At 61.9% G+C, this 47,354-nt stretch carries 41 protein-coding genes and 2 tRNA genes; 22 read left to right on the plus strand and 21 right to left on the minus strand.

Features of this window, described 5'->3' with window-relative positions; genetic code table 11:
• From GNZ13_RS19500 to hemN, 3 genes are all read right to left on the minus strand, one after another.
• Positions 1–890, minus strand: an 890-nt coding sequence (locus tag GNZ13_RS19500) for a tyrosine-type recombinase/integrase (protein WP_172167276.1), incomplete at its 3' end; no start/stop codon positions are given.
• 172 nt (positions 891–1,062) lie between these two features.
• Positions 1,063–1,147 (minus strand) — tRNA-Leu (locus tag GNZ13_RS19505).
• 106 nt (positions 1,148–1,253) lie between these two features.
• Positions 1,254–2,639: an oxygen-independent coproporphyrinogen III oxidase gene (hemN, locus tag GNZ13_RS19510; RefSeq protein ID WP_172167277.1), complete on the minus strand. Its 1,386-nt coding sequence runs from the start codon at positions 2,637–2,639 to the stop codon at positions 1,254–1,256.
• A 232-nt stretch (positions 2,640–2,871) separates the two neighbouring features.
• On the opposite strand from hemN, the gene GNZ13_RS19515 reads away from it, so the two are divergent.
• The 3 genes from GNZ13_RS19515 (at position 2,872) to GNZ13_RS19525 (ending at position 4,803) form a co-directional block, all read left to right on the plus strand.
• A complete protein-coding gene (locus GNZ13_RS19515) occupies positions 2,872–3,201 on the plus strand; it encodes a YkgJ family cysteine cluster protein (protein WP_172167279.1) in 330 nt (109 codons plus the stop codon).
• Positions 3,202–3,291: 90 nt separating this feature from the next.
• Complete coding sequence (locus GNZ13_RS19520) at positions 3,292–3,885, plus strand: DUF1439 domain-containing protein (RefSeq protein WP_172167281.1); 594 nt, start codon at positions 3,292–3,294, stop codon at positions 3,883–3,885.
• Between the two features lie 81 nt (positions 3,886–3,966).
• A complete protein-coding gene (locus tag GNZ13_RS19525) occupies positions 3,967–4,803 on the plus strand; it encodes an undecaprenyl-diphosphate phosphatase (protein WP_172167282.1) in 837 nt (278 codons plus the stop codon).
• Between the two features lie 84 nt (positions 4,804–4,887).
• On the opposite strand, the gene trmB is transcribed toward GNZ13_RS19525, so the two are convergent.
• Positions 4,888–5,676: a tRNA (guanosine(46)-N7)-methyltransferase TrmB gene (gene trmB, locus GNZ13_RS19530; protein ID WP_172167284.1), complete on the minus strand. Its 789-nt coding sequence runs from the start codon at positions 5,674–5,676 to the stop codon at positions 4,888–4,890.
• A gap of 385 nt (positions 5,677–6,061) precedes the next feature.
• Here trmB and GNZ13_RS19535 point away from each other — a divergent pair, with 385 nt between their 5' ends.
• Positions 6,062–6,445: an aggregation-promoting factor C-terminal-like domain-containing protein gene (locus GNZ13_RS19535; RefSeq protein ID WP_172167285.1), complete on the plus strand. Its 384-nt coding sequence runs from the start codon at positions 6,062–6,064 to the stop codon at positions 6,443–6,445.
• Between the two features lie 3 nt (positions 6,446–6,448).
• The gene (locus GNZ13_RS19540) at positions 6,449–6,928 is read left to right on the plus strand and encodes a hypothetical protein (protein WP_172167287.1); all 480 of its coding nucleotides are present in this window, start codon (positions 6,449–6,451) and stop codon (positions 6,926–6,928) included.
• A gap of 174 nt (positions 6,929–7,102) precedes the next feature.
• Here the strand turns inward: GNZ13_RS19540 and GNZ13_RS19545 are convergent.
• The 4 genes from GNZ13_RS19545 to GNZ13_RS19560 form a co-directional block, all read right to left on the minus strand.
• Positions 7,103–7,176: transfer RNA gene (locus GNZ13_RS19545), tRNA-Gly, on the minus strand.
• A gap of 85 nt (positions 7,177–7,261) precedes the next feature.
• Positions 7,262–7,825 (minus strand): YggT family protein, encoded by a 564-nt coding sequence (locus GNZ13_RS19550; protein ID WP_172167288.1) that lies wholly within the window; start codon positions 7,823–7,825, stop codon positions 7,262–7,264.
• Positions 7,826–8,040: 215 nt separating this feature from the next.
• A complete protein-coding gene (locus tag GNZ13_RS19555) occupies positions 8,041–8,361 on the minus strand; it encodes an EthD family reductase (protein ID WP_172167290.1) in 321 nt (106 codons plus the stop codon).
• A 77-nt stretch (positions 8,362–8,438) separates the two neighbouring features.
• The gene (locus GNZ13_RS19560; protein ID WP_172167292.1) at positions 8,439–9,377 is read right to left on the minus strand and encodes a Rossmann-like and DUF2520 domain-containing protein; all 939 of its coding nucleotides are present in this window, start codon (positions 9,375–9,377) and stop codon (positions 8,439–8,441) included.
• A gap of 766 nt (positions 9,378–10,143) precedes the next feature.
• On the opposite strand from GNZ13_RS19560, the gene GNZ13_RS19565 reads away from it, so the two are divergent.
• Both GNZ13_RS19565 and GNZ13_RS19570 read left to right on the plus strand, forming a co-directional pair.
• Complete coding sequence (locus GNZ13_RS19565) at positions 10,144–10,440, plus strand: hypothetical protein (RefSeq protein ID WP_172167293.1); 297 nt, start codon at positions 10,144–10,146, stop codon at positions 10,438–10,440.
• Positions 10,441–10,538: 98 nt separating this feature from the next.
• On the plus strand, positions 10,539–11,504 hold the full coding sequence (locus GNZ13_RS19570) for a threo-3-hydroxy-L-aspartate ammonia-lyase (protein WP_172167295.1): 966 nt from the start codon (positions 10,539–10,541) through the stop codon (positions 11,502–11,504).
• A 76-nt stretch (positions 11,505–11,580) separates the two neighbouring features.
• Here the strand turns inward: GNZ13_RS19570 and GNZ13_RS19575 are convergent, their stop codons facing one another.
• Positions 11,581–12,258 carry a LysE family translocator gene (locus tag GNZ13_RS19575; RefSeq protein WP_172167297.1) on the minus strand — a complete coding sequence of 226 codons (678 nt, stop codon included), beginning with the start codon at positions 12,256–12,258 and terminating at the stop codon, positions 11,581–11,583.
• 126 nt (positions 12,259–12,384) lie between these two features.
• A complete protein-coding gene (locus GNZ13_RS19580; protein WP_172167298.1) occupies positions 12,385–13,953 on the minus strand; it encodes a UbiD family decarboxylase in 1,569 nt (522 codons plus the stop codon).
• A 607-nt stretch (positions 13,954–14,560) separates the two neighbouring features.
• Here GNZ13_RS19580 and GNZ13_RS19585 point away from each other — a divergent pair.
• Positions 14,561–15,745, plus strand: a complete 1,185-nt coding sequence (locus GNZ13_RS19585; protein WP_172167300.1) for a lytic transglycosylase domain-containing protein — start codon at positions 14,561–14,563, stop codon at positions 15,743–15,745.
• Positions 15,746–15,949: 204 nt separating this feature from the next.
• Here GNZ13_RS19585 and GNZ13_RS19590 read toward each other — a convergent pair whose 3' ends face one another.
• From GNZ13_RS19590 to GNZ13_RS19625, 8 genes are all read right to left on the minus strand, one after another.
• Entirely contained in the window at positions 15,950–17,146 is a 1,197-nt protein-coding gene (locus GNZ13_RS19590) for a pyridoxal phosphate-dependent aminotransferase (RefSeq protein ID WP_172167302.1), read from the minus strand.
• A gap of 186 nt (positions 17,147–17,332) precedes the next feature.
• Positions 17,333–17,767 (minus strand): transcription antitermination factor NusB, encoded by a 435-nt coding sequence (gene nusB, locus GNZ13_RS19595; protein ID WP_054037337.1) that lies wholly within the window; start codon positions 17,765–17,767, stop codon positions 17,333–17,335.
• Positions 17,764–18,270 (minus strand): 6,7-dimethyl-8-ribityllumazine synthase, encoded by a 507-nt coding sequence (gene ribH / locus GNZ13_RS19600; RefSeq protein ID WP_006050161.1) that lies wholly within the window; start codon positions 18,268–18,270, stop codon positions 17,764–17,766. Before ribH ends, nusB begins: the two co-directional genes overlap by 4 nt.
• Before the next feature lie 50 nt (positions 18,271–18,320).
• The gene (gene ribBA, locus GNZ13_RS19605) at positions 18,321–19,457 is read right to left on the minus strand and encodes a bifunctional 3,4-dihydroxy-2-butanone-4-phosphate synthase/GTP cyclohydrolase II (RefSeq protein ID WP_172167303.1); all 1,137 of its coding nucleotides are present in this window, start codon (positions 19,455–19,457) and stop codon (positions 18,321–18,323) included.
• Between the two features lie 202 nt (positions 19,458–19,659).
• Positions 19,660–20,274 (minus strand): riboflavin synthase, encoded by a 615-nt coding sequence (locus tag GNZ13_RS19610; protein WP_172167305.1) that lies wholly within the window; start codon positions 20,272–20,274, stop codon positions 19,660–19,662.
• Between the two features lie 15 nt (positions 20,275–20,289).
• Positions 20,290–21,459, minus strand: a complete 1,170-nt coding sequence (gene ribD / locus GNZ13_RS19615) for a bifunctional diaminohydroxyphosphoribosylaminopyrimidine deaminase/5-amino-6-(5-phosphoribosylamino)uracil reductase RibD (protein WP_172167307.1) — start codon at positions 21,457–21,459, stop codon at positions 20,290–20,292.
• A 72-nt stretch (positions 21,460–21,531) separates the two neighbouring features.
• Positions 21,532–22,815, minus strand: a complete 1,284-nt coding sequence (hemL, locus tag GNZ13_RS19620) for a glutamate-1-semialdehyde 2,1-aminomutase (protein WP_172167309.1) — start codon at positions 22,813–22,815, stop codon at positions 21,532–21,534.
• 93 nt (positions 22,816–22,908) lie between these two features.
• Positions 22,909–23,421 (minus strand): hypothetical protein, encoded by a 513-nt coding sequence (locus GNZ13_RS19625; RefSeq protein ID WP_172167311.1) that lies wholly within the window; start codon positions 23,419–23,421, stop codon positions 22,909–22,911.
• A 259-nt stretch (positions 23,422–23,680) separates the two neighbouring features.
• Between GNZ13_RS19625 and GNZ13_RS19630 the strand changes: the two genes are divergently transcribed.
• From GNZ13_RS19630 to GNZ13_RS19640, 3 genes are all read left to right on the plus strand, one after another.
• Positions 23,681–24,901: a Bcr/CflA family multidrug efflux MFS transporter gene (locus tag GNZ13_RS19630; RefSeq protein WP_172167313.1), complete on the plus strand. Its 1,221-nt coding sequence runs from the start codon at positions 23,681–23,683 to the stop codon at positions 24,899–24,901.
• 207 nt (positions 24,902–25,108) lie between these two features.
• Entirely contained in the window at positions 25,109–25,339 is a 231-nt protein-coding gene (locus GNZ13_RS19635) for a hypothetical protein (protein ID WP_172167328.1), read from the plus strand.
• A gap of 78 nt (positions 25,340–25,417) precedes the next feature.
• On the plus strand, positions 25,418–25,822 hold the full coding sequence (locus tag GNZ13_RS19640) for a RidA family protein (RefSeq protein WP_172167330.1): 405 nt from the start codon (positions 25,418–25,420) through the stop codon (positions 25,820–25,822).
• Positions 25,823–25,849: 27 nt separating this feature from the next.
• On the opposite strand, the gene GNZ13_RS19645 is transcribed toward GNZ13_RS19640, so the two are convergent.
• Positions 25,850–26,308: a hypothetical protein gene (locus tag GNZ13_RS19645; protein ID WP_172167331.1), complete on the minus strand. Its 459-nt coding sequence runs from the start codon at positions 26,306–26,308 to the stop codon at positions 25,850–25,852.
• Between the two features lie 145 nt (positions 26,309–26,453).
• A complete protein-coding gene (locus GNZ13_RS19650) occupies positions 26,454–26,627 on the minus strand; it encodes a hypothetical protein (RefSeq protein ID WP_172167333.1) in 174 nt (57 codons plus the stop codon).
• A gap of 375 nt (positions 26,628–27,002) precedes the next feature.
• On the opposite strand from GNZ13_RS19650, the gene GNZ13_RS19655 reads away from it, so the two are divergent.
• The 11 genes from GNZ13_RS19655 to GNZ13_RS19705 all read left to right on the plus strand — a co-directional run bounded on the left by GNZ13_RS19655 (position 27,003) and on the right by GNZ13_RS19705 (position 44,236).
• Positions 27,003–28,238 (plus strand): tyrosine-type recombinase/integrase, encoded by a 1,236-nt coding sequence (locus tag GNZ13_RS19655; RefSeq protein ID WP_172167335.1) that lies wholly within the window; start codon positions 27,003–27,005, stop codon positions 28,236–28,238.
• Between the two features lie 128 nt (positions 28,239–28,366).
• On the plus strand, positions 28,367–29,062 hold the full coding sequence (locus tag GNZ13_RS19660; protein ID WP_172167337.1) for a hypothetical protein: 696 nt from the start codon (positions 28,367–28,369) through the stop codon (positions 29,060–29,062).
• A gap of 373 nt (positions 29,063–29,435) precedes the next feature.
• Positions 29,436–29,666 carry a helix-turn-helix transcriptional regulator gene (locus GNZ13_RS19665; RefSeq protein WP_172167339.1) on the plus strand — a complete coding sequence of 77 codons (231 nt, stop codon included), beginning with the start codon at positions 29,436–29,438 and terminating at the stop codon, positions 29,664–29,666.
• A 16-nt stretch (positions 29,667–29,682) separates the two neighbouring features.
• The gene (locus GNZ13_RS19670) at positions 29,683–31,176 is read left to right on the plus strand and encodes an AAA family ATPase (protein WP_172167340.1); all 1,494 of its coding nucleotides are present in this window, start codon (positions 29,683–29,685) and stop codon (positions 31,174–31,176) included.
• A 581-nt stretch (positions 31,177–31,757) separates the two neighbouring features.
• Positions 31,758–32,375 carry a hypothetical protein gene (locus GNZ13_RS19675; protein ID WP_216674933.1) on the plus strand — a complete coding sequence of 206 codons (618 nt, stop codon included), beginning with the start codon at positions 31,758–31,760 and terminating at the stop codon, positions 32,373–32,375.
• Between the two features lie 836 nt (positions 32,376–33,211).
• Entirely contained in the window at positions 33,212–34,450 is a 1,239-nt protein-coding gene (locus GNZ13_RS19680; RefSeq protein ID WP_236002088.1) for a YagK/YfjJ domain-containing protein, read from the plus strand.
• A 1,043-nt stretch (positions 34,451–35,493) separates the two neighbouring features.
• Positions 35,494–36,024 carry a toll/interleukin-1 receptor domain-containing protein gene (locus GNZ13_RS19685; RefSeq protein ID WP_172167344.1) on the plus strand — a complete coding sequence of 177 codons (531 nt, stop codon included), beginning with the start codon at positions 35,494–35,496 and terminating at the stop codon, positions 36,022–36,024.
• 41 nt (positions 36,025–36,065) lie between these two features.
• Positions 36,066–36,635, plus strand: coding sequence for a hypothetical protein (locus GNZ13_RS19690; protein ID WP_172167346.1), 570 nt, complete (start codon positions 36,066–36,068; stop codon positions 36,633–36,635).
• 91 nt (positions 36,636–36,726) lie between these two features.
• Entirely contained in the window at positions 36,727–37,929 is a 1,203-nt protein-coding gene (locus GNZ13_RS19695) for an AAA family ATPase (RefSeq protein ID WP_172167348.1), read from the plus strand.
• On the plus strand, positions 37,926–41,345 hold the full coding sequence (locus tag GNZ13_RS19700) for a WD40 repeat domain-containing protein (protein ID WP_172167350.1): 3,420 nt from the start codon (positions 37,926–37,928) through the stop codon (positions 41,343–41,345). Before GNZ13_RS19695 ends, GNZ13_RS19700 begins: the two co-directional genes overlap by 4 nt.
• Positions 41,342–44,236, plus strand: a complete 2,895-nt coding sequence (locus GNZ13_RS19705; RefSeq protein WP_172167352.1) for a hypothetical protein — start codon at positions 41,342–41,344, stop codon at positions 44,234–44,236. The genes GNZ13_RS19700 and GNZ13_RS19705 overlap by 4 nt, the downstream gene beginning before the upstream one ends.
• 267 nt (positions 44,237–44,503) lie before the next feature.
• On the opposite strand, the gene GNZ13_RS19710 is transcribed toward GNZ13_RS19705, so the two are convergent.
• A partial coding sequence (locus GNZ13_RS19710; RefSeq protein ID WP_172167353.1) for a tetratricopeptide repeat protein occupies positions 44,504–47,354 on the minus strand: 2,851 nt, incomplete at its 5' end.

Genomic DNA, 47,354 nt, shown 5'->3' on the forward strand with positions numbered 1-47,354 from the left:
ACGTAACGGGCTTTGCCAGTCAGGGCATGCAACTCCCGAAGGATGGCGACTGCCTGTGTCGCGAGTGGCACTAGATGTTCGGTCTTGGTTTTCGTGACGAGGTAGCGCCATTCGGCCTTGTCGAGGTCGAACTGTGCCCATTCGGCTTGCCTTAGCTCGCCGGGTCGAACGAACAGCATCGCTGCGAGTTTGAGCGCACAGAGAACGGGAAAGGTGCCGGTGAACCCGTCGAATGCGCGCAGCATCTCGCCGACCTTGGCCGGTTCCGTGATCGAGGCGAAATGCTTAGTCTGCGCTGGCGGGATCGCTTCCGACAAGTCTCGGGCCGGGTCGGCTTTGCAATACCCCTCCTTGATTCCATACCGGAACACTCGGCTGATTTCGCTGCGCAGGCGATGCGCCGTGAATCTCGCGCCCCGACTGTCTACGCGCTTCAGCGCGGCCAGAATCTCGGGTGCGTCAATTTCGGCGATCGGCCGCTTGCCAAGCCAAGGGAAAGCGTCAATCTTGAAGCGCGCCAGCGTCTTTTCGTGCTGTGCGGCTTCCACATAGGACCGGCGCTCGTCCATCCAGGCGAGCGCGACTGCCTCGAATGAGTTGGTCGCGGCGATCCTGACGGCGCGCTTGTCCGCCTTCTTCGCTTCGCCGGGATCGATACCTGCCGCCAACTTTGCGCGGGCCTCGTCGCGCTTCTTGCGCGCCGCTTGTAGCGACACGTCGGGGTACACCCCAAGAGCTAGCAATTTTTCCTTCCCGGCGGCGCGGTACTTAAGCCGCCAGTAGCGCTGTCCAGCGGGCGTGACAAGCAGGAACAAGCCGCCACCGTCAAAAAACTTCTGCGGCTTCTCTCCGGGCTTGATGTTCCTGATCGCGGCGTCGGTAAGAGGCATGGGGGTATCTCGGTGTGGGGTACCGCAATTCGCGGCGCTTACCCCTAAAGATACCCCCGCATACCCCCGGTTTCCAGCGGATTAACCCGGAATGCAGTGGAATGAAAAAACCCGCGAAGCCTAGGACTGTAGCGGGTTTCTGGAATTTTCTGGAACTATACGGAACATTTCTTGGTGCCCAGGGCCGGAATCGAACCGGCACGCCTTGCGGCGGGGGATTTTGAGTCCCCTGCGTCTACCAATTTCACCACCTGGGCAGGTCTTGCAGCGCACGCGTCAGATTCTGGCGCGCGGCGAAGACGCAGATTATGGCGGAAAATTCGACGGCGGGCAAGCCGGTTGCCTTCTTCGCGTGCTCACCCGTCAAACCGTGCGTGAAAACCGTTCGAGCGTCTGCTCGCTGAGATACCGGTCGAACACCATCGCGATGTTACGCACGAGCATGCGTCCGGCCATCTGCACTTCGAGCTTGCTGCCGCTCACCGACACGAGTCCGTCCTGCTCGAAGCCGCGCAAGCGCTCCAGTTCCGGTTCGAACGTGTCGGCGAAGCGGATGCCGTACGCGGCTTCGAATTCATCGAAGCGCAGCTCCAGATTGCACATCAATTGCGTGATCACATCGCGACGCAGACGGTCGTCCGCCGTGAGACGCACGCCGCGTGTGATTGCGAGCTTGCCCGTCTCGATTGCCGCGGCATAGCCGGCCAGGTCCTTGACGTTCTGCGCGTACACGTCGCCGACCTTGCCGATCGACGACGCGCCGAAGCCGATCAGATCGCATTCCGCGCGCGTGCTGTACCCCTGGAAATTCCGATGCAATGTACGTTGCGCTTGCGCGCGCGCGAGTTCGTCGGTGGGCAGCGCGAAATGGTCCATGCCGATGTAGACATAGCCCGCGCCCGTGAGCCGCTCGACCACCCGTTGCAGGATCGTGAGGCGCATGGCAGGCGAGGGCAGCGTGGCCTCATCCATCTGCCGTTGCATCTTGAAGAGCTGCGGCATGTGCGCATACGCGAACACCGAAAGGCGGTCGGGCGCGAGCTCGATCATCGTGTCGAGCGTGCGGCTGAAACTGTCGACTGTTTGATGCGGCAGCCCATAAATCAGGTCGACGCCGATCGAGTGGAACCCTGTGTCACGCGCGGCTTGCATCACCGACGCGGTCATCTCGAGCGGCTGAATGCGATTGATCGCCTGCTGCACCACCGGATCGAAATCCTGCACGCCGAGACTGAGCCGGTTGAAGCCCAGCGTGCGCAAATGCGCAATGGTCCCGGGTGACGCTTCGCGCGGATCGACTTCGATGGAATATTCGCCTTCGGTATCGGGCAGCAACGTGAAGTGCTCGCGTGCCGCTGCCATCAGTTCCGCCATTTCATCGTGTGACAGGAACGTGGGGGTGCCACCGCCCCAATGCAATTGCGACACGGGGCGCCGCGTGTCGAAACACGCCGCCTGCAAGGCCATTTCGCGCTTCAGGTGCTCGACGTAAGGACGCGCGTGCGCGCGGTTTTTCGTGGCGACCTTGTTGCAACCGCAGTAGAAGCACACGGTGTCGCAAAAGGGGATGTGGAAGTACAGGGAGAGGCCAGTGGAGCAAGCGCCTGGATCGGCGGCGGCGCGCAAATAGTCGGCGGGATCGAATGCGTCGCGGAACTGCAAGGCGGTCGGATAGGACGTATACCGAGGACCGTTCGCGTTGTATTTGGCGAGCAGGTCGGGGCGGAATAGCGTGTTGGCGGTGGTCATGGGGCGCTCGGGTTTGACAGCCACCCTTGAAGAGGCACGAACCGGCGGGTACTCGCGACCGGATCGAACAGCGCAAACGCCTCTTGAGCGTGGCCTTTCGTATCCATCAAGTTTACGTGAGCGACCCTCTGCCGGATTGTGTAAAAAGGTCGCACGGGATGCGATGGCACAATGCGGGTCTGGCGTTGCGTTGCCTGTTGTGTTGCTTCTTTTCGAGTTCAGGAAAAATGTCGTGAGTGATGTGCCGAACAGCGTTCTGAAGCGCGAGTCCCCGTTCAATGTGGCCGGTCATGCGTGCCGCCCCGATTGCGGCGCGTGCTGTATCGCACCGTCGATTTCGAGCCCAATCCCGGGCATGCCGAACGGCAAGCCGGCGGGCGTGCGCTGCGTGCAGCTCGGCGACGACTTGCGCTGCGCGATCTTCGGTCAGCCGGAGCGGCCGGCGTGTTGTTCCGGTCTGCAACCGCAGACGGACATGTGCGGCGCAAGCCGCAGCGAAGCGCTCGCGTGGCTCACCCAACTGGAAACGCAGACTCAACCGCAACCGGCGGTGCGCCGATAGCCGCTTGAACGATTCCGCCATGCCGTCCGCTCAGACAGGCACAACCCAACGTAACCGCATGCTCGAGAAGGCTTCCACAGGAGATTTCGCATGACTCGACCCGCTGCGCCGACCCGGCGCCGCTTCCTGCTTGCAGCGCTGACAGGCTGCACCGCGCTTGGCATCACCGTGTCGCTGTCGGCCTGCGCAACGCCGATCTTTCCGTTCATCCCCTCGCATTACACGTTCTCGCAACAGCAGGTGCAGGACGCGGTGCAGCGCAAATTCCCGTATCAACGCACGGTTTCGCAGGTGTTCGATGTCTCGCTGACCAATCCGGTGGTCGGCTTCCTGCCGGACGCGAACCGCGTCTCGGTGAAGCTCGACGCGCGGCTCGTGAGCCCATTCATGCCGCAACCAGTCGACGGTGTTTTCACGCTGTCGAGCGAGCTGGCCTACGACGCCGCCAGCAAGTCGGTCGTGCTGAAGTCGCCGAACGTCGACAACGTCAGCGTGAGCGGGCAGGCACAGGCTTACACGCAGCAGATCAACGCCGCGGCGGCCGTGCTCGCCACGCAGTTGCTGACCAACTATCCGATCTACACGTTCAAGCCCGAACAGTTGCAATTTGCCGGGGTGAATTACGAACCCGGTACAATCACCATCCTTACAAACGGCATACGCGTGCAAATCGTCGAGAAATGACGCTGCGCGCGGCCGGCAGGGCCGCGCGCGCACCGTGCTGACCCTGTTCGTTTCGACTATCTACAGCGACGAGGGTCACGGATGGACTGGCTACTGGCTTGCAAGGCGCTGATTCTGGGCGTCGTCGAAGGGTTGACGGAATTTTTGCCGGTGTCGAGCACCGGTCATTTGATCGTTGCAGGCAGTCTGCTCAATTTCACGGATGACCACGCGAAAACCTTCGATGTCGTAATCCAGCTCGGCGCGATTCTGGCTGTGTGCTGGGAGTTTCGCCGCCGCATCGCCAGCGTGGTGGCCGGCTTGCCCAGCCGGCCCGACGCGAGACGCTTTACGCTGAACGTGATCATCGCGACGATTCCGGCGGTCGTACTCGGCTTGCTGTTCGAGAAGGCCATCAAGGCGGCGCTGTTTTCACCGGTGCCGGTCGCGTTCGCTCTGGTGGCGGGCGGGGTGGTGATCCTGTGGGCGGAAGCGCGACAGCGCGCGCGAGGCGACGCGGCGGCGCGCGTTCAGAGCGTCGACGATTTGAGCCCGCTGGATGCGTTGAAAGTCGGCCTTGCTCAATGTTTCGCGCTGATCCCGGGCATGTCGCGTTCGGGTTCGACGATCATCGGCGGGATGCTGTTTGGCCTCGAACGGCGCGTCGCTACGGAGTTTTCTTTCTTCCTCGCGATTCCGATCATCTTCGGCGCGACGGCCTACGAACTCTATAAAGACTGGCATTTACTGTCCGCCGACGCGCTTGGCAGTTTCGCGCTCGGCTTCGTGGCGGCCTTCGTCAGCGCCTTTGCCTGCGTGCGCTGGCTGCTGCGCTATATCTCCGCGCACGATTTCACCGTGTTCGCGTGGTACCGGATTGGTTTCGGATTGTTGATTCTGCTGGTCGGCTATAGCGGCGCATTGAGCTGGACGGACTGAGTCTCCGCTGTCTTTCGAGTGATGAAAAAAGGTCCGCGTTTGCGGACCTTTTTTCTTCTGGCGGGCGAGGGATGGCGTCCGGTTTTACGCCGCGCCGCGCTTCCTGAACACCAGATCCCACACACCATGTCCGAGCCGTAGCCCACGGCGTTCGAACTTCGTCACCGGACGATATTCGGGGCGCGGCGCGTAGCCGTCGGCGGTATTTTCCAGAGCGGGATCGGCGCCCAGTACTTCGAGCATCTGCTCGGCGTAGTTTTGCCAGTCGGTCGCGCAATGCAGATACGCGCCCGGCTTCAGGCGCGAAACCAGCAACGCGACGAACTTCGGCTGGATCAGCCGGCGCTTATGGTGGCGCGCCTTGTGCCAAGGGTCCGGAAAGAAGATATGAACGCCGTCGAGGCTGTCCGGCGCGATCATCTGCTCGAGCACTTCGACCGCGTCGTGTTGAATGATGCGGATGTTCGACAGCGCCTGCTCGCCCATCAGCTTCAGCAGTGCGCCGACGCCGGGCTCGTGCACTTCGACGCCGAGGAAGTCGTCGTCGGGACGGTGCGAGGCGATCTCCGCGGTGGTCGCGCCCATTCCGAAGCCGATTTCCAGCACACGCGGCGCCGCACGGCCGAACACGCTATTCCAGTCGGGTTGCTGCGGTGTGAAGGGCACGACGAAACGCGGGCCGAGTTCGTCCATCGCGCGGCGCTGGCCGGTCGACACGCGACCCGCACGCGTGACAAAGCTGCGGATGCGGCGTCGATGCAAGGCTTCTTCTTGTGGAGCGTCGGACTCGGCATGGGCCGGTTGGTCTTCAGCTTCGGTGGAAAGCGGCGGAAGTTCGTCCGGCAGGCCGGCGTCGTTTGGATCGTGGATCATTGTCGATGCTGCTACAAGGGTGAGGGCTTGGCGGCTTGCATGGCGTGTTGCGAGGCGCCTTTTGCGCTTGCGCGGCACGGGCCGCAGTTCGCGGGCGCGGTTCGCTCGAATCGCTATGCCAGGCCGCTGCCACTACAAAAAAGCCGCCTTCGTGGGAGGCGGCTCGTGCTGGATTCTGCTGACGGCTCAGCAGGAAGGTGGAGCGGGTGTTGCAAGTGCGCGTAAGGTAGCACACCCGAAAAGGGTGCGTCCAGACGGTGGCCGGCTGGAAGGGGTCCTAAGATCGGCATCAAGATTACGTTTTCATAACCGCGCTCGCCATTCGTATGATTTAATCGCGTTGTAAGCCATCCCGTTGCAACGATTATCAAAACGAAAATCCATTATGGGCAAACACGCACACAATCATCGTCAGGCAAAACCCGCCAAAATGGGTTGGGTCGCTATCGATCCCACCACGGTTCCGACTACCTCCCAGAATGCACTCCGCAAAGCAATGGGCATTGAAGGCGTTCCGCTTACGCAATTCAACGATCTACTGTGGCTTATGGCGCAGGAGTCGAGCGGCGTGGTGAACGTGCGCAATGGCAAGTCGTCCGCACGTGGGCTTTATCAGTTGCTGCGGCCCCAATATGAATTGAATCCAAATGGCGAAAAATCTTTCGGGAATGCAGTTGAAGAATGTCAGGGCGGGATTCGCTATATTCTCGGGCGGTATCACACCGCTGCATCCGCGTGCCTGGTATGGGAAGCAAACCACTGGTGTTGAGAATTGAAAAAGTTTCTATTGATGAGCTTCGTTTCTGCCATGTGCTGGATGGGCGTCGCGCAAGCCGCTGATGCCGGCGCGCCGCGCTTTGAAGATTTCGCGGTGAGCGACACATTTGCGGGCAAAGCGGCGAAAGTGCGACTCGTGTCCGCGGACGACAAGGAATATGCGACGCGTATCCGCGAAGCCAGCCGGCAGAAGCCGAATTTCGCTGGGCACTATGTGCTGGCGAACTGGGACTGCGGGGCGTCCTGCGTGTCCACTGTGGCGATCGACGCGAAGACCGGGCGCGTTACGTGGCTGCCTTTTACAGTCTGCTGCTGGGACGTGGATGTGAAGGAGCCGATCGAATTCCGGCGCGACAGCCGCCTCGTGGTGGTTCACGGCAGCAGGAATGAAGAGGGTGGCGGGACGTACTACTACGCGTTGGATAAAGACGGTTTCAAGCTGGTCAAGGTGGTCGAGAAGGCTGCGAAGAACTAGAGGGAATAAGCGCAATGGCGTGTTGAACACCGGGTGGGCTCATCGCGCGATTGTGCGACTTCCTGAATGACAGGCGAGGAGTACGTAGCGGGTGGGAAATGCAGCAATGTGCGGCAGATTCAGATCCTTCCGCGAAGCCACCTGGTCAATCGCCAGGCTGGCTGAAAAAGAATCTGGAGCGGGCGATGGGAATCGAACCCACGGCTCTAGCTTGGGAAGCTAGGGTATTACCATTATACGACGCCCGCAGAGCGCACAATTCTACTCGGGAAGGGGCGGTTAGCGCAAATCGCGCCGCCACCGCCCTTGCCAGCAAGGTGTACGGAGCGCCGTTCAGATCACGAAGTAGGTCAACTGAACGGCCGCACGCGTCACCACCATCAGCAGCACCTGCACGATCACGAACAGCAGAATCGGCGAGAGGTCGATGCCGCCGAGTTGCGGCACCACGCGGCGCAGCGGATTCAGGAACGGCGCGGTCAACTGGTACAGGATCGGCATGGCCGGCGAGCGCGGATTGAGCCACGACAGCAGCGCCATCAGGATCGTCATCCAGATGATCAGATTCAGCGCCCACTTGATGACCGTCAGCACGGCGACGATCAGCAGCGTCGGGACAAGCGTAAGCGGGTCGGCGCCCGTGAGCACCACCATCAGCACCACATAAACGATTGACGCAAGCAGCGCTGCGACCAGGCTCGCCCAGTCGATGCTGCGGGTGCTGTGCAGGATGTGCCGCAAGGGCAGCACGATCCAGTTGGTGACTTGCAGCACGGCGTTCGTAACGGGGTTGTACGGCGGCATGCGCACGACCTGCAGCCATGCGCGCAACAGCAACGCGGCGCCGAACAGCGTAAAGACGGTATTGAGCAGAAAACGGGCGATATCGCCAAACATCTCGTGTCCTTATCCTTCGGATGGCGGCCGTCGATCGGCCGCGGGGTGCCGGCGTTGACCGATCGGTCCGCCGGCGGTTTCATTTGGATTGCCTGCGCCGTTCCCGCGGGAGGGCGCGTTACGCGTCAAAGTGGGGACGCGGTGGATCAATTTCCAGATGGCCGAGTCAGGCTAATCGGCAAACTGCATGCCGCCAAGCCACACCCGGCGGGGTATCACACAGAAACCTTGATTTCGCTGATCAGAATCGTGCCGTTGCCACCGTCGGTGTAATTCGGGATGTCGGCAACCAACTGCTCCGAGGCCGGCTTGAAGACCTTGTAGAAGTCGTCCGCGCTATCGAACAGGAAGTGACCTGCGGCGACATACGGCGGCGGCGTTCCCGGCGGACCGGCGTTGATGCCGACGTCGACCGACCAGCCCTTCAGCGACGGCCCGAACAGCTTGGCCGCGAGCGGCATGTGTGTGACGCAGTAGTAGTCCACGTCGAAGTGGCCGTTTTCCCGGTACGGATAAAGGATGCTGACCTTGATCATTGTGCGTTCTCGTCTGTTGGTCCCGAAGCGCGGCGCTGGCGGATTGCGCGCGGCGCCGGACGTCACATTATCACGCCTTACTTGACGCTTGCACCTGCTGCGGCCTGATTCAGCGACCGGTTGAGCGATTCTTCCACCACCTCGGCAATCGCCTCGATCGCGGCGGGCGGTTTGGCGCGTCGTTCGGCCAGTCCGACCGCGCGCCGCGACAGCAAACCGTACAGCGCGGCATGGTCGCCACCAAGGCCTTCCAGCAACGCCAACTGCTTCTCCACGACGCCCGTATCGCCACGCGATACGGGGCCGGCGAGCGCGTTGGGCAGGCCCTTGTCGCGGGCGGTTTCGATGGTGCCGGAGAGCATCGGCAGCAGCGCGCGCAGCGCATCGTCTTCGGCAAAGCCCAGCGTACGCCATAGTGCGACGCATTCAGCGAGGCTGCACAGCGCGAAGCTGGCGGCGTAATGCGCGGCGGCGTGGTATAGCATGCGGCCGCCGGCTGGAATCGACAGCGGATGGCAGCGCAGGGCGACCGCCAGTGCCGTCAATGCGTCCTTGAGCGCGCCGTCGGCCTCGATCGTCACCGAGCAGCCGGCGATCCGGTCGATGTCTGCGAGATCGCCGCTAAAGAGGTACAGTGGGTGAAAGCCGCCGATCGAGGCGCCCTGGTCGCGCGCCGGGACCAGCAATTCGACCGGCGAGGCGCCGCTGCAATGCACGAGCGCTTTGCCGTGTGGGCCGCCTGCCGCATCCGCCGCGAACCGCAGTGTGTGCGCTGTCGTACCGATGCTGTCATCGGGAACGGCTAAAAAGACGATGTCGGCGGCGTCGACGACCTGTTGTGGATCGTTGAATGCCGCGCAATACTCGATTTGACTGGCGAGCCGGCTGGCCGAGGCTGCCGTGCGGCTCGCCACCGCCGTGACGGGATAGCCGGCGCGTGAAAAGCTTAGCGCGAGACAGCGCGCGAGCCGGCCCGCACCGATGAAACCGAGGCGCGGCAGAGTGGGCTGGGACATGGTTGCCTGCTCCAGACGGATGCTTGATCGGGAAAGCAGAAGTATCGCGCATCCGTTCGGCGGTGGCGTGTCCAAGTGCCGGTATTCCTCTGATCAGTTCGCGCGCGATATGGCGCCTCCGGTCGGTCATCCGGCCACGCGCGCCCTGCAGGTCCGAAAACTGCTCACAATTTCTTCATGAGTCGGTTTGGCAGTCGCTGTTCTGGGTTTTTCGTCTCGCAGTCAGATCCGGGAGGTAACAATGAATATTTTTTCTTACCGAAAGCACTTGCGGTTCTTGACGCATTCGCAGCGCCGTCGCTGGTGGGACCAGAAGAAGCGCTTGACGCCACGCGTGCGCATCAGCGGCGCGTACGTCCCGCCCAACGTCTCCAGAGAATTCGCCTATGTCAAGGTAGGCTGAAAATACCGTCTGCTCACGTGTAAGAAATGCCCGGTGCGATTGCGCCGGGCATTTTTCATTTGGGCCGTCAGGATTGAAGCTAATTTGTAATCAAAGATTACTGACGAATGAGTGTCTGAAGCCGCAAGACCCGCAGAGCAGTGGATTCGCACCCGCTCGATCGCTGGCAAACCCTTAGTTCTCGGTCCGTTACATCGCGTGTCCGGGTAGCGTCGCGCCGATGCAAATTCCGACCTATCGCCGCCAATTGCAATTTGCAACAAATGCGAACATCTATGCGCGGGCTTTTTCGATACATTGATTTCGTAGCATGCAAAGCATGCGAAGTCGGCGACCTTAGTGGGCCGCGCCAGGAGAACAAAAGTGAAAAAGATCGTTCCGTTTGTCGTTGCCGCCGCACTCGGCGTGGGGTTCGCGACTGCTGCAGAGGCGCACGTTTCCGTCGGTATCGGTATTGGCATTCCGATCGCGCCGGCGTACCCGGTTTACGCCGCGCCGCCGCCGGTCTACTACGCACCGCCGCCGGTCTATTACGCGCCGCCGCCGGTCTATTACGGAGCGCCAGTCGTGGTGGGTGGCTATTACGGTGGCTATGGCCGTCCTTATTATCACCATGGCTACTACCGCGGCTACTACGGCCACGGCTACTATCGCCGCTAATCGCAAGACGAGTACCGGATGTATTGACGGCGCCATACCAAAGCACGGACGAAGCTGGGAGAATGGCTGTTTCGCCACCGCTTTGGAGAGTTTCGCCGATGCAAGCGCTTCCCGCCCCCACTTTCGACGACGTACTCGACGCCGCCGCGCGTCTTGAAGGCGTCGCCCACCGTACCCCCGTTCTAACCTCGAGCACGTTCAATGAGCGCACGGGCGCGTCGGTGTTCTTCAAGTGCGAAAATTTTCAGCGCATGGGCGCCTTCAAGTTTCGCGGCGCCTACAACGCGATTTCGCATTTCGACGCGGAGCAACGCAAAGCGGGCGTGCTGACGTACTCGTCGGGTAACCACGCGCAAGCAATCGCGCTATCGGCGCGCCTTGCCGGGATTCACGCGACGATCATCATGCCGCACGACGCGCCCGCCGCCAAAGTAGCGGCGACCAAGGGTTATGGCGGCGAAGTGATCAGCTACGACCGCTACACCGAGAATCGCGAAGAGATCGGCCGGCGGCTCGCCGAAGAGCGTGGTATGACGCTGATTCCGCCATACGACCATCCGCACGTGATCGCGGGGCAGGGCACAGCGGTGAAGGAGTTGATCGAAGAAACCGGCCCGCTCGACATGCTGTTCGTTTGTCTCGGCGGCGGTGGGCTGATCGGCGGCAGCGCATTGTCGGCGGCGGCATTGAGCCCGGCGTGCGCCGTGATCGGCATCGAGCCCGAAGCGGGCAACGACGGCCAGCAATCGCTGGCACGCGGCGAGATCGTGCATATCGACGCACCGCGCACGATCGCTGATGGCGCTGCCTCCACGCATCTCGGCAACTACACGTTCGCGATTATTCAGAAGCTGGTCGCGCAGATCGAAACGGTTAGCGACGAGCAGTTGATCGAGACGATGCGCTTCTTTGCGCAGCGTATGAAGATCGTGGTCGAGCCGACGGGCTGCCTCGCAGCGGCCGCCGTGCTCAACGGCATCGTGCCGGTGAAGGGCAAGCGCGTGGGCGTGGTGGTCAGCGGCGGCAACGTTGATCTGGCGAAGCTGGCGCAGTATCTCGCCTGATAGGCTTTACGGCTTTATGCCGCGCCGCGCACGTTGAAATTGAGGGAAGACGGCTCGCCCTGGCGAGCCGTTTTTTCTAGCTCGCCACCTGTGCGGTCTGCACGATCAGATCGCGATATCCGTTCACGATCACGCTATACGAGAAGTACGCGAAAAGCAGCGCCGACAACACATGGCACGCGCGCAGCAAACCGGTGCCGGCGCGTTTGCGACCGTGGCTGCCGAGTCCGCAGATAAAGATCGTCCAGCACAAGCCACCCAGGAAGAAGCCGCCGAGGAATACCGGCGCAGTCGCCACGCTGGTGGCGCCGGCTTTCGCAATCAACGCGCCGCCGACTGCGGCGAACCACAGAATCGCCGAAGGCGACGACATCGCCAGCAACACGCCGCGCAGGAAACCGCGCCACGGGGAATGATGCGGCGCGTTGGCATCCGCTTCTCCGGCAACTGCGGGTGCCGACGCCGGGAACAGCGCTTCACGCGCCATCTTCCACGTGAGAAACAGCAGGATCGCCGCGCCGCCGATCCACACTACCCAGCGCACCGATTCGAACTGCAGCAGCGCAGCCATTCCCGCGAGCGCGAGCGCCGCGTAAACCATATCGCCGAAACAGGAACCCAGGCCCAACCAGAAGCCCGGTTTGAAGCCGTGCGACAGCGTCAGTGAAATCATCGCGACGTTGACGAGGCCGATATCCAGACATAACGACAACGACAGAAAAAATCCATCCGACATCATTGAAAAGGCATGCATCCGCGCAACTGCTCCATCAGTTTTGTTATTCAGACTTGTTCGAGCGCGAGCGATCCGGCGAGTGACTGGATCGCTTCGGTGCCGACAGAATCCTAAAAATTCAATCGTGTGATTCGAGGCCTGTTTTTACAGCCCCAACTCATTCCACAAGGTGTCGATGCGCTGTTTGACCGCGCCGTCCATCTCGATCGGGCGGCCCCATTCGCGATCGGTTTCGCCGGGCCATTTGTTGGTGGCGTCGAGTCCCATCTTCGATCCGAGACCCGCTACCGGCGAGGCGAAATCCAGATAGTCGATCGGCGTGCGATCGACCAGCACGGTGTCGCGCGCAGGATCGATACGCGTGGTGATCGCCCAGATCACTTCTTTCCAGTCACGGATATTCACGTCCTCGTCAACCACGACGATGAACTTCGTATACATGAATTGCCGCAGGAAGCTCCACACGCCGAACATCACGCGTTTGGCGTGGCCGGGGTAGCTCTTCTTCATCTGCACGATCGCCATCCGGTAGCTGCATCCTTCGGGCGGCAGATAGAAATCGGTGATCTCGGTGAACTGCTTCTGCAACAGCGGCACAAACACTTCGTTGAGCGCGACGCCGAGCACGGCGGGCTCATCGGGCGGTTTGCCGGTGTAGGTGGAGTGATAGATCGCGTCGCGCCGCATCGTGATGCGCTCGACCGTGAAGACGGGAAACCACTCCTGCTCGTTGTAGTAGCCGGTGTGGTCGCCATAGGGGCCTTCCAGCGCGTGTTCGTAAGCGGCCGATGCGCCCTTCGCCGGACGGGGCGGCGCGCCTGCGGGGGCGGGCGAGGGCGCGCCTTCCTGCGGATAGATAAAGCCTTCCAGCACGATTTCGGCGCGTGCGGGCACCTGCAAGCCGTCGACGCCCGGCGTGATGCACTTCGCGAGTTCGGTGCGGCCGCCGCGCAGCAGCCCGGCGAACTGGTATTCGGAGAGCGTGTCGGGCACCGGCGTGACTGCACCGAGGATGGTCGCCGGATCGGCGCCCAGCACCACGGCCACGGGATACGGCTTGCCCGGATTCTGCAGCGCGAATTCGCGGAAATCGAGTGCGCCGCCGCGATGCGCGAGCCATCGCATGATCAGTTTGTTACGCCCGATCAGTTGCTGGCGATAGATGCCTAAGTTTTGTCGGCTCTTATTCGGGCCTTTTGTGACAGTCAGGCCCCATGTGATCAGCGGTCCTGCATCGCCTGGCCAGCAGGTCTGAATCGGCAGCTTTCCGAGGTCGACGTCGTTGCCCTCCCAGACGATCTCCTGGCAGGGCGGCGCGCTTACCGTTTTGGGCGCCATGTCCCAAACCGCCTTCGCGAGTGAAAACAGTTTCCCCGCGTCCTTGAGCCCCTTCGGCGGCTCCGGTTCTTTCAATGCGGAGAGCAGGCGGCCGACGTCGCGCAACGACTCGAGCGCGGCTCCATCGCCAGCGCCCGCTTGCGCGTCGATCCCCATGCCGAGTGCAACGCGGCGCGGCGTGCCGAACAGGTTGCCAAGGACGGGGAACGCGTGCTGCTGCTGGCTCTCAAACAATATCGCCGGACCGCCGGCGCGCAGTACGCGGTCGCACAGTTCAGTCATTTCCAGGACGGGCGAGACGTTTTGCGAGATGCGGCGCAGTTCACCGATCGTTTCGAGACGGCCGACAAAATCGCGCAGGTCTTTGTATTTCATCTGGTGCGGTAGAGAGCCGCGCAAGCGGCAAAAAGGAAGGCGCCGCAGGGCTGCGCGGTGCCAAAACGATTGTCGATTTTACCTGTGTTGACACACGCACGTAATTTAGCCAAATCGCCTACTTCGGGAGGAGTAATTGAGATAGCTCAAAAGGCGCGCGCCGCGCGGTTTTGGACGGACTGAACACTGTTCATTATTACAATTAGTTATACATTTGCTTATTTATAGTGTTGACGATCTATAAAACCCTGCATAGAATCCGTCCACATTGGTTGCAGGGCGTGAACCTTTTTACCACTGCCCCCGGTCCCTTTAGACGCAACGCGTCACCGTTTACCGACCCCCTGCACGGTATCTGACGGCCTTACTGCAGTCCTCGCCAGCGCCAACTGACGCTGGTTTTTCGCGTGGGAGCCCCCGCCTGCATGTTTTTTTGGCATGCCGCGGACATCTTTTCAAGATAGCTCCCCACAAACGGTATTTACCGTTTTCCCGACGTCGCTGCTGCCCTAACCAGACAGAGCGCGCGATGTCTTGACTCTGCGAATGTGTGTTACCGCCTGTTCAAGTGGCGGAGTTCGCGGATCATGCAACATGGGAGATCTGAATGAACGCCTGGTTATCGTGGCGTCCCGATGAGCGTATCGCGCAAGTTGTGCGTGGTGCGTTGCGTCGCGGGACGCGAATGAGTCATCACCTGTTCAGCATCGTCGGCGGAATCGCTGTCGTGCTGGCACTCGCGCTATGGCTGATGCCGGCTTGGCGCGGCACCCTGGCCGCCAAGCTGATGCCGGTCGTTTCCGCCGCTGTGCAAGCCGGTCCCGCTCGTCTGCTGCAGGGCCACCCGCTGCCGGCTTTCGGACCGCCTGGGGCGTCGCCCTCCGACGACTCGCTGTCCGCGAATTCGACCAGTAACGACGCCGCTAGCGGCGCGAACAACGGCAACAACGGCGTCACCGCCACCAACACCCGCTACGACGGCGCCTTCGACGGCGCCGGCACGTCCGGTATGGGCGTGGCGGCGCCGAACGGCCTCGACCCGCGTACCATGCACAGTGTCTCCGTGCTGGCGCGGCTGATTCCGGCGCAGCGTGTCTCGGCAGACGCACGCGACGATCGTGTGCTGGTCTCGACCCGCGAGCAGGATCTGGTCGCGTCGTACTTGGCTCGGCGTTATCGCGTCGCTCAGGGACCCGTTAGCGAGCTCGTGAAGGCCGCGTTCGACACCGGCCGCGAAGTCGATCTCGACCCGCTTCTCCTGCTGTCCGTGATGGCAATCGAATCGGGCTTCAACCCGTACGCCGAGAGCGGCGTGGGCGCGCAGGGCCTGATGCAGGTGATGTCCAAGGTTCACTCGGACAAATTCCAGTATTTCGGCGGGCAGAGCGCTGCGCTCGAACCGGTTGCAAACATCAAGGTGGGTGCGCTGGTGCTGAAGGATTGCATCGCACGCGGCGGTTCGCTGCCCGGCGGCCTGCGTCTCTATGTCGGCTCGACCTCGCCGGACGACGGCGGCTACGGCGCCAAGGTGATGGCCGAGCGTGGCCGTCTGCGCGATGTGGCGCGTGGCCGCAAGGTGCCGATCAATGCACCGCAGGCTCCGGTTCTGACGGCGTCGAACACGACTACGGCTCCTGCCGCATCGGCTAACGGCAAGCGCGTGCAGATGACGCTCGATGCCGGTCATCCGCTGAGCGCGGCAACGCCGGAAAAGACGCCGGTGTCCGAGCAGGACGACGCCAGTTCCAATGCTCCCAAGCATGTGGCATCGGCTTCGGAGTTGGGCGCCTGAGGTTGGCGTAGCAACTCAGTTCGCGTGGCATGAGAGCGGCCGGCGCAAAAAAAGGACACCCTCGCGTGTCCTTTTTCCTTTTGGGGCTTGCACTTGTCACTTGTGGCCGCGTGCGCGGTCGTAAGGCGTGTGTCAGGCATGGCGGACGGTCTTGGCGGGCGCTTTTTGGGGCCTCACAAGCAGCAGCCGCTTATACCTGTCCGTTCAGTGCCGCCCGAAGAGCTTCGCTAGCCGCTCGGCCGCTTCTTCCAACTTCGGCAGGGCGGTTGCGTACGATAGCCGGATGTAGTCCTTCGGCGCGTGCGTGCCGAAGTCCATGCCCGGCACCAATACCACGCCCGCGTCGTGCAGCATCGCCTTGGTTAGCGCCGCGCTGTCTCCGGCCGCCCGATGCGCGACCGTGCGGCAATCGGCGTAGACGTAGAACGCGCCGTCAGGTATCACCGGTACCGAGAAACCCAGCGATTCGAGCGCAGGCGCAATGAAGTCGCGGCGGCGCTTGAATTCGAGGCGGCGCGCTTCGTAGATTCCGATCGTTTCCGGTTCGAAGCAGGCCAGCGCCGCGTGCTGCGCGAGCGCCGACGCGCAGATGAACAGGTTCTGCGCGAGCTTTTCGAACGCGCCGACCATGCCGGGCGGCACGACCAGCCAGCCCAAACGCCAGCCGGTCATGTTGAAGTACTTCGAGAAGCTATTGACGGTGACGACGTCGTCACCGAACGAGAGCGCCGAGACAGGCTTGGCGTCGTAGCTCAGGCCCTGGTAGATCTCGTCGACGATCGTAAAGCCGCCGCGCGCCCGCACAGTCTTGACGATGCGTTCGAGTTCAGCCGGTTCGATCGACGTGCCGGTCGGGTTCGACGGCGACGCCAGCAGCACGCCGCGGGTGCGCTCGTTCCACAGGCGCTCGACGTCGGCGGCGGTCAGCTGAAAGCGTTCGGCCGGCCCGCTTGGCACCATTACCGGCTTGCCTTCGGCCGCGATCACGAAATGACGGTTGCACGGGTAGCACGGGTCGGGCATCAGCACTTCATCGTCGCGATCGACCAGCGCCGCGCAAGCCAGCAACAGCGCGGCAGACGCGCCGGCGGTGACGACGATCCGCGCCGGATCGACGCTGACACCGTAGACCTCGGCGTAATGCGCCGAAATCGCCTCGCGCAGCGCGTGCAGGCCGAGCGCATTGGTGTATTGCGTGACGCCGCGGCGCAGGGCGCTCGCGGCCGCTTCGATGACCGGCTCGGGTGCGGTGAAATCGGGTTCGCCGATTCCCATGTGGATGATGTCGCGCCCATCGCGCTCGAGCAGCGCGGCTTCCTTGGCCAGTTCCATCACATAGAAAGGCTGGATGGCGTCGACGCGGGCAGCAAGCCGCACTAAGGGTTCGGTCACGGAGTTCATACGATCAAATCCAGTTCAGAAGCAAAAGCGGGACGGCGCTTGGCGCATCGGTTCATGCGCGCAGCGGCGTCCTTGCAAGCGCCCAGCAATATGGGGCTGCGGTATGTCGCCAGGCATTCAACCGGCCGGCGATCCGGCGGGTCAACGTTTAGCGCCACGCGCATGACCAGGTCACGCGCCTCCCCCTCAATGCTTGCGAGCCGCCTGCGTTTCAGCAGCGCGCAGTTGCGCCGACAGCTTGTCCAGCACGCCGTTCACGTACTTGTAGCCGTCCGCGCCGCCAAACGTCTTGGCGAGTTCGACCGCTTCGTTGATGACCACGCGATAGGGAATGTCGACGTGATTCTTCAACTCGAACGCGGCGACCAGCAGCACGGCGCGTTCGACCGGTGAAAGCTGGTCGATCGGGCGGTCGAGGCACGGTGCGATATCCGCGGAGAGTGCTTCCGAATCGCGGATCACGCCGTGTAGGATGGCGTCCAGATGCTCGTGGTCGGCCTTGTCGAAGCCTTGCGCGCCGCGCAGCTGCGCGTCGATTTCACCGCCGGGCGAGCCCGACAGCAGCCACTGGTAAAGCCCCTGCGTGGCCAGTTCGCGGGAGCGTCGGCGTGCGCTCTTCATGCCTCTTCCTCTTCTTCGTCTTCTTCTTCGTCGTCACCGCCGAGTTGTTCGAGCGCGACGGCGAGGTTTGCCATTTCGACGGCCACGCGCGCTGCGTCACGACCCTTCTCGGTCATACGCGCGACAGCTTGCTCGTCGTTTTCCGTGGTCAGCACGGCGTTCGCGACCGGAATGCCGAAGTCGAGGCCGATACGCGTGATGCCCGCACCGCTTTCGTTCGACACCAGTTCGAAGTGGTACGTTTCGCCGCGAATCACCGCACCCAGCGCGATCAGTGCGTCGAATTGCGCGCTTTCAGCGAGCTTTTGCAGCGCCAGCGGGATTTCCAGCGCGCCCGGCACGGTGACCAGCAGCACGTCTTCGCCGGTCACACCGAGGCGTTCGAGTTCTTCGATGCACGAATCCGCGAGGCCGTTGCAGACGGGTTCGTTAAAACGCGCCTGAACGATGCCGATACGCAGTCCGTCGCCGTCGAGATTCGGTTGGTATTGTCCGATTTCCATGTGAATTCCGTAGTGTTTTGAGTGGGCGCTTAAGCGCGTGAATGGTCGGATCAGCCTTGTTGCGGAGCCTGTGCGGTGCTGCCCGGCATCGGTACGAAGCCGGTGACTTCGAGGCCGTAGCCCGACATGCTGCCGAGCTTGCGCGGGTTCGACAGCACCTGCATCTTGCCGACACCGAGCTCGCGAAGAATCTGCGCGCCGATGCCGTACGTCTTGAAGTCGACCGGCCGGCGTTTGAGCGCCTCGGCTTTTTCTTTCGAGTCGAACGCTTTGAACACGTCGACCAGATGATCCTTCGAATCGCCGCAGTTCAGGAGCACGATCACACCGAGGTCGCGCTGGGCGATCTCTTTCATCGCCGCATCCAGCGTCCATGAGTGAGTCGATTTGCCGACTTCGAGCAGATCCAGCATCGACAGTGGCTCGTGCACGCGCACCGGGGTGTCGTGCTCCGGGCTCGGTGTGCCGCGGACCAGCGCGATATGCGGCTGGCCGCTCGGCTGATCGAGATACATCACCGCGCGAAACGCGCCGTGCGCGGTTTGCATGGTGCGCTCGCAAATACGTTCGACGATCGATTCGGTCCGGCTGCGGTAGTGAATCAGATCCGCGATCGTGCCGATCTTCAGATCGTGCTCTTTGGCGAATTCCATCAGGTCCGGCAGGCGCGCCATCGTGCCGTCGTCCTTGATGACTTCGCAGATCACCGCGGCCGGCGTGAGACCCGCCAGTGCGGTGAAGTCGCAGCCGGCCTCGGTGTGGCCGGCGCGCACCAGCACGCCTCCGGGCTGCGCCATGATCGGGAACACGTGTCCCGGCTGCACGATGTGTTCGGCCTTGGTGTCCGGCGCGACCGCCACGGCGATCGTGCGGGCGCGGTCGGCCGCCGAGATGCCGGTGGTCACGCCTTCGGCCGCTTCGATACTGACAGTGAACGCCGTGCCGTATTGCGTGCCGTTGCGATAGGTCATGAGCGGCAGGTTCAGCAGCTTGCAGCGTTCCTGCGTGAGCGTCAGACAAATCAGGCCGCGGCCGTAGCGGGCCATGAAGTTGATCGCTTCCGGCGTGACGAATTCGGCGGCGATCACGAGATCGCCCTCGTTTTCGCGGTCTTCTTCGTCGACGAGGATCACCATCCGGCCTGCTTTCAGTTCGGCAATGATCTCTTGAGTGGAGGCGAGCGTCATGTTGGCGGAGAGTTTTTCGGGAAAGCGCGTATTTTACGCCACGCGCGCCCCGGCGTCGCTTCCGCCGAATGGTATAGGCCGATTGGCCGACTGGTGTTGCGCCGCCCGGCGCCAGTATGCTCGATGAAACGATGGACGCATGAACCGGTTGAAAGCGGCAGGGCGCCGCCGCCAGCCCATGCGCGGCGGGCTTTGTTGCGGGTTATTTCGGCGCGTTCAGCATCCGCTCGACGTAGCGCGCAATCAGATCGATCTCCAGATTCACTTGCGTGCCTTCGCGCAGGCGCTTGAGCGCGGTCACTTCGACCGTGTGCGGAATCAGGTTGATCGAAAACTCACAGCCATCGTCGCGATCTTTAACCGAGTTGACGGTCAGGCTCACACCGTTGACAGTGATAGAACCTTTAAAGGCCAGGTAGCGGCCGATCTCGCGCGGCGCCAGCACGCGCAGTTCGTGCGATTCGCCGACCGGCGCAAAATGCGTAACCGTGCCGAGGCCGTCCACGTGGCCGGAGACGATATGCCCGCCGAGCCGGTCATGCGCGCGCAGTGCCTTCTCGAGATTGACCTCGCCGGTCTCGCCCAAGCCCGCCGTACAGTTCAGGCTTTCGCGCGACACGTCGACTTCGAACGAATGCGCGGTTTTTGCCACGACCGTCATACAGGCGCCCTGGATCGTGATGCTGTCGCCCAGCTGGACGTCTTCGAGATCGAGACCGCCGGCTTCCACGTTCAGGCGCACGCCCGCGTCACCATCCGTGCCGAGGGGTTTGACTGATTCGATGCGGCCCACCGCCGCGACGATTCCTGTAAACATCGTGCTAATCCTTGATCAATTCGAAGTTGGTTGGGGGGCGGGCTCGGTCCCGGCTTCGGGTGCCGGTTGTGACACGGAGCGAGGCACAAAGCGGGCGAGAATCCGCAGATCGTCGCCGATCCGGTCGACTGCGTGGAAATTCAGTTGCAGGCGGCCTTCCAGCGTTTCCGGCGCGTTCAGATTGAACATGCTCATCGAATCCATGCCGAGCAGGCTCGGCGCGAGATAGACCAGCAGTTCGTCAACGCAACCTTCGCGCAGCAGCGAGCCGTTCAGCTTGTAGCCCGCCTCGACGTGCAGTTCGTTCACACTACGCTCGCCGAGCACTTTCAGCATGGCGGGCAGGTCGACCTTGCCCGCCGCGTTCGCCAGTTGCACGATCTCCGCGCCGCGATCGCGCAGCGCGTTGGCGCGTTCGGTATGACGCTCATCGAGATTGCCGCAGAAAATCAGCGTGGGTGCGCCGGCCAGAATCTGCGCCTCGGGCGGCACGTCGAGCTGGCTGTCGATCAGCACGCGTTGCGGCTGGCGCGGCGTGTCGACAGCGCGCACGGTCATGCGCGGATTGTCTTCCCTGACGGTGCCGATGCCGGTCAGGATCGCCGACGCGCGGGCGCGCCACGCGTGACCATCGGCGCGTGCCGCTTCGCCAGTAATCCATTGACTGACGCCCGACGGCAAGCCGGTGCGGCCGTCCAGCGAGGCGGCCACTTTCATGCGGACCCACGGGCGGCCGCGCGTCATGCGCGACACGAAGCCGATGTTCAGTTCGTGCGCTTCGTTGGCGAGCAGCCCGCAACGCACTTCAATGCCGGCGTCGCGCAGCATTGCGAGGCCACGCCCGGAGACTTGCGGATTGGGGTCTTCCATCGCCGCGACCACGCGCTCGACCTGCGCTTCGATCAGCGCATTCGCGCACGGCGGCGTGCGGCCGAAATGGCTGCACGGCTCGAGCGTCACGTAGGCCGTGGCGCCGCGCAGATCATGGCCGCGCGAGCGTGCGTCCTTCAACGCGCGCACTTCTGCATGATCCTGGCCGGCCGGTTGCGTGAAGCCTTCGCCGATCACCTCGCCGTTCTTGACGAGCACGCAACCGACGCGCGGATTCGGGTCGGTCGTGTACATGCCGCGCTTGGCCAGCGTGAGCGCGCGCTCCATATGGACGAAGTCGGTTTGCGAAAACATCGGTATCCGGTCGGGTGCGGTGGCTAGGCAGTATTGAGCTTGGGTTTCGGCAGTTTCTGTGTCTCGCCGGGCTCAGGCCGCGAGCGAGGCAAACGCGCCGCGCGCTGCGGCGATCGTGGCGTCGATGATCGCGTCGTCGTGCACGATCGAAACGAAGCCCGCTTCATACGCCGACGGCGCGAAGTACACGCCCGCGTCGAGCATCTTGTGGAAGAACGCATTGAAGCGCGGCACGTCGCTCTTCGTGACCTCGGCGAAGCTGGTCGGGACCGACTCGGTGAAGTAGAGGCCGAACATGCCGCCGAGCGAATCGGCCGCGAACGGCACCTTTGCTTCGCGCGCGACGTTCGCGAGACCTTGCGCGAGACGCGTGGTGCGGGCGCCGAGCGTGTCGTAGAAGCCCGGCGCCTGGATCAGTTGCAGCGTCTTCAGGCCCGCGGCGACCGCGATCGGATTGCCCGACAAGGTGCCCGCCTGGTAGACGCCGCCGAGCGGCGCGAGGTGAGCCATGATGTCGCGCCGACCGCCGAAGGCTGCCGCCGGCATGCCGCCACCGATTACCTTGCCCAGACACGTCAGATCCGGCGTGATGCCGTAGACCTCTTGCGCGCCCCCCAGGGCGACGCGGAAACCGCACATTACTTCGTCGAAAATCAGTACAGAGCCGTACTCGGTGCACAGGCGCCGCAAGGCTTGCAGAAATTCAGGCGTGGCGCGCACGAGGTTCATGTTGCCCGCCACCGGCTCGACGATCACCGAGGCGATTTCGTTGCCGAACGCCTTGAACGCTTCTTCGAGTTCCGCGACGTTGTTGTACTCGAGCACCGTGGTGTGCTTGGCGATATCGACCGGTACGCCCGCCGAAGTCGGATTGCCGAACGTGAGCAGGCCCGAGCCGGCCTTGACCAGCAGGCTGTCCGCGTGGCCGTGATAGCAGCCTTCGAATTTGACGATGCGGCTGCGGTTCGTGAAGCCGCGCGCGAGACGCAGCGCGCTCATGGTCGCCTCGGTGCCGCTCGAGACCATGCGGACCTGTTCGATCGACGGTACCAGCTTGCAGATTTCTTCGGCGATTTCGATCTCGGATTCCGTCGGCGCGCCGAAGGAGAAGCCGTTGGCCAACACGCGCTGGACCGCTTCCAGCACTTCCGGGTGAACGTGGCCGAGGATCATCGGGCCCCACGAGCCGATGTAGTCGGTATAGCGTTGTCCGTCCGCGTCCCAGAAGTAGGGGCCTTGCGCGCGTTCGATGAAGCGCGGCGTGCCGCCTACCGAACGGAATGCGCGGACCGGCGAGTTCACGCCGCCGGGGATGGTGCGCTGCGCGCGGTCGAAGAGGGTCTGGTTTCTGGACATGGCGATGGCTGGAATTTGGGTTGCGCAGCGGCGCGGGCACTGCTTTTTGCGCTCCGCGCGGCGCTGGGGGTTGGTGGGGAAATTGTACCGGAGTCAGCGTGAAGAGGTTTTGGGTTTGGCCATGCTGGGGCGCGTGGGTCCGTTTGCCGTGTCAAGCCTCGGTGGCTTACGCTTGCCTGTGAGTTCAGCCCAGCGTTTTTCCAACGCGCCTTCGGCCATCGGCTTGATGACAGTGCCCGAGCTTTGCGCGTCCCATGTTTGCACCGAAAACGGATGCGTACGCAACATCTCGCGTGGAATCACGACGCCCTCGTGTGCGTCGACCACCCAGTCGTACACGAAGTCGATGCACAACCGGTAACCTCGCTTCGTCGCCGGGTCGGGGACTTCGTACGGCGCGCGAGTAATGTAGCCGGAGCCGAAAATGCCCTTGGGTTCCTGTGCAACACGATGCAGGAATACGCGGTCGCCCGGCAGGATGCTGCGGGCAAATCCGCAACCCCACACGTCAGCCACCGCCACGCCCGCGGCGACCCGCTTCGCCACGTCGGGCAACTCGGGCCATGGCCATTTCTTGGGGCTCCAGATCAACAGGAAGGCAGTCATGTCAGGGTCGGGACAGGGCAGTATCGAAGGGGGCAGCGAACAGCTTTGTGTCACGCCCCGAAGCGTTCTGGCGGCAGCTTAACCGATCGGCGGTGCGCTTGCCGCAGTGCATTGGCGGCGCATGCTTGGCCCGCCCAGCCAGGCACGGGCGCGGCGGATGGTTTAACCGTCGCGTACAATTGGGGTCGTCAAGCTGCTGTTTTCCCTGTTTCACCGCGTTTCGCTGCCGAAGACGGCGCGGCGTTTCATCTGGATTCCCATGTCTCACGTCACCAGAAGCCGGCCCGATGGCCGGCTGATTCTGTTGCTCGGTGCGCTTGCCGCATGCGGGCCGATTTCCATCGATATGTATTTGCCGAGCCTGCCGACTATCTCGCAGGCATTCGCCATCGGCACCGGCGCCGCGCAAACCACGCTCACCAGCTTCATGTTCGGCTTTTCGATCGGCATGCTGCTCTATGGTCCGTTGTCGGATACCTATGGCCGCCGGCCCGTGCTGCTCGGCGGCATCATCATGTATGCGCTGGCAAGCGTGGCCTGCGCGTTGTCGTTTTCGATCGGATCGCTGGTGATATTCCGCTTCGTGCAGGCGCTCGGCGCGGGCGCGGCCTCGGTGCTGGCGCGCGCGATCGCCCGCGACGCGCACGGGCCGACCGATGCCGCGCGTGTGCTGTCGATGCTCGCCATCGTCACGTCGATCGGGCCGTTGCTCGCGCCGCTGATTGGCGGGCAGTTGCTGTTGCTCGGCGGCTGGCGTGTTGTTTTTATCGTGTTGACGCTATTCGGTACGGTGTGCGCGGTGACCGCGTTTCTCAAGGTGCCGGAAACGTGGCCGCCCGAAAAGCGTGCCCACTCGGCGCTGCTGAAATCGTTCGGTGCCTATGGCAAGTTGCTGCGCGATCCAGTCGCGTGGGGGCTCATGCTGTGCGGCGGCATGGCGTTCGCGTCGATGTTCGCGTACATCACCGCGACGCCGTTCGTGTACATCGAATATTTCCATGTATCGGCGCAGCATTATGGCTTTCTTTTCGCGCTGAATATCGTCGGCATCATGTTCGGCAACTTCATGAATACGCGTCTCGTCGGCCAGCTCGGTTCGCTGCCGATCATTTCTTTTGCCGCGACCGTGAGTTGCATCGCGTCCCTGTTCGTCTGTCTCGTCTCGCTGACTGGGTGGGGAGGGTTGTGGTCGATCGTTTTCGGTTTGTTCTTCGTGGTCGGAGTAGTGGGGCTGTTGTCCGCTAACTGCACGACCGATCTTATGCATCGGTATCCGGTGAATGCCGGCGCCGCGGCCGCTGTGTTCGGCGCTGTGCAGTTGGCGCTCGGCGCGTTGGCGAGCCTCGCCGTCGGACTCTGGCAGGATGGCTCACCCACGGGCATGGGCATTGTCGTGGGCGTCGCGGGCGTGCTGTGTTACGTCGGGCGGATTCTGGTGGTCAAATGGCACGGGATGAAGGCGCCTGTCGCTGTCGTTTGAGGCCGCGTGTAACTGGATGAGGCGGGAGTCCGGTGCTAAAGGCGGATCATTGTTCCTTAGCCGAAACGCGCGGCAAGCTTGCTTCTCTGTCCCGCGCTAACCAACTAACCAAAGCGTCTACGGAAAACACCAGGTGTTGCGCGCGCGCGACCGTGCGTTTCAATTTGCATTGCTATGATGGAGTCACTGTTCCTCGGAGCGGCAATCATGGCGATCAGAGATTTGATGAGCGGCGAGCGGCAACAGGCTGCCTTTGCCGAAGCGCAGAAGCTGGCAGACAGCGGCGCCTATCACGATTACACAGACATCGAATACGTCTTGCGCTTTGATTACGGTTTGTCTGATGTATCGGCGCTGCTCGACAGCCAGTCGATACATCGCGACCTGAATCGCCGTTGCGCCGATGCGCGTGAGAAGCTGGATGCGCTTAGCGTGTGACACACGCGGTGAGTGGCATGCAGCATCCTGCGCATAGCCATGCGCCGCGAAGGCGCCATCCTCTTTGGAGTTGCATTCATGGCTGTTAGCCAGCACGACCCGTATCTGCCGCACATGGACAATCCCGCTGGTTTGGCAAAGCCGGGTGGCCATTACAGTCATGTCGCGATTGCGAATGGTTTTGTTTTCGTCTCGGGACAGTTGCCGATCAACGCACAGGGCGAGAAGCTTGCTGACGCCTCGTTCGAGGTCCAGGCCGAGCAGGTGTTGGCGAATGTTCAGGCTGCGCTCGAAGGTACCGGCAGCAGCATTGCGCAGCTGGTGCAGGTGCGCGTCTATATCGCCGACGTTGAACATTGGGCGAGCTTCAATCAGATCTACGCGCGTTGGGCAGGTGAGGCACGGCCGGCGCGGGCCGTCGTGCCGGTTCCACACCTGCATTACGGGTTGAAGGTCGAGGTCGAGGCGACCGCGCTGGTTTAAGTCGTTGCGGTGTCGAGGCGTTGCGACTCAGTGAATGATGAGCCCGTTGAACTGGGCATTGCCCACACCGGACGCGATATTCACGCCGACATTGCCGCTCACCGCCGCCAGTGAGCCGGCACCGAGTTTGGCGGAGACTCTGCCCGTCACTTGCGCGACGGTATGCACATTCTGTTGTGAGACGATCGTGGCTTGCGGTGTGGTGATGAGGATGATCTGGTTGGCCTGAGCATTCAGCGCACCGGCTGACACGTTCACGCCGATGTTGCCGCTTGCGCCTCTCAGCGTATTTGCGCCCAGGGTAGCGGCGGACGCGCCAACTTTCGCGCTGCCGCCGACGTTCTGCAGATTCGACAGCCTGGCTGAGCCGAATACCGCTGCGCTATCGTCGTCGGACAGGGCCGTTGACGTGCCTGCAAGCGCGGACGATGCGCCCGTGCTCGCGGCAACCCAAATTAGTGCACAGGCTAAGGTACTGACTTTCATGAGCAACTCCCTGGCGTGCTGACGGCACAGATAGTCTTGATATCGACCATGGGAGCGAGATGTTGAGGGAGGGGTTCCCCTTAGTGCGGGTGGTGCCGAGATGTTGACCGATACGACCTTGGCCAGGAACCAGCTCAGCCAGAAATTACCACCTCCCGCGGCCGCCGTAATAACCGCCGACGCCAACACCCACGCTGACGCTCGGGACGGCATAGTAGCCGGGCGCATATCCGTATGCCGGTGCGTAGCCATAAGGCGGGGCAACGATACACCCGGTAAGGCCCACTGCGAGACCTATCGTTAACAGTAATTTGAGCATGGCTCCTCCCTCTTCATGAGTTGGAGGAGCCGGGCGCAGCATTCGTTCGGCCTACCTTGTGACAGCAAATTACGCAGCCTCGGTGTTATCGGGCTTTTTTTACAGTTGCTTACCCGTTCGACACGTTGCGCATTCGCCGATTGGCGGATTCTTTGATGTCCAGAAATGAAAAACGGGCCGATAGGCCCGTATTCATTGATTGTCTGGCGGAGGCGGTGACCGCCATAAACCTCTCTCGCGAGGACCAAAGAAAAGCACAATATACTAAATAATCAAAGTGTTGCGTGACTTTAATGCCAACTCAGTCCAACGCCCGCCAACCGAATCGTTGTGTCAATGGCATACTGCATGGCACACTGAGACGAGGCCCTACGTATGGCGACACTTACTGATCTGAAAGCGCGCAACTTGAAACCCGATGACGTGGCACTTCCCCATGGAGGGGTGACGGGTCTCACGCTCCACCCGTCAAGCAGCAAAGGGCATGGCAAGTGGGTGTTACGTTTTGTCAGTCCTGTTAGCGGCAAACGTCGCAATGCCGGGCTGGGCAGCTATCCCGAAGTGGGTATCGCAGATGCTGGCAAGCTCGCGGCAGCCATGCGCGAACAGATGGCAAGTGGCATCGACCCATTGGAAGCCAGGGCGGCGGAGGCGATCAAGCCTAAAATGCCGACTTTCAAGGGTGCCGCCGAAACGCTACATACCGAACTGCTGCCGGGCTGGAAGAACGCGAAGCACGGCCAGCAATGGATCAACACCCTAACGCAGTACGCATTTCCGACCGTCGGATCGATGCCTCTAGACGCTATCCTGCCTCGTCATATTGCAGACGTGCTGCGGCCGATCTGGTTAGAGAAGGCCGAGACCGCTGGACGTCTGAAACAGCGTATGCAGGCCGTCATGGCATGGGGTTGGGCGCACGGATATTGCAACGCTAACCCGGTTGATGTCGTCAACCTGCTGCTGCCGCAACAACCCGGCAAGGCCGTGCGCACGCAGCACCAGCCCGCCATGCCGTGGCGGGCAATACCGGCTTTCATAGGCAAACACCTGCAAGGTGGGAATCGTTACGATGTCACGCGTCCCATGCTGGAGTTTCTGATTCTGACGGCATGCCGTTCCGGCGAGGTCAGGGGCCTAGTGTGGCAAGAGGTCGACCTTGATGCCGGGGTCTGGACGATTCCCGCCGAGCGAATGAAAGCCAAATTGCCCCATCGGGTTCCGTTGGCAAAACGCGCTGTGGAGCTTCTGAAGGGTCAGCAAGGTCTTCATGAAGACCTTGCGTTTCCTTCACTGCGGGACGGCGTGGAACTGTCCGACATGGTTCTCACGTCCTTTCTGCGACGGGTAGAAGCCCAAAGCGATACGCCCGGCCGCTTTGCAACGGCCCACGGTTATCGTTCAAGTTTCCGTGACTGGTGCAGCGAGCGCGGCTATCCGCGTGATCTGGCCGAGCGTGCCCTTGCCCATTCGGTTCAGAACAAGGTCGAGGCTGCTTATCACCGCACAGACCTCCTGGAACAACGGCGCCCTATGATGGAAGCATGGGCAAACTTTGTGACAGGTACGCAGACAAGTACCAGCGACGTCACCCAACCCGAAATGACATAAGTTCGCCGTCTTCTCTTAGAATTGGTCCGGCAGGCGCGGTCTGCACGTAACTTCGCGGATCGCGGTACAAAGCCTGTTTGATAATTACAATCGACCAACAACCCTTATCGAAGCGGTAAATTTAAAAAATGAACACCTTTGGTGGCGAGCATAAACCAGAGCGAACTTTCCACAATATGGCCGTGCGCGTCGTAACGATTCTATCAAGCCATTTTGTAAATTCGATTGCGGAAAAAACGGCTGAGAATTTCGAAAATGAAATATTGATTCCCATGCTGGAGGAAGATTCCATTAGCGGCGAGAGGATGTATAACGAAATCAAGACTCAATCCGCCACTCGACCAGTAGCGAATCCAGAAACTGCCGCAATGCTGGTTGCATGCGCTTACTACGCGCAGTCTTTGAAAGCATCTCGCGATAATGACCTCAGTCTTGCGTGGTCGTATATGGCAGATGCCTGCTACTGGGCGGGTGTCATACAGCCAATTCAGACCATCTATCAACTACGCGAGGACACCATCCAGGCAACGCGCACCAACGATGCCAGTAACGCCGGCAAGGCAAGCGCAAAAAAGAAGCACGGGGCATCCATCGATGAGGCCTTCAGGCTGGCCCGGGAAATGCGCCCCAAGGAGAAAGGATGGAAATCCCGGCTACATGCCGCGAGGACAATTAAAAACGAGGTGCGGGCTTTTTCGATTCGTAACAAAGATTCAACAATCCCGCTATCGGAACATGAAGTAGAGACGACGGTTTTTAAATGGCTCAAGGCGATGCCCGACGCTGCTGAGCTGTTCCCCCTGAAAGCCGAAAAATCGTCTTAGGGCACGGGTTGTCACTATGAGCTGTACCGCGCCAGCTCCCCGTCCCAAGGCTACGATCTGATCTACGTCGTGGCCAACTCCATTAGCATATCGCCGACCGGGATATGGCCGGCACATGGATCGGCTCGTGTGACTAGGTCGATTCCACCGCCCGGGAACCGACACTGCCATTCCCCGTCAATCGGAATTTCCCAAAAATACCACCGTCCAGACGCTGCCTGGCCGCACATGCCTGCGGCACCAACACCGCAAACTAAAAGTTACCGGTCTACGCGTTGACGTACACCGTCATCTAGTCGGGCGTCTATCCTGGTGCGCCGCCCCCCTCTAAATTTCAGTCATCGAAGCCAAACAACCACAAGGAGGTTTTTCGATGACAATTAATCGCCAATCCCTGCACGAGATCTTGCGCATTCGCGCGCTCAAGCAAAAGCTCTCCATATCGGAGAGCAGCATCTATAACAAACTGAACCCGAAAAGCAGATATTTCGACAAAACATTCCCGCGTCCTATTCGTCTTAGTCCTGGCTGCGTTGGTTGGGTACTGTCGGAGGTCGAGGCATACATCGAGGCTCGTATTGCAGCTAGCCGCAACGATGATTAATGGACCGGGAGAGACAATGAATACGAACGATATCAATCCACTCTACCCGCGCAATGCGATGTTTTCCGCCGCGAATACATTGGCGAACGGTATCGATCTGGTTCCCGCTTCTTCGATACCGCCGGAGTCGATAGACTGGCTCTGGTATGGCTGGTTGGCGCGCGGCAAGGTTCACATCCTCGCCGGGCCGCCCGGCACAGGAAAAACGACAACCGCGGCTAATTTTGCCGCGATTATTTCAGGTGGTGGACCGGGCGGTCGTCGCTGGCCGGATAACACCTATGCACAGGCTGGCGTCGTGATCGTCTGGACCGGCGAGGACGGCATTGCAGACACCGTCGTCCCGCGTCTGATCGCTGCGGGCGCCGACATGACGAAGGTTCTCATTCTGCGCGGCGTCAAGGAACGTGGGCATCCCCGCCCGTTCGGCTTCAAGGATGACATTCAGATGCTGACCGACGCAGTTGCCCAAATCGGCAACGTCAGCTTGATCATCATTGACTCGATCGTTCAGGCTGTCGCCGGGGACTCAAACAAGAATAGCGAGGTCCGTAGTGCCCTTGCTCCACTTGTGGACATTGCCGAACGGCATAACTGTGCGATCTTCGGAATCACTCACGTGAACAAGGGATCGGGCGGCAAGGATCCTTTGGACCGTATCAACGGTAGTCTGGCATTCGGCGCGGTGGCAAGGGTCGTGATGGTTGTCGCCAGGAGCGAAACGTCTGATCCGTCGACCGGAACCGCGCCGAGTTGTGTCCTGGTTCGCGTGAAATCGAATATTGGACCGGATGGTGGCGGTTTCGAGTACCAGATCCAGCCGATTGCATTTCAGTTCAATACGCAAACGATCCATTCGTCAACGGTTCGCTGGAACGAAACTCCAATCGAAGGTTCGGCGAAAGAGATCCTCAAGCGCGCAGCAGGCGACGGTGGCGCACTAAAAGTTGGAGCAGTAGAAGAGGCAGAAGATTTTTTGCGACGCCAACTCGCGAACAGTGCGCTGCTGTTTCCGGAAATTCAAGCAAGGGCCGAAGCCGCAGGCATCTCGCTGGCGGCCCTCAAGCGGGCAAAGTCGGCGCTCCGAGTGCATTCGGAAAAGCAACGCGGGGCTGGCCCCGCTAGCCCTCACATTTGGTCGTTGCCTGTGGTGACGGGGTTCCCGGTGACAGGGGGCGTCATTGCACCCTCGCTTCTGCCAACTGGATGGATGGACTGCACTTTGGCGGGGGGGGCAGTTGCCCCAGTTGCCCCAGTTGCCCCAGTTGAGCCAGTTGAGCCAGTTGAGCCAGTTGCAATGGAGCCAGACGCTACGTTCGCGCACATGTTGGGTTATCTGCTTGATGAATGCAGGCGGGAATATAAAACGCGCCTCCGGCATAAGAATGAACACGAAGTGGATTTTCAGGACCGTGTTGTTGACTTCGTGCTGTGCTCAGTAGACGGGCTCAATCGGGCGTCGACAAGCAAGCTCAGGTCCGAGCTATTGAACGCCGGGATATGGAAATGAAGATGCGTGCCGTGTCGCACTTGGAAAAACAAGATGGCCTTACGATGGACAAGACTAAAAACAACCAGCAAGAAGATAGCGTGGCTGATTGCAACAGCACGGCCTCTGTTCGCAAAACGGTGACTTCGTTGAAAGCACAGTCCAATGGGAGTCGGACGCTTGATGCTGACGGCAGGCGTCGCAATGTTCCCACCCCTGCGGTATTCATGCTTGCGATTGGCTTAACGGGCACCTCTCTCTGCATGTCGGTGCTCGCTGGTTGGCAGCGGGGAGGACTGCTAGCGGAGCGGCTGGTGTGGGTGGCGTTCAACTCAATGGTTGTACTTTGCGCACACCTGATTCCCGCGCTGTGCGGGTCGGCTCATCCTGTCGCTCGCCGTGCCGCGGTTGCCCTGTGGGCGGCAACCCTAATCGTCGTTTGCTATGGTCACGCGACGTTTTTCCTGTTCGCGGAGCAGCACGCTGGTGAGCGCAGGGCTGATGCCATCGTCATAACGGCTACACTGCCAACGCTGAACCCGGCAGGCCGAAGCCCTCTTGCGATTGCGACTGATCAGGCGAGCGTCACGGCGAAACTTGCGATGATTGACGCAAGGCATTGCAAGGCTGGTTGTGCAGCAATGGACGCGAAGCGCATTGCCCTGGTCGCGCAGCTCGATGCGTTCAGTGTCGAGGCGGCCGAGGCGAAGCGCCGGGAAGTCGCCGAAGACAGGCATATCGAACAGGTCGACCGCTCGATAGCGGTGCGCGACTCCGCGCGCGACGATCCAGTGACGGCGCGACTTGCCCGTCAGATGGGTGTTACGGCGGTGAAGGTCGATTTGCTGCTTGCGCTCGTCTTCGCTGCTGTACTCGAAGGCCTGGCGTGTCTCTGCTGGTACGTCGCGCTTTCGGCACGAACGGCCCTTGCGACTTCGACTACTGCAGCCGTCGAGGAATTTGCGCCGACGGTGACGGAAAGTCAGGCGGCGGTCGCAGAAGGTCACGAGTGCGCGCATGAGCCAGTCGTTCAGCACGATACCAATGCAACGCCAGACAGCACGGTCGCGCGACTCAGGCGCGACATCGCAGCGGGTCTGCTACGCCCGACCGTGAAGGAGATCCGCCGTCACCTGCGGTGCGGTCAGGCGACGGCGACAACGTTACGGCAGCAGTTCGAGGCGCTGAAGAAGTCACCGGACACGCTACTGTCCTCGTGATCGTGTTGCCAGGATGGGTCGCGGAAAAGACCGGGCGCGTTCGGTTGCCGCCAACGTTCATCGGGCGGCAATAGCTTTGCACTTTCGCTCGGTTTCCCGTTGGTTGTCTTTGTGCCGACGTCAGCCGGTACTCTTTAGCGATTATGGTTGCGGCAATTCTCGGGTATGCGCTCGATGAAGCCAAACGCGAGCTCCAGCGTCGTCCACTCACCGCAGATGGCGACGTAGCGTCTTATCTGGCCAACCTCGTTGACTCGGTGGTCGGCGGATATGAAGACGAATTGACCCCACCGGAAAAGCGCCAGTTGTGGGATGCGCTTTGGACAGCACTCCGGTCTTGCATTGCCGGCAATCGCCAGTGAGCGGCGTGCGCAAGCGCATGCCCGCCCTCGAATCAGGGGACGGGCATGGTCGTTTTCCTTGCCGATATTCGCTATTAGAACAGCGCCGGCCGTTGGCCATAGCCCGCGGTGTTTCTTACGCCCGACCGGGTCCCTTTGGGTATATGCAGCCTGACCACGAATCTGGTTGGCATGTGTTCACCCAAGAACGCATTCTGCTGAATCGCGCTGCCGTTCAGCGGAATTTTCATATGCCATCTGATAAAAAATGTCGGGATAAGTCCTAATTATTATGTGGTGAATAATGTTCGATCTTTCCCGCTTTCTCGATTTAATGTGCGTGGAATGCATGCGTTTCGCGTAATCGTGAATTTAGGTAATTAGTGGGATCATTGGTTTTTTTGATTTGGTAATTTAATAATTGCTTCTTCGACACTGCATCATTCATCACAAAGGAAAATTTGAAATCATGTAAATGAAAAAAGAAGGTTGACTATGAGTAACTCTATCCCAGAAAAGAAGTCGGACATCCTTGATCAAACATTCCAGCAGCTTGCCCAGCAGGAAGGTGTATGCATTGGTCACAGAACCAAAGAAGACCGAACCTGGAAGACAGGTGACTACGGAAGGCTTTTCAAGCGGTTGATCAAGTTCATGGATGCAGTGCTGTACTCGAAATTGATACCGTTCAATGTCGATAAAAGCGGCAAGCGCAAGAAGGTGATGGAAGCATCACATTTGGCAAGCTTCTATCGTCAATGCCATCAGTTTATGGATCTGTACTGGAAAGGACAGGCCTACAGTCCTGATCTTGAGTTGTTCTTCGAATGCTTTCGCAAGCATCCAAAGATCGGATACTGTCTGTTTCGAGGTGCGAATTGGAATCTGGAGGAGGGATTGTGCGAAGCGGAGGTATTCAATGACTTCGTAGCGCTTCTACGACGTGAGGCGATAGCCGGTAACGTCAAAAAGAAAATGGCTGACTGGAAGGCCGTATTGAAGGATGAGAAAAAGTCGATTCGGAAATACGTCGTGCAATTAGCCAGGGTGTACTCGAAGATATTGGCTGTACGGGTCGATATGGGCTACTTGACGGTAGCACCCAATGAAGAAGCCACGCATGTGCGTGCGGCCTGGGAGATGGGGGATGCGAGCGCGTGGTCAGCGGCGATTGATGCTGAGCGAGAAGGAGCGATGCAGGCGGAAAATAGGGCAAGAATCGACGTCGAGATTGCATTGAGAGACCGCACACGGTTCTTCAGTAACCCATACGGGGCAGACAAGGATCTATTCGAGCACTTGATCGGATATATCGTGAAGCTGGAGCGCTCAGATGACGGGCCGTATCACTTTCACTGCATTTTCTTCTTCGATGGTCAGAAGGTGCAAAGCGTCAAGTATTGGGTCAAGCGCATCGAGCGCTATTGGAAGAAGATCACGCGGGATCGTGGCTATGTGCACAACTGCCACATCAATCCGAAGAAGGAGGAGTTGAAAAAGCAGGGGCGATGGGCAGTCGGTCGTATCAATGGCAATAAGCCGTCGCAGGTCAGGAAGCTCGCTCGGTATGCGGGGTGGTATTTCACCAAGGATGGTCAGCGCGTGAGGATGAAGCCCAAGGTGAAGTCAAGGCTGTTGACGATGGGCATGATCCGTAAGAAACGGTTAGGTGGTCCTGGGCGACCGCGAAAGACGGTGAGTGAAGCCAAGGAGTCGCTGGAACAGCAACGTTAGCAGGTGGAGGCATTACATGTACGGGTATTCGAATTGACCATTCAGATTAACCACTCGTCGATTAACACTCCGCGCTCTTGACGGGGCCGATGAGCCGCTCCTGCGACGCTTTGCAGTAATCCGAGTTCTCCGAACGCGGCCCTTCAGCGCATACCCAAGCACCGCGTGTTCGGCGCCGATGTCAGGTGGATTGGCAGCGAATTCGTCTGTGGCCAATGGACGCTTTACCCTCCGAACGACGCCAGTACGTTATTGCAATGCCTGAGCACCCGGGTCGCTTGGGCTGTCGGAACGGTTCTACCTGGAGGAGTCAAAATCTCGGCTTTTCAAGTCAGTCCTTTTCACACCGATCAAGGCAACTTTGCAGATCGCGCGCTTTCCATAAAATTCAGTGGGTTGACGAGATTAACCATCTAGACTAACCACTCGACAATCGGAGATCGTGCAATATTCGCCGATTCTGAAGGACCGCCCTCGACCAGACAACGGACGCCCATTCGAACGCGGATGATGTTGGTCGGGTCATCGGCCAATGAAGCCGCCATTCGAGGTGTCGTGGCAACGGCTCAAGTGTAGTGACAGCTTTCGCCCGTCTCAAGCGTTCCCCAATGAGGAGGCACGGAGCGACCAGGGGTAAGCGCACCGGTTGCCTCAAAGTGTGTTGACGCCGATGCGAATTCGACCCAGATGCCGAAGCTCGGCTGCTCCCCCAGAGTGGGCTGCAGAATCGTTGCTGCCGGAGTGTTTTCTCTCGGAAAGATGGTCCAGCGCAATTTCGGCACTATGGTCAAGTTAACGCCCGCATCGAAACATGAACGCCCCCACTGCGCTGCTTGCTCTCGCGAAGTCCGACACGACCCCCGTACAACGGGCGCCCGTAAAAACGAATATCCAGTTCCTGCCCGATATGATCAGAATCGTAACGGTCTGCAGGTCTGCACGGTTTGCGCTGTGCTAAATTGAAACCAAAGCGGATATGACAATACCCTTGGCGCGGTGTTAATTAAGCAGTCGCAGGGCAGACCATTCAAAGGCTTGCGATTATGGCTACTCCCTTTGTGTTCCTGTCGTACAAACACGGCGATCCCTGGACCAGGATCGCCAAACGCTTTCATACCCGTCTGCGCGCCGTGTCAAAAGGGATGGGATTTCAGCTCTTCATGGACGACAAGGTAATCAAGGGTGGTGACCTCTGGAGTGACGAAGTCGAGCATTCGCTCGAAAAGAGCACTCATTTCATTGCAATGCTCTGCGATGAATACTGGGAATCTGAACAGTGCCAGAGAGAACTCCTCCATGCCGTAAAGCGCTACGAAGCCAGCAAGGTGCCGCGGCTTCTGTTCGTACTTGTCGAAATGATGCGGCCTGAATATCTTACTTTTGACGAAGCACGCCAAAGCGGCACCCTGAGCGGAAAAAACAAGAAGCTTGAAAAGGTGAGCGACGTCCATTTTCTGGGCCCGTTTGACGATAAATTGCGCCTCGAGCGCCTGGAGTGGAATGACGCGAGCAGATTGAGCGATCAGCTCGCGCAATTGGTGGATCGTATCGAAATCACGTTGAAAGCCGGATAACCATATTAGACGTGCGTGGAGGCGCGAGCCCGATGCCTAAGATGAAAGCCCAGAAAAAGCTTCGAGAGAGGCGTGTTCTGTTCATGTCCTGGATTCCGGACAACTACCACCTGGCCGACCGGTGCGTTGAGGTTTTCAAGCTAAAGCTCACGCCCATCCCGTGCGACTACTTCGACGCTCCCATCACGGTGATGGAAAGCGAGCCCGCGGGCGTGCCGGGAGCTCCCACAGCACCCGCCCTGAAAGCCGAGCGACTTTACGCGGTAACCGACGTCGTTGGTTTTCTCACCGACAACTTTTTCATTCGAAACGGCGACGCACAGTCGAACCTGGCTTCGGAGATAGGATTTTTCCTGAATCGCAAAATCGACGAGCAAAAAGCCGGGCAATGCGGCGGACTCGCCATGTGGATTGCGCCCGTGGACAAGCTTAATCTGAGGCGCTACCCGATCATCACAACCAGGCTGAGCTGGTGGCATCAGTTGCTGCCCGGCAAGCCAAGATTTTCCACCGACCATGGCAAGGAAGAGTATTTGAAAGACGAGGTCGAAGATGCTATAGAGCTCATGTTGCATCACTCGCCAGAAACATGTCCCTCTTGCGCGCCTTGAGCGTCCTTCGTTCGCGGCACGCAAGCAATGGCGCTGCTGCTCCGGGGTCGCCGCTGGTCCCGCAACGACACTCAATAGGAGCGAACGCCGAATGATGACGACTGGTCCCATCTTTAACTTCATCGGTCACGGAAGCGGCGCCGAGTTGGCCGCAAACAAGAAAGCCGGACCGCCCTGGGGAGGGGCGATCGGCCCATGGCGCCGCAGGGCCGCGCTGGATGACATCACCAAGGAGTTCGACGTCCTCGATCACCCGGCGGGCTATACGGCCAGCCCGGACCTCGCGGAAGCGGTGAACACAGCCATCATCCTCGGCAAACCGCTCTTGCTTACGGGGCGCCCCGGCACCGGCAAGAGCCAGTTGGCGGACCGTATTGCGTGGGAATTCAACCTCTCGCCCGTGTTGCGGTTCGAAGCCCTTTCACTCAGTGAAGCGCAGGACCTGTTCTACCGGTTCGACCTGGTGGCGCATCTTGGCGCCGTGCAACTGTTTAAGGCTCGAATGGCCGTGCAACAAGGATCTTCCGCCATGCCGGAGCCGGGCTGGCACAGCTGGACGGAAACGGACCCCTTGCGTTTCATCACGTTCGGACCGCTGGGCCAGGCGATCTTGCGCGCGTCTCCAATGGGAAATGAAGATTTGCTGGCAGAGGCCTTGCCATGGGAGGTTCGCACGAGCCCGCCGCAGCAGAGACCGAGCGTGGTGCTCATCGATGAGATAGACAAGGCGAGCCGCGACTTTCCCAATGACCTCCTGAACGGCATCGAACGGCTGGAATTCCGGATCCGCGAACTCCGCGGCAAACTCGTCGCGGTGCCGGACGACGCACGGCTGCGGCCGATCGTCATCATCACCAGCAACTCGGAGCGTGACCTTCCGGACGCATTCCTGCGCCGCTGTGTTTATTTCCATATCGAAGACCCGAGCGTCGAGACGCTACGCATGATCCTGCTGGCCCGAGTGTTCCCGGAAACCCTTCGCGATGCCGAAGGCGGCGATAGCGGCGGAGCTGGCGCAGCCAGCGTCGACGATACCCGGTTCAGGCTTTACCAGGACCTCCTCGAGTTTTTTCTCGACTACCGCGAGCGGCGCGGCGACGAACTGCAGTACCGGTCAGGAACGTCCGAACTGGTGGACTGGGCCAGAGCCCTGCGGCGTGACAGTGAAATACGACCGGACGCCACGATCGCCGATAACCGGCCCCGTGTGCAGCGTGCCCTGTGCTCGGTCGCCAAGCACAAGGACGATCGCAAGCTTCTTCTGGATGCAATCGACGCCTGGAAGCCGGCATGAGCGATTCTGTGGGCGCTTCAGACGGCGTCGCTGAAGACACCGCCCTCATGGGCCTGGTCCGGACGCTGCGCGCGGCGGGCTTCGTGGTAGGTGCATCCGAGCTCGTGGACGCGGGCCGGCTGCTTCGTTACCTTGCCGATGGTTCGAGGCTGCCGCCTTTGGATGAGTTGTGCGCAAAGTTGCGACCGATCTTTTGTAAGTCTCGCGACGACCAGGCGCGCTTCGACCGGGCCTTCGACGGATGGGCGAAGACGCGCGACTCCGGGCAGGCGCAAGGGACGGTGGATTCCACAACGTCGCCGGCCGAATCGGCGACGAACGAGGTGACTGGTCACCATCGACGCCGCGTGCTGCGGGTCCTCGGCATCATCGTGCTGCTCGCCGCGTGCGCTATCGCGATGATCGCGTACTACTGGCCCCCTCCCGCCCCGCCGCCTGTTGTCACCACATCCGGATCCAACGCGACGGCGCCCGGGAGGTGGCCGGCGCTCGTCAACCTGGTTCCGCCTCTGGAGAGGCACATCGATGCCTACTACCCGGCATATGGCTACAACCGGGAGCTGCGTCCCGTCTGGGCGTGGGGCGCGCTTGCGATACCGCTCACCCTGCTGGTGGGCGTGACGCTTCCGGCCATTCTCATTGCCCGTGGCCGCGCACGGCGCGGCGACAGGCGGGTGCAACTCGACAACGGCCCGTTGCGCAATGAGGCGCGCCGCATCGTACCTCCGCTTGCCGGGGACATTGCGGCGCTGCTCGAGCGTCACGTCCGCGCCGACGCCTCCGCGCACGGCACGCTTGCGCGGCGTGCCCCAATCCATTTGCGACGTTCCGTCGAAGCCACTTTGCGCAATCTGGGGGTGCCGCAGATGCGTTACCGGCATACGCACCTTCGGCCGTCGTACCTGCTGCTGATCGATGTGGAAGGCGAGGACGATCCCTCCGGACGCCTCTTTTACGTATGGGCATCGCGGCTGCGCACGGAGGGGCTGCACGTCGACATCCGTCAATTCATCCGGTCGAAAAACGCGGCGGAGGCACCGGCCTGGTTCCCGTCCAGCGCGCAGCTCGTGCGAGACAGGGGGCGCGCGGGCCGCCCGTTGGATCGTCTCGAGGACCCTCCCGTCGGCCAGCGGCTGATCGTGGTGTCCAACGCGGAGCCCTTCGCCGATGAGAGCGGGCGCTGGCAAGCCTGGGCTCAGCGGGCGCGATTTTACCGCTGGCGCGAGCGCGTCGTGTTCACACCGACTGAACCACGCGAGTGGGGGGCGCGCGAAGAATCGCTCGAGCGTCCCCAGCGCGCGGCAGATCCCGGGTTTCTCGTCCTTCCGCTCGACGAGGACGCCCTGCGCGCATGGTCGAAGCTGCTTGCATCGGGAGAGCTGCCCGAGATCGTGCTGACCGATCCGCAGCGCTATCCGCGCCTGCTGTTCGAGGGGAAGGAAGACGTGTTGAGCGATGATCCGAACGAGCGGATCATCGATCCGCTGATCGCACAACTCAAACTGTATCTGGGCGAAAATGGTTTTCAGTGGCTCGCTGCCTGTGCCGTTGCACCGATTGTTCGCTGGGAACTGACGCTATTGCTGGGCGAACGCCTGTTTCGTCTCGGTGGCGTGGAGCACGAATCCGAATTGCGCTACCTCATCGCCCGCAACTATCGCCGGCTTTCCCGCTTGCCCTGGCTCCGCGCGCAGAGGCTACCGGACTGGCTGCGCCTGCGTCTGCTCGCGGAGCTTTCGGACGAGGTGCAGGCCCGAATTCGCGACGTGGTCCGCGGCCTGCTCGACCCCCTCACGCCACAAACCGGGCCCGGCCTGGTTCTCGACATCGAGCCGCCCCCCGGGCGAGAGCGGAATCGAGCGGGTGAGCCCGGAAGTGGCGATGCGCTCTACCTGGGCTATATGAGCGGACTGACGGCGCGCCAGCTGGCCATGCGCGCGCCCGCGTCGTGGTCGAAGTGGCTAAATCGGATCCGGTTCGCGCGGCCTGCCGGCATGCCGGGTTGGCGCCACTACCGGAGGGTCGTGGCGGACGTGTTAGGAGGTCTCTGGGCGCGGTTGGCGTTTCGCGACGGCATTGCTTACGGCGGGGCACGCCGAACCTTCTGGCTGTTCGGGGGGGCGCTGATCCTTTGGGCCGCCCTGGTGGGTGTGCTGGGGCTCACGGAGATTGGCACGCAAACGCATCGACTCAATTCATTTTTGTTCGCCGAGGAGCCTCACCGCGTCGGATACGGGCATCGAGGTCCGGTTCGCAGCGCGACGTTCAGTCCCGATGGGGCGTACGTGCTCACGGCCTCGGACGACGGGACGGCCCGTCTATGGGACGCTGCGACGGGCAAGCCAGTGGGCCGGCCCATGCAGCACGGTGGCCCGGTCAACACCGCGGCGTTCAACGCTGATGGCCGACAGGTAGTCACGGCGTCGAGCGATGCGACGGCCAGGATTTGGCACGCGGCCACCGGGAGGCAGCTCGTGCAGTTCAACGGGCATCGCGCAGCGGTGAACGCCGCTACATTCAACCCGAGTAGTACGCTCGTGGCGACGGCATCCGATGACGGGACTGCCGTGTTGTGGGACGCTTCCGGCAGTGGGGAGAAAACGCAGCTCGGCGACGAATCTTCTTACCCGGTGAACTCCGTTGCCTTCAGTCCCGACGGCCGTCGCGTCGTCACGGCGTCCGACGACGCGACGGCCCGGCTCTGGGACGCCGCGAGCGGCAAACCGCTCGGCGTGCCGATGCGCCACGCTGGCCGGGTCGAATCCGCTGTGTTCAGCCCGGACGGAACTCGCGTGGCAACTGCTTCCGCCGACCGGACGGCCCGGCTCTGGGATGCCTTTACCGGGAAGCAACAGGCGCAACTCGACGGGCACATCAGTGTGGTGAATTCTGCCGTTTTCAGCCCCGACGGCACGCTCGTGGTAACCGCTTCCGCTGACCGGACCGCCCGGGTCTGGGACGCAGCAACAGGGAAGCAAGTGGCGGAACTCATCGGGCATCGCGGGTCGGTGTACTCCGCCATCTTCAGTCCCGACCGCGCGCGCGTGCTCACCGCTTCCGCCGACCACACGGCCCGGCTCTGGGACGCCGCAACCGGCACCCCATTGGGCATGCCGATGATGCAGGATGGCCCGATTTATTCGGCCAGCTTCGCTCGCGACGGCGCTCGAGTGGTCACGGGCTCCGCGGATCAAACTGCACTACTGTGGGGCGCGGATGTTCAGCAGCCCGCGGGTGACCCGCGATTTCGCCGCCAGCCGCTCGCTGCGCTCGCGCTCGGCTGGATCACCGCGCACGAGCGGGAATCGCGTGCCGTTCTGCTCGGCTTCATCATGGTCGTCGCGTGGATCTTCGACTATCGTCTTGGCCGCCGCCTCCGCCGTGAAATAGTCATCCAGCATCGCGACCGCTCATGACGCCGATCCCCTCCGAGACCGGCGCGCAATCGGACTCCATGCCCCCGGCAAGATTGACCAAGCGCTCAGCCCGGCTCGCAGCGATGCTGGCGTCGTGCTTGTCGGCCAGTCCGGCCGTACTCGGCCTGTTCAAAGGAGCGGCGCTCGCCGCAGTCGCAAGCCTCGTGTCCATAGTGACGGCCTTGCTCGTGACTATGCTGCTGTGTTTTGCGCAGGGCCGCCGGCCCTTGCGCGGCGGCGTTCTGGCGCGGTTGTGGTCCATTCTGTATTACTGCGGCGGCTCCCTGCTGGCGCTGGGCATTGCCCTGAGGCTTGCCGACGACCTGTACGAGGCTGCGGCAGTCAGCCTGGTTTCGACTCCGCTCGAGGGCATGCTCCCAGGACTGCGGATTGGCGCAGCGCTGCTCGTGGGCAGCTTCCTTGTCGCATTCATGCTTGCCCTGCCTGGATTCATCGCGCGCTTGCAGCTTTCAGGCCGGCTTTCGAGCACCGCGGCGCAGGAAAGCCTGTGGTTCGCCGGCGTGGGCTGGTCGCTCGTCGCCGGAGCGACTCCCTGGGTGATCTCGCGGTTTTTTACGCCCCCCGACACCTTTCTTTTGTTCGGCAGCGCGTGGCTCGCGGTGGCGGCATTCGTGACGTCACGCATTCTCCTGTCCCGGCCAGAGGTGGCAACGCCTACACCGCTCATCATCGTCATGCTTGAGTCCGACAGTGCACCTTTCCTCTATGGGTTGATCGGGCGGTTCGCGGGCAGTTGGAGCGATGGTCCGGTGACCTTGCTCGCGCCGGCCTCGGCGGCTCGCAGACTCTGCGGCATGCACGCGCGCACGGCTGCCCGCGCCGATTGCTTGAAGACGTTGTTTCCAGGTTCGGCCGTGGCGCTCGCCGAAACGCAGGCGCGCATCACGGCGGAAGCGGACTGGAAAGCGCTTCCGGTGCGCGAGTGCTATGCCGCAGATGCCGTCTGGCCCGAATGTTTTCGCGTTTTGCTCACGCCGCAAACCTGGGTGGTGCTCGTCGCCGAGAGTCATGATCCGGTGAACGCGCGGGATGCGAGAAAGCGGTTCGAGGCGCTTCGACCCATCGTTCCGCTCAATCGGACGCTGGGGTTGACGGGCGACTTCATAGCCCCGCCGTTGCAACGATTGCGCGTCGACATGCTGGGGAGCGTTTCGGATACGTCGCCCGCCGAGCTGGCCGCGCAGCTTCGCGCGCACGCAAAGCCTGTCGAAAGCCGGCGCATTCTCATAGTCTGCAGCACCCCGCAGAGCCGGTACGCGGCGGGATTGCTGCTCCGCTCGCTCATTGGGCGACGCGATATCGAAGGGCGTTTGATCGACGCCGAACTGGTACCGCTCATGGGAGCCTGGCACCTGAAGCTGCTGCTCCCCATGATTCCGCCGTGGCGGATTCTATGGAAGACAGAGATTTTCGCCCGGTGGTGGGATCGGCTGGGCGGTGAAGACGCGACCCTCGTCGTAAGGCGGTTCCGTCGGGCGGTTCGAAGGAGCGCGCCGCTATCCACGAACGCACGCGAGCAACGCGAGCTGGTGCTGGTGGGAACTCCGGAGCTCTGGACGAAAGCTGCGGCCCCGGAAATGGGTGTAACGGCTGCTGTCGTGGGCATGGAGGGCTTCACGCGTGTCATCGCCATTGCGGTCGATAGCGCCCCGCCGGACGTTCGGAACATGGTCCTCGCGACCCACTTTGCGGGGACCATGGGACTTGCGGCCCCGACAAGGCGGCGGTATTCGACCGCGGACGAAACCGCACGACGGATACTGGATCTCGAACTCGAAGCAATCGAAAGACCGAAGACTTCGACGCAGGAAGACATGCCCCAGCGTCTCGATGAAGGGGCGACGGCCGAAACGCAGCGTAGTCTTCTGAGGCGCGCAGCCGCAAGCCGATGGCTGACTGGTAGCGTCTTGCTGGTCGCCGCGCTGGCGACTGCGGTGAGCGTCAGGACTTTTTACGAGCATGCAACCGCGAGGAAGGCCGCGGAAGAGGCCGCTGCCTCGAAGGCTGCCGCGGAAGCTTCCGCGCGCAAGACCGCCGCTAAGAAAGCCGCGGCGGATTCAGCGAGCGCCGCTGCCTTGCAAGCTGCTGCGGACCAGGCTTCCGCGGCGACGGCCGTTGCGGAGGAAACCGGCGCTTCGCAAGCTTCTAGGAAATCCCCTCTTCAGAAGAAGAAGGAAGCTTCAAAGAGCGCGGCCGATTTGCTCGCTGCCGGGAACGCAACCTCGAAGAAGCCCGCCGCCAAAACACCCGCTGCTTCGGAACCGGCAGCCGGCCAGGCTGCCTCGAGTCTGACCGCAGGGAAGGTAGCCGCCACGGTGAGTACGCTCGAGCAGATCCTCGCGAAGACGCCTACGGCGCAGACGACTACCACTACTGCGCCGCAAGCGGCGGTTGACCAGACGGCGGCGAACAGGGCTGCCCAGCAGACAGCCGGTTCCTCCTTGGCAGTTCCCGACGCGGCTAACGCTCCCGAGGCGCCATCCGCGTCACAGCCCCTTGTGGCAAACGAGATGGATTTCATCGGTGAATGGCGCAACGCCAATCCGAAGAGTCGGAGCGTGACACGGGTCTCCCTGCGGGGATCCTCTTCCGGTCTGGCCTTGCAAATATGGGGCCGTTGCAATCCGAGCGACTGTGACTGGGGAACGGTGATCGCGGCACCTTTTAAAGAAAAAGTTCCATCAAGGGCAGGAGCCCGTGTCGGTGTCGCAATGCTGGAAGCGAATTTTCACCAAGGCTTTGCGGAAAGGCAGGTCCGATTGAGGTTGCTAGACAAGACCACATTGGAGGTTGATGTTCTTACGCATTTCACCGACGCGAGCGGGCGGGCAGACTATGCAGTCACAGAGGAATTCAAGCGCAGCGAGTAGGCGGGTCTTTGGACCGGTATGGGGTGCTCCAATAAGCTAAGCACCCAGTGATCGTACCTATGAGGCCCCCGACCAGGCCGACATAACTTACCCAAGCAGGTGCATCCATATCGCACCCTTTTCCATTAGATTTTGTACGGCACGCGGATGCGTGTGTTCGAGATCGCGCGGCGCCACGCAGCGGATCCAGCGACCGAGATCCAACGCACTCCCGCCGGCTAAGTTCGCTCTTCTTTGGCGTCCCGCGAGACCTCGCCTGGACGGCGCTTAACGCAGTGTGGCCAGGAGCTCACCAGCGGCCCGCGCTTGAGCCTCCGACCATTGCGCCACCTTGCGCAGGTCCTGTACGCGGCCGTAGCTGGGGTCGCGTGCGATGGCCAGCCGCATCGCTGCCGCCGCTTCTTCGTCGTGTCCCAGTCGCCACAGCGTGATCGCCTTGCCGCCGAGTGCGTCAACGAACGCCTGGTCGAGCGCGAGCGCGCGATCGAAGGCCTTCAACGCCAGATCGAAGTCCGACTGCTCGAAGTGGAAGAAACCAAGATTATTCAACGGCCGCGGATCGGCGGGCGCCACGTCGGCAGCGGCCTGCCACGCCTCGCCGGCAGCGGCGAGGCGACCGTCGAGATAGCGCAAGACACCCAAGTCCAGCAGCGCCTCGACGAGCCGGGGCGGCGGACAGCCTGTCAGCCGCCGCTGTTGCTGCATCGCCGCCAATGCCTTGGCATAGGCGCGCTCGGCCTCGTCGTCGCGGTGGGCGTTGGCAAGCGCCTTGGCCTCGCGCTCGAGTGACCGCGCGTCGGCGCCGATGTGCAGCGCTCGCGCTGAAGTGATGCGCGCGACGAGACGGGCCGCGCCGCCCGCGCCCAGCAGCGCCTGCACGTCGGAGGCCGCGAAAAGAGAGTCGGCGCCGTCGGCGCCGGTCGCGTCGAGCGATGCGCGCGCCCGCGCCGCCAATACGCGCCGAACCGCATCGCGCGCGAGCGACGCCTGCTGCGCGGTCGGAAGATCTGTTGCCGCGAGCGCCCGCTGCAGCGCAGCGGCGGACGCCGCCCCTGGTGCCGCGAGCACCTGCGCCCAAGCACGGTCCACCTCGGGGTGGCTCTCGCGAAGCCGCTGCAACTCGACGTCGCCAGCCGAGGGTACATAGAGCCAGCGCACGCTGCGGACGTCGTCGCGGAAGCTCGCCACTCCGAGCGCACTCGCGCGCTCGGCCGGCGCGAGTGCGAGGATTGGGCCCAAGCCGAGGTCGACGCTGCCGACCTCGAGCCCGTGGATCGCATCCCAGATCCGCAGCCGTCCCTCTGGACCGCCGCTGAATAGGCGCTGCCCGTCGGCCGAGAAGGCCAGCGCCCGCACCGGCTCGAGGTCGGCTTTCAGCAGGGCCAGCTTCCTTGGTGCTTGGCCGACCGGCGTCTCGTACAGATGGACCGTGCCCTGATTGTCGGCCAGCGCCAGCCGTCGGCCGTCAGGCCCGAGTGTCGCCGCTGATACCAGCATTGGGTCGAGTAGCCAGTGGCGAGAGCTCTCAATTTCGAGCAGCAGCGGGCGCGGCGGCGACCCTGCGGCGGCGCGCTCGGCCTCCGTCCAAAGCAGGGCACGTCCGCCGTCAGGCGCAAGCTCAACTCCGGCCACTTTTCCGAACACCTCGCGCGGGGTCATCCAGTCTGGTGCGACGTCCACCGCCGCGCTCGCAGCGCCGCGTTCGCGCGCGACTAAAAGCCGCCCCTTAGGGTCGAGGACGGCGTCGTCGACCTTTAGCCCTGCGATCCTCCCGCGGGCGACCTCGGTTCCGGCGCCTAGGTCATGAAGCTCGAGCGCGCCGTCGTCTGCCAGCGTTAGCAACAGGCCGCGTTCGCTCGCGAGCGCGAGCGGGCGGCCCGGCATTACGGCGCCTGCCGAGGTCGACGCGCCGGTGGCCGCACTTGCCGCCAGCGGAGCTTTGCAACTGCCGATCCCCAGCTGGGCCAGTCGCTGAGTCGCGCCGTCGCGGTACAAGAACGACTCCCCATCGGCCACGAAGCCCAGCCCTTCGTGGTGTTCAGTCGCCGCCGCGACAACGGCAACGTCGCGGCGCAGTTCCAGGTCGAACAAATGCAGCCCTGTCTCGGAGCCGACGATCACTCTGCCGACGCTGGAGCCGCCGTCGCTGGACGCCGCTAGCGTGCCTTGGCGCGCGACCACCAGTGACGAGCCGGTACTCTGTGCCTGCGGCCGCAGCTGCGCGGCGTCCCAGAGCCGCACCGTGCCGTCGGCACTCGCCGAGACCACCTGTCCTGCCGCCGGCGCCGCGGCAAGCGCGAGAACGCGGTCGCGATGGCCTTCGAAGGTGCCGACGCGCTGGTAGCCGTCGGTCGACCACGCGTGGATGACGCCGGCCTCATGGCCGCTGAACAACAGCTTGCCGTCCGACGAGTAGGCGAGCGCCGTAACCCGGCCGGGCTGCGCCGGCAGTGTGAAAAGCAGGCGTCCACTCGCGGCCTCGATGATCTGTACTTTGTCGCCGCCGGCGGCGACCGCTTTGCCGTCGGGCGATACGGCCAGGACCGCGGCATCGTTGTCTTTCAGCTCGATCGGCGCCGCCGCGCGGGCACCGTCGCCCTCTCGCAAGATTTGTTTACCGTCGCCCAGCCATGGCCCGCCAGCGGTCGCGGCCATGCTCCGGTGGTCGTGCTGCGCTGGCGACGGCAGCGCTTCGCCTTCGTGTAGCGGCAGCAACTCGACAGTACGGGGGAAATAGATCAGCGTACACAACCCAGCGTCCGTGCGGCAGTTCAACGGTTCGAGGCTGGCGACGACCGCCCGGTCGTCGGGCGTGAAGCGAAGCAGGTGCACCGTGCTCGGCCGGTCAGTCGGTCCGGACAGCGTTCGTTCGGCGCGCCGGGCGCGCCAGTCCCACAGCACAACACTGCCGTCGTTGAGGCCGCCACTGACCAGCCAGCGACCGTCGGCGGAGAAAGCCAGTGCGCTAGTGCCGGTCGAATGACCGGCGAGCTCTCCGAGTTTCGTGCCGCTGCGGCTGTCCCACAACTCGATGCGCGCGCCCAGCGCCGGTTGGCGAGGCAGTGGCGCTGCGGTCGCTATCACCGGCTCCGAAGGATGCACCGCCAGCCCGCTGACC

Origin of the sequence: Paraburkholderia elongata (assembly GCF_013177735.1) — a bacterium.
GTDB lineage: Bacteria > Pseudomonadota > Gammaproteobacteria > Burkholderiales > Burkholderiaceae > Paraburkholderia > Paraburkholderia elongata.

Bases quoted from the DNA above. Each gene is read 5' to 3' on its own strand.
- GNZ13_RS19630 (WP_172167313.1), top strand. From the start codon at position 23,681: ATGTCTCACGTCACCAGAAGCCGGCCCGATGGCCGGCTGATTCTGTTG.
- GNZ13_RS19645 (WP_172167331.1), bottom strand. From the start codon at position 26,308: ATGAAAGTCAGTACCTTAGCCTGTGCACTAATTTGGGTTGCCGCGAGC.
- GNZ13_RS19625 (WP_172167311.1), bottom strand. From the start codon at position 23,421: ATGACTGCCTTCCTGTTGATCTGGAGCCCCAAGAAATGGCCATGGCCC.
- GNZ13_RS19655 (WP_172167335.1), top strand. From the start codon at position 27,003: ATGGCGACACTTACTGATCTGAAAGCGCGCAACTTGAAACCCGATGAC.
- ribH (WP_006050161.1), bottom strand. From the start codon at position 18,270: ATGGAAATCGGACAATACCAACCGAATCTCGACGGCGACGGACTGCGT.
- trmB (WP_172167284.1), bottom strand. From the start codon at position 5,676: ATGATCCACGATCCAAACGACGCCGGCCTGCCGGACGAACTTCCGCCG.
- GNZ13_RS19585 (WP_172167300.1), top strand. From the start codon at position 14,561: ATGAACGCCTGGTTATCGTGGCGTCCCGATGAGCGTATCGCGCAAGTT.
- GNZ13_RS19690 (WP_172167346.1), top strand. From the start codon at position 36,066: ATGAAAGCCCAGAAAAAGCTTCGAGAGAGGCGTGTTCTGTTCATGTCC.
- nusB (WP_054037337.1), bottom strand. From the start codon at position 17,767: ATGAAGAGCGCACGCCGACGCTCCCGCGAACTGGCCACGCAGGGGCTT.
- GNZ13_RS19695 (WP_172167348.1), top strand. From the start codon at position 36,727: ATGATGACGACTGGTCCCATCTTTAACTTCATCGGTCACGGAAGCGGC.
- hemL (WP_172167309.1), bottom strand. From the start codon at position 22,815: ATGTCCAGAAACCAGACCCTCTTCGACCGCGCGCAGCGCACCATCCCC.
- GNZ13_RS19550 (WP_172167288.1), bottom strand. From the start codon at position 7,825: ATGTTTGGCGATATCGCCCGTTTTCTGCTCAATACCGTCTTTACGCTG.
- GNZ13_RS19520 (WP_172167281.1), top strand. From the start codon at position 3,292: ATGACTCGACCCGCTGCGCCGACCCGGCGCCGCTTCCTGCTTGCAGCG.
- GNZ13_RS19555 (WP_172167290.1), bottom strand. From the start codon at position 8,361: ATGATCAAGGTCAGCATCCTTTATCCGTACCGGGAAAACGGCCACTTC.
- GNZ13_RS19660 (WP_172167337.1), top strand. From the start codon at position 28,367: ATGAACACCTTTGGTGGCGAGCATAAACCAGAGCGAACTTTCCACAAT.
- GNZ13_RS19525 (WP_172167282.1), top strand. From the start codon at position 3,967: ATGGACTGGCTACTGGCTTGCAAGGCGCTGATTCTGGGCGTCGTCGAA.
- GNZ13_RS19700 (WP_172167350.1), top strand. From the start codon at position 37,926: ATGAGCGATTCTGTGGGCGCTTCAGACGGCGTCGCTGAAGACACCGCC.
- GNZ13_RS19675 (WP_216674933.1), top strand. From the start codon at position 31,758: ATGATTGACGCAAGGCATTGCAAGGCTGGTTGTGCAGCAATGGACGCG.
- hemN (WP_172167277.1), bottom strand. From the start codon at position 2,639: ATGACCACCGCCAACACGCTATTCCGCCCCGACCTGCTCGCCAAATAC.
- GNZ13_RS19590 (WP_172167302.1), bottom strand. From the start codon at position 17,146: ATGAACTCCGTGACCGAACCCTTAGTGCGGCTTGCTGCCCGCGTCGAC.
- GNZ13_RS19635 (WP_172167328.1), top strand. From the start codon at position 25,109: ATGGCGATCAGAGATTTGATGAGCGGCGAGCGGCAACAGGCTGCCTTT.
- GNZ13_RS19665 (WP_172167339.1), top strand. From the start codon at position 29,436: ATGACAATTAATCGCCAATCCCTGCACGAGATCTTGCGCATTCGCGCG.
- GNZ13_RS19640 (WP_172167330.1), top strand. From the start codon at position 25,418: ATGGCTGTTAGCCAGCACGACCCGTATCTGCCGCACATGGACAATCCC.
- GNZ13_RS19560 (WP_172167292.1), bottom strand. From the start codon at position 9,377: ATGTCCCAGCCCACTCTGCCGCGCCTCGGTTTCATCGGTGCGGGCCGG.
- GNZ13_RS19670 (WP_172167340.1), top strand. From the start codon at position 29,683: ATGAATACGAACGATATCAATCCACTCTACCCGCGCAATGCGATGTTT.
- GNZ13_RS19680 (WP_236002088.1), top strand. From the start codon at position 33,212: ATGAGTAACTCTATCCCAGAAAAGAAGTCGGACATCCTTGATCAAACA.
- GNZ13_RS19575 (WP_172167297.1), bottom strand. From the start codon at position 12,258: ATGCATGCCTTTTCAATGATGTCGGATGGATTTTTTCTGTCGTTGTCG.
- ribBA (WP_172167303.1), bottom strand. From the start codon at position 19,457: ATGACGCTCGCCTCCACTCAAGAGATCATTGCCGAACTGAAAGCAGGC.
- ribD (WP_172167307.1), bottom strand. From the start codon at position 21,459: ATGTTTTCGCAAACCGACTTCGTCCATATGGAGCGCGCGCTCACGCTG.
- GNZ13_RS19685 (WP_172167344.1), top strand. From the start codon at position 35,494: ATGGCTACTCCCTTTGTGTTCCTGTCGTACAAACACGGCGATCCCTGG.
- GNZ13_RS19610 (WP_172167305.1), bottom strand. From the start codon at position 20,274: ATGTTTACAGGAATCGTCGCGGCGGTGGGCCGCATCGAATCAGTCAAA.
- GNZ13_RS19650 (WP_172167333.1), bottom strand. From the start codon at position 26,627: ATGCTCAAATTACTGTTAACGATAGGTCTCGCAGTGGGCCTTACCGGG.
- GNZ13_RS19570 (WP_172167295.1), top strand. From the start codon at position 10,539: ATGCAAGCGCTTCCCGCCCCCACTTTCGACGACGTACTCGACGCCGCC.
- GNZ13_RS19580 (WP_172167298.1), bottom strand. From the start codon at position 13,953: ATGAAATACAAAGACCTGCGCGATTTTGTCGGCCGTCTCGAAACGATC.
- GNZ13_RS19535 (WP_172167285.1), top strand. From the start codon at position 6,062: ATGGGCAAACACGCACACAATCATCGTCAGGCAAAACCCGCCAAAATG.
- GNZ13_RS19705 (WP_172167352.1), top strand. From the start codon at position 41,342: ATGACGCCGATCCCCTCCGAGACCGGCGCGCAATCGGACTCCATGCCC.